54 protein-coding genes, 1 tRNA gene and 1 pseudogene (1 of these 56 only partly in view) are annotated in these 56,718 nt (G+C 67.2%); 26 read left to right on the top strand and 30 right to left on the bottom strand.

What is annotated here, in order from left to right; all coding sequences use genetic code 11:
* Window positions 1–36: 36 nt before the first annotated feature.
* The 4 genes from AC1DWR_RS08310 (at window position 37) to AC1DWR_RS08295 (ending at window position 2,627) form a co-directional block, all read left to right on the top strand.
* Window positions 37–315 (top strand): hypothetical protein, encoded by a 279-nt coding sequence (locus AC1DWR_RS08310; RefSeq protein WP_477624222.1) that lies wholly within the window; start codon window positions 37–39, stop codon window positions 313–315.
* Between the two features lie 98 nt (window positions 316–413).
* On the top strand, window positions 414–1,628 hold the full coding sequence (locus tag AC1DWR_RS08305) for a helix-turn-helix domain-containing protein (protein ID WP_477615749.1): 1,215 nt from the start codon (window positions 414–416) through the stop codon (window positions 1,626–1,628).
* Between the two features lie 4 nt (window positions 1,629–1,632).
* A complete protein-coding gene (locus tag AC1DWR_RS08300; protein WP_477615748.1) occupies window positions 1,633–2,160 on the top strand; it encodes a flavoprotein in 528 nt (175 codons plus the stop codon).
* 140 nt (window positions 2,161–2,300) lie between these two features.
* Complete coding sequence (locus AC1DWR_RS08295; protein ID WP_477624221.1) at window positions 2,301–2,627, top strand: hypothetical protein; 327 nt, start codon at window positions 2,301–2,303, stop codon at window positions 2,625–2,627.
* 187 nt (window positions 2,628–2,814) lie between these two features.
* Here the strand turns inward: AC1DWR_RS08295 and AC1DWR_RS08290 are convergent, their stop codons facing one another.
* The 4 genes from AC1DWR_RS08290 to otnK form a co-directional block, all read right to left on the bottom strand.
* On the bottom strand, window positions 2,815–4,161 hold the full coding sequence (locus tag AC1DWR_RS08290; protein WP_477624220.1) for an NAD(P)/FAD-dependent oxidoreductase: 1,347 nt from the start codon (window positions 4,159–4,161) through the stop codon (window positions 2,815–2,817).
* Window positions 4,162–4,329: 168 nt separating this feature from the next.
* Window positions 4,330–5,091, bottom strand: coding sequence for an aspartate/glutamate racemase family protein (locus AC1DWR_RS08285; RefSeq protein ID WP_477624219.1), 762 nt, complete (start codon window positions 5,089–5,091; stop codon window positions 4,330–4,332).
* Window positions 5,088–5,747, bottom strand: coding sequence for a 3-oxo-tetronate 4-phosphate decarboxylase (otnC, locus tag AC1DWR_RS08280; RefSeq protein WP_477624218.1), 660 nt, complete (start codon window positions 5,745–5,747; stop codon window positions 5,088–5,090). The genes AC1DWR_RS08285 and otnC overlap by 4 nt, the downstream gene beginning before the upstream one ends.
* Window positions 5,744–7,036 carry a 3-oxo-tetronate kinase gene (gene otnK / locus AC1DWR_RS08275; RefSeq protein ID WP_477624217.1) on the bottom strand — a complete coding sequence of 431 codons (1,293 nt, stop codon included), beginning with the start codon at window positions 7,034–7,036 and terminating at the stop codon, window positions 5,744–5,746. The genes otnC and otnK overlap by 4 nt, the downstream gene beginning before the upstream one ends.
* Before the next feature lie 353 nt (window positions 7,037–7,389).
* Here otnK and AC1DWR_RS08270 point away from each other — a divergent pair, with 353 nt between their 5' ends.
* On the top strand, window positions 7,390–8,289 hold the full coding sequence (locus tag AC1DWR_RS08270; protein ID WP_477624216.1) for a LysR family transcriptional regulator: 900 nt from the start codon (window positions 7,390–7,392) through the stop codon (window positions 8,287–8,289).
* A gap of 114 nt (window positions 8,290–8,403) precedes the next feature.
* Here the strand turns inward: AC1DWR_RS08270 and AC1DWR_RS08265 are convergent, their stop codons facing one another.
* The 5 genes from AC1DWR_RS08265 to AC1DWR_RS08245 form a co-directional block, all read right to left on the bottom strand.
* A complete protein-coding gene (locus AC1DWR_RS08265; RefSeq protein WP_477624215.1) occupies window positions 8,404–9,078 on the bottom strand; it encodes a haloacid dehalogenase type II in 675 nt (224 codons plus the stop codon).
* A 119-nt stretch (window positions 9,079–9,197) separates the two neighbouring features.
* Entirely contained in the window at window positions 9,198–9,551 is a 354-nt protein-coding gene (locus AC1DWR_RS08260) for a cupin domain-containing protein (RefSeq protein WP_477624214.1), read from the bottom strand.
* Window positions 9,552–10,257: 706 nt separating this feature from the next.
* On the bottom strand, window positions 10,258–11,106 hold the full coding sequence (locus AC1DWR_RS08255) for a PIN domain-containing protein (protein WP_477624213.1): 849 nt from the start codon (window positions 11,104–11,106) through the stop codon (window positions 10,258–10,260).
* A 205-nt stretch (window positions 11,107–11,311) separates the two neighbouring features.
* Window positions 11,312–12,097 (bottom strand): DUF1883 domain-containing protein, encoded by a 786-nt coding sequence (locus AC1DWR_RS08250; protein ID WP_477624212.1) that lies wholly within the window; start codon window positions 12,095–12,097, stop codon window positions 11,312–11,314.
* A gap of 512 nt (window positions 12,098–12,609) precedes the next feature.
* Window positions 12,610–13,134, bottom strand: a complete 525-nt coding sequence (locus AC1DWR_RS08245; RefSeq protein WP_477624211.1) for an AbiV family abortive infection protein — start codon at window positions 13,132–13,134, stop codon at window positions 12,610–12,612.
* Between the two features lie 451 nt (window positions 13,135–13,585).
* Between AC1DWR_RS08245 and AC1DWR_RS08240 the strand changes: the two genes are divergently transcribed.
* On the top strand, window positions 13,586–14,374 hold the full coding sequence (locus tag AC1DWR_RS08240; protein ID WP_477624210.1) for a hypothetical protein: 789 nt from the start codon (window positions 13,586–13,588) through the stop codon (window positions 14,372–14,374).
* A gap of 28 nt (window positions 14,375–14,402) precedes the next feature.
* Here AC1DWR_RS08240 and AC1DWR_RS08235 read toward each other — a convergent pair whose 3' ends face one another.
* From AC1DWR_RS08235 to AC1DWR_RS08195, 9 genes are all read right to left on the bottom strand, one after another.
* Window positions 14,403–15,755, bottom strand: coding sequence for a hypothetical protein (locus AC1DWR_RS08235; protein WP_477624209.1), 1,353 nt, complete (start codon window positions 15,753–15,755; stop codon window positions 14,403–14,405).
* The gene (locus AC1DWR_RS08230; protein WP_477624208.1) at window positions 15,752–17,272 is read right to left on the bottom strand and encodes a hypothetical protein; all 1,521 of its coding nucleotides are present in this window, start codon (window positions 17,270–17,272) and stop codon (window positions 15,752–15,754) included. The genes AC1DWR_RS08235 and AC1DWR_RS08230 overlap by 4 nt, the downstream gene beginning before the upstream one ends.
* 274 nt (window positions 17,273–17,546) lie before the next feature.
* Entirely contained in the window at window positions 17,547–18,305 is a 759-nt protein-coding gene (locus tag AC1DWR_RS08225) for a hypothetical protein (RefSeq protein WP_477624207.1), read from the bottom strand.
* Between the two features lie 421 nt (window positions 18,306–18,726).
* A complete protein-coding gene (locus AC1DWR_RS08220) occupies window positions 18,727–19,722 on the bottom strand; it encodes an ImmA/IrrE family metallo-endopeptidase (RefSeq protein ID WP_477624206.1) in 996 nt (331 codons plus the stop codon).
* A gap of 77 nt (window positions 19,723–19,799) precedes the next feature.
* Complete coding sequence (locus AC1DWR_RS08215; protein ID WP_477624205.1) at window positions 19,800–20,756, bottom strand: hypothetical protein; 957 nt, start codon at window positions 20,754–20,756, stop codon at window positions 19,800–19,802.
* 157 nt (window positions 20,757–20,913) lie between these two features.
* Window positions 20,914–21,972, bottom strand: coding sequence for a hypothetical protein (locus AC1DWR_RS08210; protein ID WP_477624204.1), 1,059 nt, complete (start codon window positions 21,970–21,972; stop codon window positions 20,914–20,916).
* On the bottom strand, window positions 21,972–22,334 hold the full coding sequence (locus tag AC1DWR_RS08205) for a hypothetical protein (RefSeq protein WP_477624203.1): 363 nt from the start codon (window positions 22,332–22,334) through the stop codon (window positions 21,972–21,974). Before AC1DWR_RS08205 ends, AC1DWR_RS08210 begins: the two co-directional genes overlap by 1 nt.
* Before the next feature lie 392 nt (window positions 22,335–22,726).
* Window positions 22,727–23,446 (bottom strand): hypothetical protein, encoded by a 720-nt coding sequence (locus AC1DWR_RS08200; RefSeq protein WP_477624202.1) that lies wholly within the window; start codon window positions 23,444–23,446, stop codon window positions 22,727–22,729.
* A gap of 799 nt (window positions 23,447–24,245) precedes the next feature.
* Window positions 24,246–24,479, bottom strand: a complete 234-nt coding sequence (locus tag AC1DWR_RS08195; RefSeq protein ID WP_477615721.1) for a helix-turn-helix domain-containing protein — start codon at window positions 24,477–24,479, stop codon at window positions 24,246–24,248.
* 307 nt (window positions 24,480–24,786) lie between these two features.
* On the opposite strand from AC1DWR_RS08195, the gene AC1DWR_RS08190 reads away from it, so the two are divergent.
* From AC1DWR_RS08190 to AC1DWR_RS08110, 17 genes and pseudogenes are all read left to right on the top strand, one after another.
* Window positions 24,787–25,044 (top strand): hypothetical protein, encoded by a 258-nt coding sequence (locus AC1DWR_RS08190; protein WP_477615720.1) that lies wholly within the window; start codon window positions 24,787–24,789, stop codon window positions 25,042–25,044.
* Window positions 25,041–25,430 carry a hypothetical protein gene (locus AC1DWR_RS08185; RefSeq protein ID WP_477615719.1) on the top strand — a complete coding sequence of 130 codons (390 nt, stop codon included), beginning with the start codon at window positions 25,041–25,043 and terminating at the stop codon, window positions 25,428–25,430. Before AC1DWR_RS08190 ends, AC1DWR_RS08185 begins: the two co-directional genes overlap by 4 nt.
* 78 nt (window positions 25,431–25,508) lie before the next feature.
* Window positions 25,509–26,540 carry a C40 family peptidase gene (locus AC1DWR_RS08180; protein ID WP_477624201.1) on the top strand — a complete coding sequence of 344 codons (1,032 nt, stop codon included), beginning with the start codon at window positions 25,509–25,511 and terminating at the stop codon, window positions 26,538–26,540.
* Between the two features lie 98 nt (window positions 26,541–26,638).
* Window positions 26,639–26,920, top strand: a complete 282-nt coding sequence (locus tag AC1DWR_RS08175) for a DUF6112 family protein (RefSeq protein ID WP_477615717.1) — start codon at window positions 26,639–26,641, stop codon at window positions 26,918–26,920.
* Window positions 26,921–27,510: 590 nt separating this feature from the next.
* A complete protein-coding gene (locus tag AC1DWR_RS08170; protein ID WP_477624200.1) occupies window positions 27,511–27,708 on the top strand; it encodes a hypothetical protein in 198 nt (65 codons plus the stop codon).
* 200 nt (window positions 27,709–27,908) lie between these two features.
* Complete coding sequence (locus tag AC1DWR_RS08165) at window positions 27,909–28,955, top strand: hypothetical protein (protein ID WP_477615715.1); 1,047 nt, start codon at window positions 27,909–27,911, stop codon at window positions 28,953–28,955.
* 21 nt (window positions 28,956–28,976) lie between these two features.
* A complete protein-coding gene (locus AC1DWR_RS08160; protein ID WP_477615714.1) occupies window positions 28,977–30,434 on the top strand; it encodes an SCO6880 family protein in 1,458 nt (485 codons plus the stop codon).
* 211 nt (window positions 30,435–30,645) lie between these two features.
* Complete coding sequence (locus tag AC1DWR_RS08155) at window positions 30,646–31,938, top strand: ATP-binding protein (protein ID WP_477624199.1); 1,293 nt, start codon at window positions 30,646–30,648, stop codon at window positions 31,936–31,938.
* Between the two features lie 63 nt (window positions 31,939–32,001).
* The gene (locus tag AC1DWR_RS08150; RefSeq protein WP_477615712.1) at window positions 32,002–33,714 is read left to right on the top strand and encodes a type IV secretory system conjugative DNA transfer family protein; all 1,713 of its coding nucleotides are present in this window, start codon (window positions 32,002–32,004) and stop codon (window positions 33,712–33,714) included.
* A gap of 88 nt (window positions 33,715–33,802) precedes the next feature.
* Window positions 33,803–34,144, top strand: a complete 342-nt coding sequence (locus tag AC1DWR_RS08145) for a hypothetical protein (protein ID WP_477615711.1) — start codon at window positions 33,803–33,805, stop codon at window positions 34,142–34,144.
* Window positions 34,145–34,226: 82 nt separating this feature from the next.
* Complete coding sequence (locus AC1DWR_RS08140; RefSeq protein WP_477615710.1) at window positions 34,227–34,898, top strand: hypothetical protein; 672 nt, start codon at window positions 34,227–34,229, stop codon at window positions 34,896–34,898.
* 29 nt (window positions 34,899–34,927) lie between these two features.
* Window positions 34,928–35,149: pseudogene (locus AC1DWR_RS08135) on the top strand (CHC2 zinc finger domain-containing protein); the annotation flags it as partial.
* A gap of 123 nt (window positions 35,150–35,272) precedes the next feature.
* Window positions 35,273–36,343 carry a toprim domain-containing protein gene (locus AC1DWR_RS08130; protein WP_477615757.1) on the top strand — a complete coding sequence of 357 codons (1,071 nt, stop codon included), beginning with the start codon at window positions 35,273–35,275 and terminating at the stop codon, window positions 36,341–36,343.
* Between the two features lie 84 nt (window positions 36,344–36,427).
* Window positions 36,428–36,781, top strand: a complete 354-nt coding sequence (locus tag AC1DWR_RS08125; protein ID WP_477615709.1) for a hypothetical protein — start codon at window positions 36,428–36,430, stop codon at window positions 36,779–36,781.
* Complete coding sequence (locus AC1DWR_RS08120; RefSeq protein WP_477624198.1) at window positions 36,778–38,220, top strand: hypothetical protein; 1,443 nt, start codon at window positions 36,778–36,780, stop codon at window positions 38,218–38,220. The genes AC1DWR_RS08125 and AC1DWR_RS08120 overlap by 4 nt, the downstream gene beginning before the upstream one ends.
* A 117-nt stretch (window positions 38,221–38,337) precedes the next feature.
* Window positions 38,338–38,538: a helix-turn-helix transcriptional regulator gene (locus AC1DWR_RS08115; protein ID WP_477615707.1), complete on the top strand. Its 201-nt coding sequence runs from the start codon at window positions 38,338–38,340 to the stop codon at window positions 38,536–38,538.
* A complete protein-coding gene (locus AC1DWR_RS08110) occupies window positions 38,535–39,872 on the top strand; it encodes a tyrosine-type recombinase/integrase (RefSeq protein WP_477615706.1) in 1,338 nt (445 codons plus the stop codon). Before AC1DWR_RS08115 ends, AC1DWR_RS08110 begins: the two co-directional genes overlap by 4 nt.
* A 46-nt stretch (window positions 39,873–39,918) precedes the next feature.
* Here the strand turns inward: AC1DWR_RS08110 and AC1DWR_RS08105 are convergent.
* The 5 genes from AC1DWR_RS08105 to AC1DWR_RS08085 all read right to left on the bottom strand — a co-directional run bounded on the left by AC1DWR_RS08105 (window position 39,919) and on the right by AC1DWR_RS08085 (window position 47,251).
* Window positions 39,919–41,057, bottom strand: a protein-coding gene (locus AC1DWR_RS08105; protein WP_477624197.1) for an IS3 family transposase whose coding sequence is annotated in 2 segments (ribosomal slippage) — window positions 39,919–40,796 and window positions 40,796–41,057 — 1,140 coding nt in all. Because the reading frame shifts where the segments join, the coding sequence is not laid out codon by codon here.
* Between the two features lie 318 nt (window positions 41,058–41,375).
* Window positions 41,376–42,410, bottom strand: a complete 1,035-nt coding sequence (locus AC1DWR_RS08100; protein ID WP_477615704.1) for a DUF4238 domain-containing protein — start codon at window positions 42,408–42,410, stop codon at window positions 41,376–41,378.
* Window positions 42,411–42,784: 374 nt separating this feature from the next.
* The gene (locus AC1DWR_RS08095) at window positions 42,785–43,612 is read right to left on the bottom strand and encodes a hypothetical protein (protein ID WP_477615703.1); all 828 of its coding nucleotides are present in this window, start codon (window positions 43,610–43,612) and stop codon (window positions 42,785–42,787) included.
* Between the two features lie 406 nt (window positions 43,613–44,018).
* Window positions 44,019–44,092 (bottom strand) — tRNA-Met (locus AC1DWR_RS08090).
* A 72-nt stretch (window positions 44,093–44,164) separates the two neighbouring features.
* Window positions 44,165–47,251 (bottom strand): UPF0182 family membrane protein, encoded by a 3,087-nt coding sequence (locus tag AC1DWR_RS08085; protein ID WP_477624196.1) that lies wholly within the window; start codon window positions 47,249–47,251, stop codon window positions 44,165–44,167.
* A 156-nt stretch (window positions 47,252–47,407) separates the two neighbouring features.
* Here AC1DWR_RS08085 and AC1DWR_RS08080 point away from each other — a divergent pair, with 156 nt between their 5' ends.
* Window positions 47,408–47,962, top strand: a complete 555-nt coding sequence (locus AC1DWR_RS08080; RefSeq protein ID WP_477615756.1) for a PPA1309 family protein — start codon at window positions 47,408–47,410, stop codon at window positions 47,960–47,962.
* 49 nt (window positions 47,963–48,011) lie between these two features.
* Here AC1DWR_RS08080 and AC1DWR_RS08075 read toward each other — a convergent pair whose 3' ends face one another.
* The 3 genes from AC1DWR_RS08075 to AC1DWR_RS08065 are packed head-to-tail and all read right to left on the bottom strand — an operon-like array spanning window position 48,012 to window position 50,769.
* On the bottom strand, window positions 48,012–49,163 hold the full coding sequence (locus AC1DWR_RS08075) for a YlbL family protein (protein ID WP_477624195.1): 1,152 nt from the start codon (window positions 49,161–49,163) through the stop codon (window positions 48,012–48,014).
* Complete coding sequence (locus tag AC1DWR_RS08070) at window positions 49,160–49,612, bottom strand: molybdenum cofactor biosynthesis protein MoaE (RefSeq protein ID WP_477615700.1); 453 nt, start codon at window positions 49,610–49,612, stop codon at window positions 49,160–49,162. The genes AC1DWR_RS08075 and AC1DWR_RS08070 overlap by 4 nt, the downstream gene beginning before the upstream one ends.
* Window positions 49,609–50,769 carry an NAD-dependent epimerase/dehydratase family protein gene (locus AC1DWR_RS08065; protein WP_477624194.1) on the bottom strand — a complete coding sequence of 387 codons (1,161 nt, stop codon included), beginning with the start codon at window positions 50,767–50,769 and terminating at the stop codon, window positions 49,609–49,611. The genes AC1DWR_RS08070 and AC1DWR_RS08065 overlap by 4 nt, the downstream gene beginning before the upstream one ends.
* 61 nt (window positions 50,770–50,830) lie before the next feature.
* Here AC1DWR_RS08065 and AC1DWR_RS08060 point away from each other — a divergent pair, with 61 nt between their 5' ends.
* Both AC1DWR_RS08060 and AC1DWR_RS08055 read left to right on the top strand, forming a co-directional pair.
* A complete protein-coding gene (locus AC1DWR_RS08060) occupies window positions 50,831–52,423 on the top strand; it encodes a zinc-dependent metalloprotease (RefSeq protein WP_477624193.1) in 1,593 nt (530 codons plus the stop codon).
* Window positions 52,420–53,004, top strand: a complete 585-nt coding sequence (locus AC1DWR_RS08055; RefSeq protein ID WP_477624192.1) for an NUDIX hydrolase — start codon at window positions 52,420–52,422, stop codon at window positions 53,002–53,004. Before AC1DWR_RS08060 ends, AC1DWR_RS08055 begins: the two co-directional genes overlap by 4 nt.
* Window positions 53,005–53,106: 102 nt before the next feature.
* On the opposite strand, the gene AC1DWR_RS08050 is transcribed toward AC1DWR_RS08055, so the two are convergent.
* From AC1DWR_RS08050 to AC1DWR_RS08035, 4 genes are all read right to left on the bottom strand, one after another.
* A complete protein-coding gene (locus AC1DWR_RS08050) occupies window positions 53,107–53,676 on the bottom strand; it encodes a M48 metallopeptidase family protein (protein ID WP_477615696.1) in 570 nt (189 codons plus the stop codon).
* Between the two features lie 351 nt (window positions 53,677–54,027).
* Window positions 54,028–55,095, bottom strand: coding sequence for a phosphotransferase family protein (locus AC1DWR_RS08045; RefSeq protein ID WP_477624191.1), 1,068 nt, complete (start codon window positions 55,093–55,095; stop codon window positions 54,028–54,030).
* Complete coding sequence (locus AC1DWR_RS08040; RefSeq protein ID WP_477624190.1) at window positions 55,092–56,342, bottom strand: acyl-CoA dehydrogenase family protein; 1,251 nt, start codon at window positions 56,340–56,342, stop codon at window positions 55,092–55,094. The genes AC1DWR_RS08045 and AC1DWR_RS08040 overlap by 4 nt, the downstream gene beginning before the upstream one ends.
* 24 nt (window positions 56,343–56,366) lie before the next feature.
* Window positions 56,367–56,718, bottom strand: the 3' portion of a protein-coding gene (locus AC1DWR_RS08035) for an enoyl-CoA hydratase/isomerase family protein (protein ID WP_477624189.1). Its footprint extends 473 nt past the window's final position; 352 of the gene's 825 nt are visible here — the last part of the coding sequence; its start codon lies beyond the right edge, outside the window; its stop codon occupies window positions 56,367–56,369.

Raw genomic sequence — 56,718 nt, 5'->3', positions numbered from 1 at the left:
GAACGAGCTCGCCACCGACTTCGTGAGGCGCAGCAGATGGAGAGCCAGGCAGTTGCTGCGGTCCACGCCGCCGACACAGCCAAGGAGGCTGCACAGGCGAAGCTGGACGCGCTCGTTCGTCAGCACCAGGCCCGAATCGAGACAGCTGAGGAACGGCTCAACCTCGCCAGAGCGGAGCTGGTGTCCGTATCAGGCATCGAACGGACCGCCACCCTGCTGGACCAGCCGGTGAGCGTGCTTCGGGCAGCTGCCCGCGCCACCAACGTGACACGCGCGCCCGAGCCGGCCACGCGGCATACGGAATCGCCGTCCTAGCGCGAAGTTGTCCACAACCAAGCGGACTCCGGTGGTTCTTTGTCCTCTTTTGGCTATATTTCAAGGGCGTGTCCTCAGAGACTTCGAAGGGTCGCAGCATGGCAAGCGGGGCGGTGGGAGAACGGATCGCGGCGTACCGGCGTCGTCGCGGCCTCAGTCAGGCCGCGTTGGCGGGCCTGGTCGGGCGGTCAGAGTCCTGGCTGTCGCAGGTCGAACGCGGTGTGCGTTCGGTCGACCGTTTGTCGGTTCTCCTGGACCTGGCGCGTGTGCTGCACGTTGATATGGAGTCGCTCTCGGGCCGTCCGTGGCAGGTCCAGCCGAACGGCGGGGCCTTCGGCGCCGGCCTGGCCGAACTGCGCACCTGCATGACGCGCTACGACCACATGCTCGGCGACTCGACGCCCGCGGTCCTGACTCTTGCTCAGCTGCAGGCTCAGGTGGTGGGGGTCCATCGCAGCTACCAGGCCGCGCACTACGAGCAGGTGGTCAGTGAGTTGCCCGCACTGCTCGGGCAAGCCGAGCGGCTGCGCCTAGAACTGGCGCAGACTCCGGAGGAACGCGAAGGCCACCTGATCTACGTGTCGGCGTATGCGGCGGCGGCAAAGTTGGTCACCAAGCTGGGAGCTGGTGATCTCGCGCTCCTCGCCGCCGACCGCGCCGCAACTGCTGCTTACACCGCTGAGTCCGACGTGGCATCGGGGATGGCGGCCTACCAGGTGGCGTGCGCCGTGCTGCGAGCGGAGCAGCCGCAGGACGCCGAACACCTGGCCGTCGGCATGGCTGAGCGGCTGGAACGCACAGCGCGATCCGACTCCCCCGTCATCGTCTCCTTGTGCGGCGCACTTTGGCTGATCGCCGCGGTCATCGCCGCGCGGCAGACCGAACAGTGGACCGCATGGGAACGGCTCGAGCGCGCGCAGCGAATGGCCAACATGTTGGGTGAAGACGGCAATCACGCCTGGACAGCGTTCGGCCCGACCAACGTTGCGATTCACCGGGTTTCGGTCGCGGCCGAGTTGGGCGATCCAGGCGAGGCGCTGCGCGCAGCCGCAACCGTCGACACAGAGCGGCTTCCATCCGGCCTGGCGAGCCGGCGCGCCCAGGTGCAGCTGGACCTGGCTTGGGCACAGGCTCAACGCAAGCGCGATGCCGAAGCGACCCTGCATCTGCTGGATGCCGAGCGGGTGGCGCCAGAGGTCATCCGGCACAACGTCATCGCCCAGGAGCTGGTCCGGGAGATGCTCGCGCGAGGAAAGAAGGCGCAGACACGATCGCTGACTGACCTCGCCACGCGGGCCGGTCTGCTCCACTAGGGATGTGTCTACCTGCCTGCTCGTCGTCACCGGCGCCCCCCTGGCGAGCCGCTGCTCCGATATTGCCGAGGCCCTGAGCGAGGCCGGCTGGCAGATCGAGGTGGTCACCACCCCGTCCGCCGGCGCTTGGGTCGACGAAGCGACCGTCTCGCACCTCAACTCGGCCCTTGGTCATGGCGAGACGAGTTCGGCCGAGCCCGACGTGGTCGTCGTCGCGCCGGCGACGTTCAACACGGTGGCCAAACTGGCGGCCGGTATTGCTGATACGTACGCGCACAGCCGATTGTGCGAGGCACTCGGACAGCGGATCCCGATGGTGCTTGTGCCCATGATCAACAACAAGCTCTGGGGCCACCCAGCTCTCTCCGGGCATCTGGACAGGTTGTGCGAGGCGGGCGTCGCTTTGGTGGACTGCCAGTCCGGCGGACCTGAACCAAGGGCCGTCAGCTCTGGCACGGGCGACGAAGTTGTCGAGCGCTTTGATCCATCCTGGATCGTGGCTCGTCTTCTCAGCCTGACGAGCGGCACGTAGAGGCGCGGCCCGGCCGCGAGGCGTGCGCCGCGCTGTGAGTGGACGTTGGAGGAGTACTGCACTGCGGGCATTGGCGGCGGAATGACGCGGACTCGGGATCGAGCCATTGATGCAGGCGATGCATGCCTATGGTTCGAAGGGTGGCGGTGAATGAAGGGGACGGACTGGGCTACACGGCGATGGCGCTGGAAGTCGCAGCCCTGGGTGTTGTGGCAATCGCCTTCATCCCCGACCTGTTTCAAGAAGTCGCAACGATCATGCTGATCATCGCCGTCGGAGTGATCATGTTCCTGTTCGCGGTCATCTTGGCCATCTTGGCCATCAAGACCAAGAGACAGCAAGGCGAGCGCCCAACGGTCGCGGCTGCCGCTTTGGTGCTTGGCCTTCCTCCGCTGGTTCTGGGACTGTGGCTCCTCGCGCAGTCGGTCTACTGCATCTCCGGTCGTGACTGCGGGGAAACGGGTTGACCCCAGTCGCCCGAACCGGACGAGGCGATGCCTGGTCTCGCGATCCCGCCGTCGTACCTGTGGTCCCGATCACCACGTTCGCTCTTCGTTGGCCCTCTCGCGGCTCCGCAACTGAAGTGCAGGTCGATCGGCGACCCATCCTTGTGTGCGGCTGGGAGGTATGGGTCGTGCGAACGGCGGGAATCCGCTAGTGGCCTGGTGGCAGGAACGGCGCCACGAGCCGTACGCGCTTGGCCGGCTTCCCGGTGCGCTCCTCGTAGGCGTCGGCCGACGCGAGGGTCTTGTGGATGAGCCTCGAGGCGATGAACCGTAGGGGCTCGGGTTCCCAGTTGCGGGTCTGGTGTCCGACCCATGGAAGCGAGGTCAGGTCCGTGCTGTGGCCCAGGATCAGGTCGCGCATGGTACGGCCGGAGATGTTGGAGGCGGTGACGCCGTGACCGCCGAACGCACCGACGAAACCGAGTCCCGTCTGGCGGTCGAAGGTCGTTCTCATGCACCAGTCGCGGGGTACCGCCAGGGAACCGCCCCAGTGATGGGTGATGCGCGCCTTGGCCACGGTCGGGAACGCCTCGCGCAGGGTCTGGCACAGCCGCTCGTAGACGCCGGCGTCCTGCTCGTTCTCGGGTGAGATCGGGTTGTTCAGTCGGTACGGCGCTCCTCGGCCGCCCACCACGATCCGGCCGTCGGTCGTCCGTTGGGCGTAGTAGAAGAGGTGCCCGATGTCGGAGTACCCGATGCCGTCCCGCCACCCGAGCTCGTCCCACGTCTCCTGCGGGAGCGGTTCGGTGGCGATCAGCAAGGAGTAGAGGGGCAGGAAGCTGCGTCGCTGGCCCCGCTCACGGATCGTGTACGACTCCGTTGCCCGGACCACGACATCAGCCGAGATCCGTCCGTTCTGGCACTGGACCACCTTCGGTCCCAGGTGGTGTGCCGGAGTCTGCTCATAGATCTTGACGCCGAGGCGCTCGCAGGCGTCGGCGAGCCCGCGAGCCAGGCGAGCGGGGTCGACGCGCGCACAGTGGGGCGTGTAGGACGCGCCGAGGAGACCCTCGGGCCCGTGGAGGAACTCTGCGCACTCGTCGGCGCTGAGGAACCTGATGTCCTCGGGGCCGAGCCCGAAGCGGTGCTTTGCCTCAATTCGGGCGCGCACGCGCTGCAGCTGCGGTTCGGTGGTTGCCACGGTGAGCGCCCCGGCCTTCTTGTAGCCGCAGTCGATGCCTTCGGCCGACACGACGCGGCCGATCTCGTCGATCCCGTGCTGGACCTCGCGCTCGGCTCGATGGACGCTGTCCCAACCGCTGCGTCGTGCGTAGCGCGCGCCGCTGCCGGCGATTCCAGACGAGACAAAGCCGCCGTTGCGACCGGCAGCGCCGAATCCGGCGATCTCGGCCTCGACCACCGTGACCCGCAGGGACGGGTCGGCCTTCTTGAGGTAGTACGCCGTCCACAGCCCGCCGAATCCGGCTCCGACGATTGCGACATCACAGGTGTGGTCGCCCGAGAGCTGTTCTCTCGGCGTCAGATCCTGGACCACCCCGTCGAGCCACAGGCTCCGCGCCCACGGGTTGTCCGGTGCCGGTGGGGGACCGGACAAACCATCTGGCCCGCTCTTCGGGCGCTCAACTTGAAACACAACTTCACCTCTCCTACTCATGCCACAATGCCGGCTTTGACAACGATGCACCGCATGCCTCGACCTCTCCTATCCATTCGTGGGGGCCGTGACGGCCGCCTCTGCAAGCACCGACGCCAGCTGGGCCATGCCCGAGTTGGGGCTCGAGAACACCGGGACGGACAGGGCTCCCGCTTCGAGAGTGGCGACCACCCTCGCCATCGACGCCTGTGCGAGCACGATCGCGTCCACGTCCCCCGCCAGTTCCATGAGTGCCTCACCGATGATCGCGTCGTGCCCGGCACCGTCGCCCGACTTGATCGCGGCGAAGGCCTCGGCCTTCAGTACGGGCACCACCTCGACGTCCTTCTCCAGGCCTTGAGCGCAGCGTCGCAGCAGGTCCACGGTGGGGTTGAGGGTTGAGGCAACAGTTGCCAGCACGCCTATCCGCTTACCGCTGTCGATGGCGGCCGACGCCATTGGTTCGTCGATCCGCAGAACCGGTACCTCGACAAGTTGTGAGGCGATCTCCACTGCAGGTCCGATCGAGGAACAGGTGGCAAGGACTGCCACCGCACCACTATCCGCGGCCGACAGGATGTGGTCCACTACTCGGCGGTTGACCGAATGGGTGAGCCCGCCGGCTGTGATCGCATCCTCCAGCAGGGACTCGTCCACGATGTTGGAGATCTTCACATCGCCTGGGAGTCCCTTCGCAAGTTCCTGAAAGACTGGGACCAGCCCGGCGACCGTGTGAACAAGAACAACCCGACGCATAGTGCTCGTTTCCTCCTCCTGCAAGCGATGAAGCACCATCCAGTTCGCCACCCGGGCTCTGCGTGCCATCGTCATCGCTGGGCAATCTGCTTGCGCGCTGCTGCCAGGGTGGCGAGCTGGGCGCTGGTCAACGGTCTGGTGGGCTGGTTTCGCAGCATCAGCCAGAGCCGAGCTGTCTCTTCGATCTCCTCCGCCGCATCGGTCGCGGAGAGGAGATCGTCGGCAGCCACGACAGAACCGTGGTTGGCGAGCAGCATCGCGTGGTGCTCGCGAGCCATCTGCTCCACCGCGGTACTCAGCGATCGGTCGCCGGGCGCAAAGTACGCCACCAGCGGTAGGCGTCCCACGCGCATCGCGAAGTAGGCGGTCAACGGTGGCAGCGCGGAGCGTTCATCGATGTCGGCCAGGCACGACACGGCTACAGCGTGGGTGCTGTGGAGGTGCACGACGCCTCGGGCGGTCGGCCGGGCGCGATAGAGGGCGGCGTGCATACCGGCTTCCTTGGACGGCTGTGCTCCCCGGATCGGACGTCCTTCGAGATCGATGATCGCGAGCTGGCCGGGGTCCAGGGACCCGAGGCTGGCCCCGGTGGGTGTCACGACGACCTCGTCCCCGATCCGGCAGCTCAGGTTCCCAGTACGCCCGGGAGTCAGGCCTCGCGCAAAGATCGACGCTCCCAGCTTGGCGATGCCCTCCGCTGCGGTGGCGAGGCTTTTCTCATGAGCGCTCATGTCGCGGCCTCGACCAGGAGCCGGCTCGAGCCGAAGTTCCCCGACTTGAGCAAGAGGCGCATGGGCCGGCGCCCTTCGGTGGTGCACCATGGCACTCCTACCTCGAGTTCGTCCTCGACCAGCACCTGTTGTATGCCGAGGGCGGAGACAACAGCTCCGGAGGTCTCCCCGCCAGCCACCACGAAGCGGCGCGTACCCGCTGCGGCGGCATGCACGGCTAGGGCACCGAGTACGTGTTCCAGGTGCTCACCCGTCCTGGGTCCCATGGCTGCGGCGGCTGCTTCACGCTCGGCTGGTGTCGCTGAGGCGTAGATGAGTCGGGGTCGTCCGGTGGGCTGCGCTTGCAGCCACGCACGTGCCTCTTTGAGCATCTGAGCCGGGTTGGGGGTTCGAAGCGGGTCGAGCCGGTAGCTCGGAAAGGCTGCTTTCGCTTCCGAGACCTGCGCCAGGGTTGCCGCAGAGCAGCTGCCCGCCAGGACGAGCGTGTCTCCGGGGAAGTCCTCGACGCGGGTGCTGCACTCATCCGGCTGCGCAATCGACGACGCGTCGCCCTCGGGAGCGTCCGCCCCGTTGTACAGGCGATCATGGACGAGTTCCGCCCACGCCTCGGCAAGACCGGCTCCCCCCGTGAGTAGCGAGCGATCCTGCATCGCTGACGCGACGGTCCGGAGGTCTCCAGCGCTGATCGCATCCGTGACGACGTGGCGAACGCCGGACCGCGCGAGGCGGTCAACCGCTTCTCGGACCGCCGAGGGGCCCGTGGCAACCTCTGGCCACCTCACGAGGCCCACCCGACCCGCCGTCTGGTGAGCCAGGAACCGGGCCAGATCGGGGTCGGTCATCGGGGTCAGCGGATGACGGCGCAACGGTGACTCCGACAGCAGCCGATCGCCGACGAAGAGGTGTCCCTGGTAGACCGTTCGTCCGTGAACCGGGGACGAGGGGCAGATCACGGACGTCTGCATTCCTGTGAGCTGGAGCAAGAGGTCGGTGATGGGGCCGATGTTGCCCTCGGTGGTGGAATCGAAGGTGGAGCAGTACTTGTAGTAGAACCGCTGCACCCGTTGACTCGTCAGCCAGTCGTAGGCTGTGGCGACGTCTTTCGATGCCGTCTCGACAGGAGCGGTGCGAAATTTCATGGCCACGACTGCCGCATCGCAGGGGGGCAGGTCCTGACCCGAGGTGGGGACGCCGAACACCAGCGCAACGCGCAGCCCCGCACGACGCAGTCCAGCGGCGGCGTCGGTGCCTCCGGTGTAGTCGTCAGCGATGCATCCGATCACGGTCATCAGGCACGTTGTCCTTGCTCGGGGTGTCGTTGGTTGAGCGCCCACGACAGCGCAGGCAGGCGGGAGGACCACGGCACCGATGCCTCGCCGGCGACGAGAGCGGTGCGGCAGCTGGTCATGCGTCTATCGAACTCGGGTGACCACCCTCACGTCCAAGACTCGTTTACAGACTCATCGATAACCTCCCCCTATCAGTGAGTGGCGTAGAGGCCCACCGCCCACCGCACCATCGCCACGCGTCAAGCGGAACTCGAGGAGGGGCGTTCCGATGCTCACGCAGCTCAACCGATAGGTCTTCTCTATCGATATGCTGAGGCCGCACAGAGGGCGCCGACGGCGCGGAAGGCGGCACCATGGACGTCCGGCAGCTTCGCCAGTTCCTTGCAGTGGTCGACCACGGGACCGCCCATCGGGCAGCCGAGCACTTGTTCGTGGCCCAACCCTCGGTGACGCAGACGATCCGCCGGCTCGAATCCGAGCTCGGGACGGAGCTGTTCATCCGCCGGGGACGGGGGCTGGTGCTCAGCCCGTCAGGCGCGGCGCTTGTCGGTCCAGCGCGTGAGGTGGTCCGGGCGCTCGACGTGGCACGAGAGACAGTGGCCGCGGTCGCCGGCCTCCGTGGAGGACGGTTGCGGATCGCGTCGATGCCGTCGCAGGTGGTCAGCCCCCTGACCGCCCTCGTGGCTTCGTTCGTAGACCGCTACCCCGGTGTTCAGGTGGCCGTCGGCGCCGCACCCCGGCCCGGCGACGTGCGAGAGGCGTTGCGGCGGGGCGTCGCCGAGCTCGGTGTCGTCGCAACCGCCGGCCCGACGGAAGCCCTGACCGACCTTGACCGGCTACCGCTCGAGAGCCAGTCGTTCGTCCTGGTCGCCCGCGCGGACGCGAATCTCCCAGCGGGCCCTGACGATCTGAAGATGACCGACCTACGGGGCCTGCCGTTGGTGGTAGGCCAGCCGGGCACGGGTATGCGGCGAGTCGCCGACGCGATCATCGCCGCCACCGACTGCCGGATCGTGGTGGAGATCGAGCATCGCGAGGGCCTCCTGCCCCTCGTGCTGAGCGGTGTCGGTGTGGCAGTGGTCGCCGACTCGTGGCGCCCCCTGGCCGATGCCGTCGGCCTGCAGGTACGCCGCCTCGCGGTCGAGGACGCGCTCGACGTCGCGCTGGTGTGGCAACGCCATCGGCTCAGCCCCGCGGCCGCTGCGTTCGTAGCCGTGGCCGAAGAGCTGGGTGGGGCGCCCGCCGCGGGCTGACAAAGAACGCCTGTCGGTCGGTGTGCACGTGACTCGCGCCCCGTATGCCGCGGCCGCCAGCCAGCTTTCCGATGGTGACCACGAACCGACTCGTGGTCACCATCGGAAGGGGGGTCAGATGCCGAGCATCGTGTTGAGCTCGTCCAGGGACTTCACCACGGTGAGGTTGTAGCCGGGCGGGATGGGGTCGGCGCCGCGGTCCAGCAGCACCAGGTTGCGGAAGCCCATGTCGTGCATCGGCAGCGGGTCGTACCGGGTGTGGCACGAGACGTGCACGAAGTCCTCGGGCTTGGCGTCGAGCTGGTCGAGCATGTACTCGAACGCGGCATACCGGGGCTTGTAGTAGCCGGCCTGCTCGGCGGTGAAGACCGCGTGGAACGGCGCCTCCAGGCGCGGGACGCTCTCCTCGAGGAAGGAGTTGTCGGCGTTGGAGAGGATGACCAGCTTGTAGCGCTCGGCCATCTTCTTCAGCGGCTCGACCACGTCGGGGTGCGGGCCCCAGCTGCGCACGCCGTCGGCGAGACGCTTGCCGGCGGTGGAGTCGGACTCGATTCCCCACTTGCGGCAGACCCGGTCGAAGGCGTTCTGCAGCACCTGCTCGTAGGGGTAGTAGGCGTCATGCACCGCGTCGTAGCGGTAGCCGCGGAACTCGGCCACGAACTGGTCCCACTGCTCCGCGGGGACCTGGTCGCGGACCAGTTCCTTGGTGATCGGGTTCATAGGCCAGCTGATCAGCGTGCCGTAGCAGTCGAACGAGACGTACTTCGGCCTGAAAACTGCGTCACTCATCAAAGGTTCCTTTCACTGGGTTTCGAAAGGGCCGTACGCCCGTTCATGGGACTCTCGTTGCTCGGGGACGCCTCGAGTCGGATCTGCATTGGATCGACGCTCGATGATCGGCGCCCCGTTCAGGCGGGCACCACGATGCTGTAGACCTTCCGGATCGTCTCGGTGACGTCCCAACGGCCCGACCACCCCTTCGGGAACACGATCACGTAGCCCGCAGAGATCTCCTTCTTCTCGCCGGTGTCATCGTCGGTGATCGTGGCGCGCCCGCTGACGATGTAGCAGGTCTCGGTTTCGGGACGGTTCACAATTGGCCATCCGCCCGGCTCGGCCTCCCGCACCCCGACCTTCACGTCGTCCGGGGTGTCGATGGCGGTCCAGGAGATCTGCGGGTCGCCGCTGTCGGCGCCCGGGCGCTGGCCCCTCGGCTCCAATGGGCCGGTCACGGAGTCAGGGAGTTGGTGGATGCTGGGCATGGGTATCCTCTCGACGAGTCAGCTGGGTATGGGACTGGTTTTGCCCCGCGCTTGCGTCACATTTGTCAGGTTCAGCCGGGAAAACACGCGGCGCAAGATGGCTATGTGGGTTTGGGGACGGCGCAAAACTCATTCATTGCACCAACCACTGACCAATAGACAGCACTGCAAGCCGCCCGCCCTCAAGGCCGGAGGCAAGACGTTTCCGGCGAGCCTCGACAGCCTTTTCCTCACTGTCAAAGATTCCTTGTAGCTCACCATTGAGAGAAAACGTCCATACCTTCATTCCTCATCACCTGATCCCTCGGCAGCGGCGAGTGCGGTGCGGCGGCTGGTCATGCATCCATCGAACCCGGTAACCACGCTCACCGTCCAAGACTCGTTTGCAGACCGACCGATAGTTCTTCCCTATCAGTCGATGAGCCACACTCGCCCCAGACGTCCGCGGTCATGGCGCCCTTGGCTGCGCGTGCCATGCATCAAGGAAGGCGCTGCGGACGCGCCAAGAGCCCAAGCGTGGGACGCCGCGGCCAACTGCGGAGGTGTGCAAGCCGCTGTGCCTGCAGCGATGGTTCGCCATCTGTGACTTCGGGAGATGGTGCCCTCTTTGTCGGCGCTGTCCCCTCACATCGAGGGCGGGAGTCTAGATCCCACCGTGAGCGAGGGCGCAATGCCGGAGCTGATGCGGCGAAAAGACGCGGCGAGACTACTTGGTCATCAGCCGGGGCATCAGCCCTGCCTGTCCTGCCCGGAAGGCCGCACCAGCGTCGTAGGTCACAAAGAAGACCTTCTCCCTCGGGTGGCCGAGAAAGTCACGGAGTCGCACAGCGGTTTCAACTATCTCATCGTCGTTGTTCGGTAGCCGGGTGTGGGCGTGCGGCTCAAACACAAGTTGGGCGGTGACAGCACCTCGCGTTTCGGTTGCTGCAGTGAGCAGCGCGGGACGCGCGGGTGCGTTCCCAAGATGCTTGTACAACCACCGTGTTGCGCCAGTGACCTTTGGGCGGAGATTGCTCTTGTGGGCAAGCGAGTCGAGCTCGTCGATGACGAGCATGGGAACGACAAGGCGGAGCTCGTCCTGCATGGCAGGAGCACTTGGTCCCTCGGCATTGTTGACGACCTCATGCCAGTCGGTGTTGTCGAACGAGTTCACTTGCTCGACCCAGAAGTTGGTGTCCACTACGACCAGGTTGGTATATGAGCCATCTAGGGGTCGCCACGCCTCGGTCGCCTGAGTCAGCTCGGTCACGGCTTCGTTCATCAGGCGAGCCCGGTACTGGACCTCGTCCATCACTGCGGAGACGGTCGAGGTGACAGCGAGTGGGTTGGCAAGCGTCGCCCAATATCGGGGCGACGTGAGCAGCCGGTCGAGGTCGGCGGCAGTTAGCCGCATTCGCAGCATCCTGACCTGATTCGCCACCCACGTCAGATAACCGTTGACGATGTCGCCAGCAGTACCTGACAGTCGGTTGGTGCCATCTGCTGCCGCCGTGGCGAGCGCATCGGCGAGGTCACTTCCGGTGCCACCCGTCGGCCAGATCACGTGAGGCTTCATGCCACCACGATCACAGGCTGCGACGGCGCGCGGACGTGGACACACCGAGTGACCGGTGGCAAGCAACTCGGCCCTGACCCATGGATCGCGGGATGCTCGAGTAGGAAGGGGCGTGACAGGTCTTCACGCCGAACGGCAGAGGTGGCGAAGTGACGCAACCCCAGGCCGAAGCTCGCCGTCCCACGATGGCCGCAGCGTGCTCCCATCAGTCCTCGTCGGTGCCCAGTACGGCATCCGCGATCTGGTCGGCGATTTCCTCGATGTCGAACTCGTTGGTGCTTAAGGCGCGCTTGTCTGCAAGCGATGGACTGTAACCTCGGACTCCCTCGGCGCTGATCTGGTGCCAAATAGGAAGCATCGACTGCTCTCCGGCAACCGTCTTGGTGACAAGCCCGTCGAGCTCGTGATTCGTCCATCCTTTCGCGAAGAAGGAGGGCGATAACACAACGACCCCAAACCGGCTCGATCGGATGCCTTGGTCGATCTTCCGCCGGAGGCTGTCACCGATCTTGATCTCGGTTCGATCCAGCCAGACCGACACCCCGCGCTGCGTAAGTGCGTCCCTCAGCGGAATGGCAACCGACTCCTTGTCCTCTGTCGCATGCGAAAGGAACACATCCCACGTCTGTCCTCCGAGGACGTCGCCCTCCGGTTCGACGGGCTCACGGAGCTCAACGTCCCGGGCGGGTCTGTCCTGTTGGCGCAGCGTGGGGAGATTGCCGCGCGGTGGCGGCTGGACCTGGACGCCGGCGCGCACTTGGCCGCCGTAGCCGCCAAGGTCGACAACGACCACCCATCGGCCACTACTCGGGATGGCAATGCGTACAGGTGATTGCTTGGCAAGGCCTCCGTGATATCGGTACTGTCGGCCCGACTTGTACGCTTGGTAGGCAGACGAAGTCATGAGCTGTACGTTGGCCTGCTTGTCAAGCGTGACAACTGCGGTCGCGCCCTTCCTCTGTTGCCCGAGATCGTAGAAGAGGTGCTGCACAACGACCCTCTATCGCTTGTCTCGCGGCGGGGACTGGTGGTTGCAGGGCGCCAGTGTGTCCCTGGAGCCCTTGGCGCAAGTGCGTCCGTGGAGGCGAACCTGGCGGCCCTCGGAATGACTTACGAACGGCCAAGCGTGAGCGGTGGCCCGCGGCTGAGTGTCGGCACTCATACTCGTCCGCTCATCACCAAGCTGCCTGACACCCGTCCCACCATTACGGCTATGCGCACCGTCTCGACGGATGATGTTGTTGCTCATGGTTGCCCCTCTTCGGCTGCTCCTCGTCGGCGCGCATCACGTTAGCCGGTCCGACCGACACCACGACTGCCCGAATGAACTGCCTGGATCGGGTCGTTCTTTGACCGTGGACCTGCCCCGGATGTGCAAGCCGGCAATCTGCGCCCCCAGCCACGTCAAGATGCCGTTCACCCGTGCCATTCGGCGCGGGTCACTCCTGGCACTGACCGAGGCCGGCGCGATGTCCCCGCCGACWTGGTGGGGACATCGCGCGTTCACGGGTCGCCGGTCACCCGGTCCGGTGTGTATCGCGACCAGAGCAGGATCATCGCGATGTGGACGATCTCGCCAGCTTGGGCGGTCGTGATATGCGCCTGTTCGGGCGTCATCGTGCCCGGCCCTCCCACGACCTCCCCGTCCTCGAAGTCGACGTACAGGCCAGCCATGCGGGCGTCGAAGTCGTCCTCCGCCATCTGCTCGTTCTCCTCCGAGAACAGCTCCTCCGCGTCAATCTCCCCACGGACGTTCACCATGTAGAACAGCTTCACCATTTCGTTGGCCGCTGCGAGCTTCACTGGATGTCGTGCCCGTGCCAGCTTCTTCAACGGCTCGAAGGCGAAGTGCGAGTCGGCCATCCACGCCTTCCCGGCCTCCTCGACGGCGAACGTTGCCAGGGCATAAGCGCGCGCCCACTTCTCGGCACGGAGCAAGATCTCCGCCTCGACGACGAGCTCGTGGGCGTTCTGGAGGACGGCGACGATGAACGCTGCCTGCTGGGGGCTGCGGCCGGATTCGGTCATCAGGGAAAGGTACCCCCGCGTACCAGCAACGCGCCCGAGCCCGGCAACGGTCACCAGGCTCGTCGCCGTTCGGGTCGGTCGGCGCTCAGGTCCCTGCGGCCTCGGTGAGACGTAGAAGGCCTGTGTGCAAGCGCGGGTGCCCCCGAGACGTTCTGGGCCAGGAATGATCGGGGACGCGGACCCTCGCCTTGAAGGACCTGTACGCCTGGCCCCGCACACGCGCTCGATAGACGTCGCCGCCGCACCGGCGGTCGTCGCCCCCTGTGCCCCCCACAAGCGGCCCGCCAGCGACCAAGGGCGCACCGCTCCGTGTGGGATCGCCTTGCGGCTCCATGTCGGGGGTCGGGGGTACGTTCCACGCATCCACCCCGCCGGTACCCAGGGAGACCCGTTGACCCTCAAGCGTGAACTCGAGAGCTCCTCCTCCCCATTGCGGGTGACCTTGGAAACGATGCTGCCTGACCTGGGACGGCATGCGCGCGTCGCGTGGAAGGCGCAGATGCGCGGTGCGGTTGCCCGCTTCAACCCTGACCTTCCCCACACCCCCCTTGGGCATGCCATCAACGAGCGCATTACGTGGCAGTTCGCTCGCGTTGCCAGTCCGTTCCCCGGTCAGCTCTTCCTCATGATGTGTGGGGCGAACGCGAACGTGCTCGACGAGCTGGCCGCTGAGATGGCCGGCCCCTGCCCCGGGGTGGATCCTGACCGTGAGGCCCGGGTGGCGTGTCTGGTCGGGTTGGCTGACCAGGCGTACCGCATCAGGCGCGTCGAGGACCCTTGGTACGAGTCGCTGCTGAGTGCGCGCACTCTGGATGAGGCGCTCGCAGGTGTCGACCCGGCGTGGGTGGATGACGTCATTTCGACGTCGGGGGCCTCCCTGTCTGCGTTGGCTCCGCTGGCTGGGAACACGCCGGTGGTGCGCGGCCCTTCCTTTGTCGGGTCGTCTGCGGTGGGCGGCGCCGATGCGGACCTCATCCTTGGCGGGTCCCTTGTTGAGGTGAAGGCGGTGCGGGCTTCCGTCCTCAGGAAGCTGGACCTGCAGCAGGTTGTCTCGTACGCCCTGCTCGACTGGGTCGACGACTACTCCCTCGACGAGGTTGCGTTGCTGTCGGCGCGGCACGAGGTCCTGGTCAGGTGGCCGCTGGAGGCGCTGGTCGCTGCCAGCTCACGGGGCGAGTACGACCTGGCCGGCGCTCGATCGCACCTGTTTGAGGCGCTTGCTGCGGCCCTGGCCCAGTAGGTCGCGCGCCGGAGGTCTGGTCGAGCCGCTAGATGACCGGCGGTGACATCGGCTCCCGCTGGTGGTCGCCGGCGGCAAGTGCCTTGTGCTTGTGTTTGAACGAGGATGTGATCGCCTTACCGACGCCCTTGGCGGCCGCTAGGGCCTGAGGTGTTTCGGGCACACCGTCGCCGTCGTGGTCGATGCTGCGGAACGGGCGGGCCACTGCGCCAGCAGCGGTGGCGGCGCCCTTCGCCACCGTGAGCGCCTGAGGTTCGTCCGGCACACCGTCGCCGTCGAGGTCGACACTGCGGAACGGGCGGGATAGGGCGCCAGCAGCCGTCGTGACGCCGGCGCCAACAGCAGCGGCTCCAGTGTTCACGCGGACGCCGACTGCTTTTGCAGCATTCTCAAGGGCCTCCAACCCACGGCTGGATTCATCGCCGAGCTTCTCGGGTCTGGCAGCGACGTTGAGACAGTCGGGAAATGACTCCGGCGCCTCCGCGAACGCCGTGAGGGAAGCCTCAACGACCTCACGGCCGAAGACGAATCTGGTGGCACCACTCACAAGCGCGCCAACACCGTAATCAACTGCGGCTTGCTGCTTGTCACCAAGTCCGGCTCGCACGTCGTCGAGAATCCCTGTTTGTACGCCCTTCACCAGGCTTTGTGCGGCGCCGCCAGGCAGCGAGTCCGCGAGCGTGTTCGCCCAGTGGGACCAGTCGTTCCGTCCGCCGGTGACGGAATGGCTAACGTTGGCGTTATCCGTAGTGGATGGCTCGGCCAGATCTGTCGCCATGGTGGCGATCTGCTGCTGGCTGACTCGTCCATTCGAGAGGCCATACACCAGCGCATGCGCCTGCTGCTGGTCGTACTCGAGCCCGTGGATGTCCGCGACCGCCAGCGCGAAGATTGCCGTGATCTCGAATTGCAGCTGGGCGTCACCGGCGGGTAGCAGGGCGGCGGCTCTCTGCGCTCCAGTCTTCGCCAATCCCAGAGTTGCTGTCATTCTTGCGGCCTTCATCGTCTGCTTTGCCGCCACTGTTGTGACCTTCTTGCCAGCTTCCTTTGCCGCTGCCTTGCTGCCTGCGGCAGCGGCACCAACTCCGGGGATCATGGCGATTCCGACCTCGGCGGCGACGGTCCCTACGGTGATTGCCGCACCGGCAACACTGATCGCGGTGATGTAGTGACGCTGAAGCATCGTGATGATCTCGGCGGGTGTTCCCTCAGGGTTGCGGCGGCGCAGCCGGAGGACGTATTTGCGGGCAAGTCGACGGCGGCCAGTGACTGCGTTGTCGATCTCGCGCTGAGCGCGCTCGCCTGTGAGCTCCACCTCGATTGTCAGGTCTTCGAGGTTGTCGCCGACCGGCGTAGGGGCGGTCGCGTTGTCGTCGGTCATGCCTTGACCTCCCCTGTCAGGCCCTCGGCCAGATGGGCGGCTTCGGTCTGGCCACTGCCCGAGTATTTGCCCTCGTTGGTGAGCTCTGGCCCCGATGTCTGCACCGACTCGACATGGCCCGTGGTGACCGTCGCCGGGATGGCCGGTCGTGTGGAGTCCGCGGCATCGTTGGTCGGTCCGTCCTGTGAGGAGTAGTCGGTCGAAGCCAAGCTTGCCGGTCGGGTTGCCTCCACGTCCTCGACGTCGGTTAGGGCCGGCTGCCGCAGCTTGGGCGGCGCGGCAGACCAGGCTTTGAGATCGCCTAGGACCTCGGCGTAGAAGGAATCGACCGCCGCAAGGACGGAATCGATGAAGGCACCGCGGCCGCGGCCGCGCTTTGTGCCGAGGGTGCTCGAGGTGGCAATGCGGAAGGAGCGGATGTCTTTGGCCGGGTCGGTGACCAGTACGGCCGGGGTTTCCCGCACGGTGCGCAGCAGCTCTGCGGCGCTCGACCCCCGCGAGTGAGCCACGAAGCACTCCACACGGGCACTGTCGGGAGCATTCTTCAGCTGCCGCACGAGCCAGTTCACTCGGGTGGTTGGGCGTCCGTCTCGGGGGGCGTCGAGGTCGACGTGACAGCTCACCCGGCCGGAGCGCAGGTCTGCGGTGACGACCAGCTGGCCGATCGTGTCGGGGATGCGGATGGCGCCGGACAGCTGCCCATTTGCGCACAGCTGCTGAGTGAGGCCCTGGGCCCGCAGGGTGGGGTCGGTCAGCTCCTTGCGGCTCAGGACGGGCACGACCTCGGTGCCCAGGCGCTTGCCGAGGTTCAGGCTCGCGAACCGCAGCAGCGCATCGAACCGTGCGACGACGCTGGCGATGCCCTTGTCGTTGGGCCGCAATGTCCCGGCGGCGACGGCGTCGCGTACGCCGGTCCAGGACTCGCCCATGTCATCCATGTCCATCGCACCGGACCGGTCGTGCTCGAGGTAGCGGATGAGCTCCCCAAGAATCCACGCCTGGTCGGGGTCGGCGACGCCGCGGAACTCCTTCTGCATGACGGCTTCGGCCAAGACCTGAGACCACGACAGGTGGTGAAGCTCGACCTTGCGGAGCTTGCGCTTGTCGACCTTGGTGGGGTGCTGCCCGGCGATGGCGGGGATCTCATTAGAGATGGTGATGACCGCATCGAATCCGTGCTCGCGGGCGATGTCGAGGTAGTTCTCCAACTGCTCGACCGCAAGCTCGTTGCTGCCGGTCTTGACCTCCACCAGCGCCGTCCACGACTTCGTCCCGCGAGAGACGCGGATGAGGCCGTCGGGGTAAAGCTTCTTCTCCCCAAGGAGAAACGGGACCTCGATGTAGCACCCGATGGCGCCCGCGGACGCACCAAGCGGCTTCAACAGCGCCCAGCCGTACTCGCGGACAGCGCCGAGAACGGCAAGCAATGCGGAGGTTGCCCGCCGCTCCTGCTCATCGGCTCCGTTGATCCCGGACGTCGGAATGAGGCGTGCTTCATGCCAAGACTGCTCGGCCATATCGATCCCCTGCGCTGGTGCTGGTGTGACAGGGCTGACCGTACCGTCGGGTGTGGTCAATTGCGCACGTTTTGGGGTCTCGACAACGACTCCGGGCCGTTGTTGGGCCGACGCGTGGGCCGTGAAGGGCGACCGACCCAGGACCGATGTCACCAGACGTCCGCCGGCATGCTCATGCCGCACCCGCGTGTCACGTGAGGAGCGGCCCCCAGCGGCGAAGAGACGCACGCCGGCGGCTTATCAGCGCTCTACGTGGCGGAAGCGATGAAGCCCGTCACCTGACCCGCTTCCACGGGCCGCAGCCCTCGGAGGAGAACCCTCCATCGGACGGGCGGATCGTGACCGTGACCCCGGCTGGAGCGTACGTGACAAAGTCGTTTGCGATGGTGGCACCACCCTTCGTGGTCCGCTCCCAGTAGCAGTCGCTCATCCCCTTGGCTGTGCGGTACGTGCCCGGATTGATGTCCACGCCGACCGCGTAGTCGCCGTCGTCGATTGTGTTCCCGCTCGTCTTGGTCTTCATCTCCGCCGCGCGGGGCGACTTGGGACACAGCATGAGCGTGCCTCGCAGGACATGGTTGTCCCAAGGGGCTTGCTCCTCGAGCGGCTCATCATCGACGCAGATGCCGAGCATCGTCTCGAGCGCCCCTTGCGTTGTCTCACCGCTGTTGAACAACCGGTATTCCCTGACGGCACGAATCTCGTTCGCGGAGGGCTTGTGCGTCTCCTTGACGGTGATGTCACAGATGGTGAGTTTCTGCTTGATGACTTCGGCCATGCTGGCCACCGCGACCTCGTTGCTGTCGGCGTCGTAACAGGAGAACTCGTACTCGGAGGCGGGCGGTGGGACGGTGATAGCGGTCGTCGTGCTTGGCGTGTTCGTCGTAGTGGTGCTGCTCGAGCTGCTGCTGGTTGAGCTGATGCTGGTTGGCGTGGTCGGTGTGGTCGTAGCGGCCACCGGGCCACCCGGGCCACCGCATGCGGCCAGCATGAGGGCGGCACTGAACAGTGTGACGGCGGCGGTTTGGCGCATGATGTCCCCCTTAGTTACCCCACCGTGAGGCTAACCTCGACGGGTAGCGGCCTGCGGGCGTTTCGCAAGGTCCGACGAAGCCGACCCAGGTCGACCGCTCGACCCTGGGCCCTACCCGGGTTCACGGCGAGCCGCGATAGGGCTGCGATCCGCATGCCGGGGCGTCTGACGATTTGCTGCGTCAGCCGGCGTCGGGGACCGCCGCTCGTCTTTGCGGGTGTCAGGATCACATTCGTAGTCTTCCCGGAGCCTAGGCACTCGAGCGTAGGAATGCTTGACGCGGGATTTCGGACCATGGGATGAGGAGGGGCCTACCGCATCCCTCCTTGGTTTCCCGTCGCAGGCCGCGATGTCATGTCGAAGTGCTCTCACCTCGGCCGCCAGGTTGGTCAGGGCCTGTCGCCCGGTTAGGGCGTCGGCGCTAGGCGCAGTCGTTGCAGATGGGGCTGCCGACAGCGAACCGGCTCAAGGGCCACTCGAGGTTGCACTGGGTGCACGCCTTGGTCGTTTGCTTCTCCCCTTGGCAGACGCACCGCCCGCAGTCTGGACACCGGTCGTAGCGTCCGCACACATCGCACCCTGACCCGCTTCCGGACTCGAACGTCGAGCCACACGGGCAGTGCACTTCCTTGGACCCCCACCGAAGCCGCCCGGGCGCGTACGCCCCGCTGACCCAGCCAGGGCGCCCAGAAGTGAAGACGGCGTACACATACTCACCGTCGCGGACAGCGTCTGCCGCGAACCCGTCAAGGGTGCGGCCCGTGCCGTACATGACGGAGTCGTCACGAGAGCGGGCGCTACCGGCCGTAGTCGCCCGAGCGACAACGCTTTCGGCCGCCTGAACCGTTCCACGTTTGGGCACGATGATGTCCCCAGCGGCGGCGGAGAAGAACTGGGCCCGGTCGTGGGCGGTTGCCACCATCACCAAGCCGTCTGCCCGCAACAGCTGCACGACCGCAACGGCGCACGCAGACCGGCTGGCCCCAGTGTGCGCGTGCAGGTCAGCGATCGCCGATGCTGTCGGCACGCCATCGCCGATGACCTCTAGGACTACGTCGTCACCTAGTAGAACTTGCGCGGCGAACGCCTCGCACACCTGCTCCTCAAGCCGGCGAGCGCGGTCTCGGTCGGCCTGTATCAGGGCCGCCAGGCCCCACTCCAGGTCACCTTGCTGCTCGTGGTGGCCGAGTTCGTGCAGGGCGGAGTACCGCATCTGCGGCACATTGCCCGTGTTCGTGACTGTGATCTGGGGAGGGTGGTGGTTCGTGCTGTACGAACCGAGGACACTGCAGCCGCCGCCGACCGGTCCGCCGTCGACGCGGAACGCCACCTCGGTAAACGCTTCGAGGGTTGCCAGAGGGTCCTGCCGTAGCTCAGCGACCAGGCCGGGGTGGTTGGCCTCGAGACGATTCACCATGGCGACGGCCTGCCGCTTAACCGCTCGCGTATCGAATCGGCGTGCCAGTTCGCGCGGGACTTCAGGTGGCGATGGAGTCATCGCGTGGAGGCAATCTCGTCGTTGATACGTTCCCGCAGCAGCAGGACGTCATTGGACACGGTTCGGTCCTGTGCGCTGCTGCGTCGCGCGGCGAGCCCGTACTGGGCTTGCGCGAGCGTGACGCGGGTCGGACCTTCACCTGTTCCTCGCATCTTCGCAATGGTGAGCAGGGCGACCTTCTGGGTGGGACTGTCCAGTTCGGCGATGACATCTACCGGTGGCTGGGGGGCCTTGGGCAGGGGAATGCCGGCCGCACGCAGCTTCTCCTGCTCCTCAGCGGTCGCGGTGACATCGCCGCGGGCGATGGCAAGGGCGCGCTGCGCGGGTCCGCCCAACGCTGCAGCGATGTCGCGCAAGGAATCCTGCCCGATGGAGGCAGGCTGTTCGTCGGGGTGTCGAGACCAGGCTGGTTCCATCCAGTCTGTTTCRCCCAAGGCGGCGATGCGGTCTGCGAGCTCGTGGCGCGCCATTCGGCGCGGGTGCGCGTCATCTCGGGTTGGTGTTCCAGCATGCCAGCCCTCCGGTAGGGCTGCGGCGTCTCCTTGACGCATCCAGGTGCGTACCTGCCCAACTTGATGCGTCGTCAGGAGGGTGGTGACATGCCGGTACAGAACCCATGGGCCGACACCCGTTTCGAGCATGGCGAACACCGCGACGTCGCGGGCGAAATTTGCGTGCGTGCCGGGAATGACGAGCGCGGTCTCATCAGCCGCTGACGGATCCACGTTGATGGGCATGACCAGAAGGTGGTCTTCGAAGGCGCGCGTGATGACGACAAGCGCGATGGTGTCGTCCCATCGCAGGAGCCAGCACTCGCCCGGCTGCGGGGTGGGAACGGTCATGTCCGGGCTGGTGGGCGAGGTGTTGGCCAATGCTGCGGCAACGACCGACGGCGACTGTGCGCTCAGCATCGCCTCAAGTTCGATGAACGCGTTCGCCGGGTCGGTGGTCATGAGTCCTTCTCCGCACAGCCGTTGGGGCCCGCTTCGGCGTGGGCGGGCGTGGGCTGGAAAGTGAGTGCAGCGTCGTGCTTGTTCGGGGTCACAACGATATCTGTCGGGCCATCACACCATTTCGTTTCTTCGAAGGCTGCAACATTCGGGTGGTCGTTCATGAGGCACCTCCAGTTCTGTGGTCGGTGTCAGCGGACGAGGCAGTAGGCGTGCTTGGCGGCTGCGCCTGTGCACCGAGGTTGGATGCGGTCGTAGCAAGTTGCTGCAGATATTGCAGGGCGTCGGCGCCGGTGATGGCGTCGTGGGCAGTCGGCGCGGGGACGTCCAGGTGCAGGGCGCGCGCGAGGACGGTGCGGGTCGCGGTGCGTACGCGGTGGGTCCGTGTCTTGCTCCACCCCAGCTGCTGCGCCGCGGTGCTCAACGAGTCTTCGAGGTACGGGACGATGGCACGCTCGTCCTCGGTCAGCTGACCCCAGATGACGTCGGCGAGCACGGCGCTCACTGCTTGTGTGGCTGCATCCGGTGCAGGAGTAGGTTCCACGACAGTGCTGGGGCTGTCCAGGGGGACGTGGTCCGGGTTCAACCCGAAGTACTCGGCCAGCACCTTCACGAGGGTGGATTCACCGAGCGGGTGCTGCGCTCGTTCAAGCACTGCTTCGAGCAGGAGGGACAGGTCTCCTGCTGAAGCAAACGGGGAGCGGCGGTCAACGTCCTCGCTCCAACGGGTCAGAACGACGTGCTCGACGGCGAACGCGGCGCGCAACAAGGCGTCGAACGGAACAGCGGTCGCCTCCACCGAGCCGGGCACCGCGGGTGAGACCGCGTCTGTCGCAAGCGCCCAGCGGCGACCCGGCAGGGAAGTGAACGTGTCGGTGGATGCCGTCAGCAGCTTCCTCACCCGGTTGGCCAGGTGCCCAGTGTCAGTCTTGCGGGACCGGTCGGCGAACGCAGTCCGCACACGGCGCGAAACGACCGCTCGCAGACTGTTCTCGTCCACCGCGGTCGACAGCAGTTCGTCAACGAACGTGGTCCCTCCGCAGAACCCAAGCGCCACTTCGTGCGCCAGCTCCGCCACGTCGTCCTGGGTCCATCGGCCAAGCCGGCCGGGGTCCGGGTAATTACGTGACCGCACGGTCTGTGCTGTGACGTCGAGCAGCATGCGCAGCGTCTGCGGGCCAGCTTGCCCCGTGGCCACCATCTCCTCGTATGCGCTCATCAGGACGCCTCCCACATTGCGATGACCTGAGACAGGTACGGCTCGGGCAGGATGCCGAGGAACTCGCAGGTCGGTTCGCTCAGCAGTGAGATGTCGATGGCGTGCTGGTGTCGTGGGGCGACCACCCCATCCTTCGTCAGCCGCCTCAGGATTCGAGCAGGTGTGAACACCCCGGGAACCCTCACGTCGGTCGTGCGCGCCCACACGATCACCAGGGCCACACCATGGCGGGGTCCCTGCACGATGACGACTGGGCGCGCAGGCTTCACATCGCCACCCGACAACACCCAGGACTGCACGTGCCAGACCGCTCCGGGCACCAACGTCGCCGGGTCAGGCGAAGGTGAGCTGGTCGCTGTCACTTGACCACCTGCTGTCCGATCGCGGCCATGACCACCGTGCGGCCGCGCCAACACACGTTCGCGGCGGGCCTGGGTGGGATCCGCCGCAGGGATCGGCGGCGCTGCTGGGCTAGGCGTGCTGCTTCCACGCGAACCGCCCTCCCTCGATGGTGCTCCGCCACGGGGCGGCACCGAGCAGTTCTCGCCACAGACACCACCGCGAATCCCCTGCCCCCGGAAAAGCATGCTACTGCAGGCGCCGCGGCCCTCGACCGTCACGACGGCGGCTACGTGCGGGGACTGACGCTCGGCACGGGCCGGCCCGGCCGCCACCGCGCCCCTGCCGCAGGGCATTGCGGCAGGGGCACTGGTGAACTGGTCGGAAGCCACAGGACGGTCGTGGATCAGCGAGCTCAGTTGTAGGTGTATCCGATGGTGATGACGGGGTCGGCCTTGAAGCCCCACCCGTACGCCCGCTGCTCCCCGAGGTCGACCGGGTTCCCGCCAACCGTGTTCACAGCCGGCTGGCCTGGCAGGGCCTCGACGATGGGGGTGTCGATCGTGGCCCTGGCCGTGAAGTCGAGTGGGAAGACGACGCTGACGCCGAGGTGGACGTTGCCGACCGGGTTGAACGACAGCTGCGGGGCGTACATCTTGAAGCGGTACCGGCGGGTGTTCCCCTCCAGGGGCATGAGGCGCTCGCTGGCGTGGATGCGCAGGACCTGCTGACCAGCCGGGATGGTGATGTCGGCGACCTTGTAACCGGACACGAGTGCCTCGAGCTGCTTGCGTTCGTTCTGGGCCGGGTCGAGGGTGATGCCCTGCTTGGCCAGGATGGGCTTGAGCAGTTCGGCGTCGGCCTTCTTGAGGCGCTTGAAGGTGGCGGTGCGGTCGAAGTCGCTGTCGGTGGCCGAGACCACGCGCACGAAGGCGGACGTGCCACCCTCGGTGTTGGCCGCCAAGACGAGGCGGTACTCCTGCTCAGCCGGCACCTGGACGGTAGCGGTGATGGTGGAGTTCGCCACGTCGTAGGAGTCCGGCCCGAAGGAGCGGGTCGGGGCAATGGACTCGATGTCGACGTTGATGCCCTGGGTCAGGACCGTCAGGTCGGTGGAGATGGGCTTGCTAGCCATGGAAGTTCTCGCTTTCTGGTGAGGCGGTTGAGGCGGCAGCTGCTGACACATCCTTCTGTCGCTCCATCGACGCGAACCGTTCCGGTTCTCTCAGACACGCGCGGCATCCCCGTCTCACTAGCCGAAATCGAGACCGGTCGCCCCCCGGCTGCCGCATGCGCGTGAAGCTCAGTCGATTCTGGCGTTGGGCCGTTCTCGCAGCAGCTCTGGGCGAAGTTGGCGATGAATGGCCCAGATGTGGGGGCTCGTCTGCCGGATGTCCGTTGCCGTTGTCTATCTGAGCACAATGCCGGAGTATCGAGCCCCCATGCTTGCCGCGTCGCACCCTGCCCCGGGGGACACGCCCTCGTACAAGCCCATTTTTGGCGGGGTGACTATCGCGAGCATGCGGCTGTCATGCCTGCGTCTATGTGGGCGGTAGGCAGCAGCTCGGGGACGCGCCAAAGGTGGGCCAAGGGACGCGCTCACTCATGCGCAGGTCCGGCCTCTGCGCCCCCATCCCCCTGGGCGAGCCGATCCCGCGGCCCGCTTGGGCCAAGTCGCCGCCAGGAAGCCACCCGCACTTTTGTGCGGGTAGTACTCCATTGCGTAGCAAGGCGTCTCCCCCGCCGCAGGCTGTCCAAACAGCCAGCAGGGAGGAGGAGCGATGCCGAAGGATCCCAGGCAATTCATTGCGACCTTGGCCGAAATCCTTGAGACGGACGCCAACAGACTGAGCGCGATGAGCCTTCAGGACCTCGACGCGCTTTGCCACCGCCGACGGGGACGCCCCGTCGAGCGCGTTGTCCGGCAGGCAGAGTCAGCGATCCAGCGTGGACAGAAGCTCGGACACCGGAACGTCGAGGACTCGGGAGACGGTCGCCAAGTCCTGGACCGTCCATCGGGTCCGCCCCCGAAGCCGCATTGAGAGGGAGGGCTGCGTGATCCCAAGAGCCTTCGCCAACGCTTCCTGCTTGACGTCTCGACGGGCCATCCAAGCCCGGACCTCTCGGGACACCAGCAGTGTCAGCTCCTCGACCTCATCTCTGGCCACCCGCCAAGGATAGGGGGTCAAGGGCAGACAGAGGCTCTATCCCAGAGCCCAGCGCTTCGCCTCAGTTATCCACAGTGTCATATCCAAACTCTAGCCTTGCGTCATAGTTTCACTCACTATCTCAGTGTTCCAGTCTCTAGATGGAGGGGTCATGAGATCCACGAATGCAACCGACAACGCCGCCACAGCTCTCCAGCGAGCTCTCGAGGCCACACCACCATTGCGGTGGCCCAGCTCCGAACGCGACAGCCTCTGGCTGGTCGTCCAGGATTCAATCTGCACACGCGGTCGTGCAGTCGCCTGCCCCATGGGATCACTGACCCCGCAGGAGGTTGGGGGCGAGGACGCCCGTCAGGACGAACTCCTGGCTGCCATGTCCTGGCTCGGTGAGCACGAACGCGAAGCACGCGAGTTGGACAAGGTCGAGCTCTTCCGCATGCTTCGCGGTGTCGCTGTTCGCGGCAAGCACGGGTCAGCAAGAAGGGCGCAAGAGGATGCCCTGCACGGGATGACAGGCGTCGTCGCCGGCGAGCCCGTGAACTTCGTTGATAGCGAGGTCGCGTGATGATGACTTTCGAAGCCTGGTGCCGGAACCAGGTCATCTGGGATCCCTTGGACCCGAGCCATATTCAGGCCGCGTTTGAAGTGCTCGTGTCACGCATCGACGCGGCCAAGGCCGCCGGAGCTGCGGATCCCATGTTGACGGTTTCGACGAGCAAGGCCGGCCCCAACTCGCGGGCCGTGACCCACGCGATGCTCGAGGCGCTGGGCTACTCCCCCGCCCAGCGGCGGATCATGCACAGGCTCATGGCCGGATCGACGTCGGGGTGGCGGGGCCTTCTCCTGCTATTCGCGACGGACTCTGCCTTGACTTCAGGGGAACGGCGCTACGTGTTGCGGCAGGCACGGCAGTTGGCCGCGCTGCGTCAGACCGTGGCGGCTGGTGAATGAGGGACGGCGGCAGGCGACCACCGGCCGATCGTGTATCCGATCTCGGCTAGTCCGACCATGAACTTCTCCCCAGTCTTGGTGGCCGTTGCAACCGTCACGTCACTGATGGGCGCCACCGGCGGCATCGCCCTCGTCAGCGTCAGCAGCGAGATCCCGCCTCAGCGCGGCACCCTGGCCGGGTCACTCTGCTCAACCACAGGGACCATCACGGGACTCTCAGCCGCATCCGCAGCCAACGCGCGAGTGGTGGCCGCAACAGCCTCTGCCCGAGGCGGTCATGACGCCGCCGTCATAGCCGTCATGTCGGGGCTCGCGGAGTCGGGACTGCGGGTACTGGCCAACCCCCACGATCCGGAGGGTGCGGCATACGCACATGACGGAGTGGGATCAGACCATGACTCCCTCGGGATCTTCCAGCAACGTCGATCATGGGGTCGGGCGAGCCAGCGGATGGACCCGATCGCGTCAACCAACCTCTTCCTCGATCGTCTCCTCGCACAGCGCAATTGGGAGCGCCGCCTCCCGTGGGAGGTCGCGCAGGCGGTCCAGGTGTCAGCCTTCGCCGACGGCTCGAACTATCGCTCTCAGCTCCCCCTCGCACGGCGCATAGCCGACCAGGTCGAGATCGACGCGCGGCGCGAGAACTGTGGCGGCTCCGTTACTGGCACCCCCGCCGCGGGCAGCCTCGGACGACATGGCCTCCCGAAGGACTACGCGATTCCCGCTGAGACATCGGCCGCTGCCGCTGCGGCTGTCGCCTTCGCCCTCACGGAGGTTGGGAAGCCGTACGTGTACGGCGCGAACGGGCCTGCGGCATACGACTGCTCAAGTCTCATGGTCGCCGCGTGGGCTTCCGGTGGTCGACGCCTGACGCGCACGACATACACGCAGATGCACGAGGGCACCCCGGTCACAGAGGGCCGGCTCGCCCCTGGGGACCTTGTCCTCATCCCCGGCTCCGACGGAACCATCAGCGCGCCGGGCCACGTGGGTATGTACATCGGCCACGGATTGGTGGTTCAGGCGCCGAAGACCGGCGATGTCGTGAAGGTCGTGACGTACGCGTCCCTGACGCGTGGCGGCGTCTCCGCGCTGCGGCACATTGCCTGATCGGGACGAGCCGTCTCCCCGCAACTCATGGTGTACCCGCCCAGCGGTTACCACTTCGGCAGAGAACTACCACTTCGGTCACGACAGCGAAGGACAACATGTTCCCTTACATCGACATCAAGCCGAACCGCTCAGGGCTGCCGGGCATTGCCGCCCTCGAGAACATCGTGGGCGCGCTCCTGACCTTCGGGCTCGTGGCTTCCGTCGCAGGGATCGCGATCTCCGCGATCGCCTGGGCCATCGGAGCCCACTCGGGCAACCCCCACGTCGCAGGCAAGGGCAAGTCAGGCGTTCTCGTCGCGCTCGCCGCTTCCTTCCTCGTCGGCGGTGCCACCTTCCTCGTGAACTTCTTCAACGCACAGGGCAGCCACCTGTCATGACTCCTCGGCTCCCGATCCATCGCTACCGCTTCGTCGCGATAGTTGGACTGTTCGCCACCGCAACCCTGCTTGCGTGCGCGGGTCTATTCATTGCGGACGGCTCGACGCCACGGCCACCGTCGGACGTGGGGGTTCAGCCAGCGCCGCGCACCGCTATGCAGGACCGTGCAACTCTCTCGGCTGCGTCCCGTGCGGAGTCCGACCTGGACATCGCGCTGGCGCGTATTGCCTCGGTAGTCCCGCCCCCCGCCGCGACATCGTCCGCCTATCCGCCTGTCTCCGACACGGCGAAGCTGCAGCCGGACCTCTACGCCGCTGCATTCGTGCAGCGGCTATTGACCCAGGACTACCGACGGCCTCGCGACGAGTGTCTTCGCTGGATCCAGTCCGAGGCAGCCACCACGAGTGAGCCCCTTGTCGTCGGGCTGCTGCCTCCGACTCTCCGGTCGCGGCTCGCGGTGGCATCAGTCCAGGACGGCGTGAACGGCCGGGCACCTGTTCCCTCCGCTGACAGCTGGAAGTCACTGGCGAAGCGAGGCGCGAGTTCAACCGCCTCGATCGTCAAGGTGTCAGAGCCCTACGAGTGGAGCATGGCGGTGGCCAATGGCGAGATCACCGATCCCGGCATCACGGCCCGTCAGGTCGATGCGGAAGTCACCGTGATCCACGGAGCCGACGAGACCTCGACGTACAGCGTGAGCGTCCTGCTCAATCTCGAGGGTCCCCCCACCCGCGCCGGGTACGGCTTCGTCACGTTGGTCAACTACACGTCCACTCGGGTGAGCTGACCGTGAGCTGCACCGGCCCCAACGCCCTCAACCCCGCCTGTCGCGTCAGGGACCTCGCCGAGCAGGCGAGCAACGACGCCTTCGCCAACATTGCCGCCTGGTTCAGCAAGGCGGCGAACGAGGCGACGAACTGGCTCTGGACGGAGATCGACGCCGCGACCACGGTCAACCTCGACTCCGCTCATCTTCGGACGGACCTGATGGCCACCTCGGCCATAGCCGTTGTCCTCAGCCTCGGACTCTTCCTCATCCAGATCATCAAGTCAGTTCTCCGCCGAGAGCCCGGCGGGCTGGGGCGCGCGCTGCATGGCCTCTTCATCTCACTAGTGGCCTCAGCCTTCGCACTCACAGCGACCCGCGTTCTCCTGGCCGCCGTCGATTCCTTGAGCGACGGCGTTGTCCGCTACGCCATGGATACCAACGCTTCTGGTCTCGGGGCCCGGCTCGCGATTGCCAACCTTTCCAGCATCAGCAACCCAGCGCTGGTCCTCCTGTTCTCACTCGTCGTGCTCGCGGCCGTCGTGGTTGTCTGGGGCGCGATGATGGTCCGAAAGATGATGATCATCATCGCGGCCGTGCTCACACCCTTGGCCTTCTCCGGGGCGACAGCCGACATCACTCGCGGCTGGGTGCGCAAATGGGTCGAGTTCATGTCGGCCATGATTGCCTCGAAACTCCTGCTCGTCGTCATCCTGATGATCGGCGTATCCGTCACAGAGGGAGCGGGCCTTGCCTCGCACTCCGGCGCGGGGCAGGAACTGACCCAGGTAGCGACGGGTGCGCTGATCCTGCTCATGGGTGGCTTCGCTCCGTGGGTGGCGATCAAGATGTTCCACTTCGCCGGGGACAGCCTCCACTCCGCTCACGCGGTCGCCGCACAGGCGCCCAGCGGCGCACGCGTGGCCCTTGCCGCGCCCCAAAAGGTCAACAACCTGCACACCCAGGCGCACCACACAGCCGGCAAGTTCCAGAGGGCTCCCGCCGCCTCCAATGGATCCCAGGGTGCTGGCGCCCTGACTGAGAAGGGGCGGCCTCCAGAGGCCGTCGGCGGCAGCGGCAATCAGGGCTCCCAGCTCGTCAAGGGGACGGCAGCGACCGGGGCAGCGAACCCCGTGGTCTTGACCGCTGCGGTCGCGACCGGTGCCGCGATGGGCGCCAAGGGCACAACGAACAAGGCAATCAACAGCGTGCAGAAGGCCACCCCGAACGACCCAACCCAATGGCCGGACCGGCCCAAGCCTCAGTGACCGCCGAGCTCAGGAGAAACCGTGACTGACATCGCTTCCTCACCAACAAGATCCGTGCGCTTTGGACGCCTCCCATCCCGAGGGCTCTTCCTCGGCTTCTCAGGCATCCGAGTCACCTGCATCGCCGGCAGTGCGTTGGTGTTCGTGCCCTCCCTGTTGATCGGCGGGTTCCTCGGAGTTTTATCGACCGCCACCGTTTGGGCGACCTTGCTCGGGGCGGCCTTCGTTCCGTGGGCCGGGCGGCCTGCGGCCGAGACGGCTCCCACTGCTGCGCACTTCCTGGCCCGTCGCCTCGAGCGTCAGACGACGTATGCCGCGCGACCGGGAGCGCCACGCCCGGCCGGAACGCTTGCCCTCCCAGGCGACGCAGCCGCCCTGCGCTGGTTGGAGGACCCGGGCACCGGGGCGGTGATGGTGCACGACCCGCACGAGCGCACCCTGACGGCGGTCGCCCAGGTGACCCACCCGGCATACGTCCTCCTCTCCCCGGACGAGCAAGCTCATCGGGTCCACGGCTGGGGCCGGGCCCTTGGGGGGTTGGCGTCCTCGGGATCATGCGCACGCATCCAGATTCTCGAGACCACTCGGCCGGACAGCGGCAAGGGCATGTGCGACTGGTGGGAAGGCCACCGAAGCGATGGCCGGTCCGAGTGGGCCGTCGCTCAGTACGACGAACTGATGAAGACCAAAGCACCAGCGGCGTCGACCCACCGCACTCTCGTCGCAGTCTCGTTGGACATGAAGCGAGCCGGCAAGGCCGTGAAGGATGCCGGCCGCGGCGTGCGCGGGGCTGCTGCCGTCCTTGCGCAGGACATGAGCGCATTCGACTCGAGCCTCCGAGCAGCGGAGCTGCGGCTGGCGGGCTGGCTCGGGCCGTCGGAGCTGGCCGGCGTGCTCCGCAGCGCGTACGACCCGACAGGCTGGGACGCCATTGCGGGCACAGACCTCGGAAGGAATCCCTCGACGGCCGGGCCGATCGCGGTCGAAGAGCACTGGGACCACCTCCGCCACGACACCGGATTCTCGGCCGTCCTCTGGATCAGCGAGTGGCCGCGGACCGACGTGCCACCGCAATTCCTGCACGCACTTGTCTTCGCTCCTGGGATTCGCAAGACCATCTCGCTCACGGCGACCCCTCTCTCGACAGCCGCAGCCATGCGCGACATCCGCAAGGCAAAGGTCGAGTACGCCACCGACTCGGCCCAGAAGGCGCGCGTCGGCTTCATCGAGGACCTTGCCGATGTCCAAGAGCTCGCCGACGTGAACGAGCGCGAGAGGGCCCTGATCAGCGGCCATGCCGACATGAAATTCACCGGCCTGATCGCAGTCACCGCACCCACCAAGGACGAACTCGATGCCGCCGTCAGCCAGATGCAGCGGGCCGCAACCCAGGCCCTCTGCGAGACCCGACTCCTCGTTGGCCAACAGGCTCGAGCGTTCGCAACGGCCGCCCTGCCCCTCGCACGAAAGGTGCACTGAAATGTCCAGCCGGCACCGCGTCCACGCGGCGACGTTCTTCACCCCGCCCCGCCATCCGCGACGCGAGAGGCGCATGCAGTCTCGCAGAGCACGCGAGATGGAGAAGCAGGCAAGGCGGCGCGCTCGTCGACGTTCCCAAAGGTCGCGAAGCGGAAAGGACGGGACGGGCCCCGAGACCCTTGGCCGGAAGGGTGAGCCCTTCGCTGAGTCATTGCGATCCCACAAGCACCTGAGGCTGCCCGCGCACCGGGCGACATCGGAGGTCCTCGCCGGCGCCTATCCCTTCCTCGCCGAAGGCGGCCTTGGCAGTCAGGGCACTTTCGTGGGACAGGACGCCTGGTCGGGCGGTGGCTTCTGCTTCGACCCTTGGGTGCTCTACCAGGACGGGACGCTCACCAATCCCAACTGCCTCCTGGCCGGTGTCGTAGGTCGTGGCAAGTCCATGCTGGCCAAGTCCTTGGCAACACGTTCGATCGCCACCGGTCGCAAGGTCTACGTGCCGGGCGACCCCAAGGGCGAATGGACAGTAGTCGCGAAGGCCGTGGGCGGCGTCGCCATCGAACTCGGCAACGGCACCGGCAACCGCCTCAACCCCTTGGACGAAGGGCCTCGCCCGTTAGACATCCAGGACGCGGGATGGCGCGCTCTCGTGGCGACTCGTCGTCGGGCACTTCTCGGCGCGCTTGTCGAGTCCGCTCTCAACAGGCCAATGGGGGCCGTCGAGCACACCGCGCTGGACCATGCACTCCGAACGGTCGTCGATGGCGCGAACGCGCCCACCCTTCCCGCGGTGGTGGAGGCGCTCTTTAACCCAACGCGGGGAGAGGCTGGCGCGACGGTTGAGCAGCTCCTCACAGACGGTCGCGACATCGGGCATGCGCTGCGTCGGCTGGTCTCCGGCGACCTGGCTGGGCTGTTCGACGGTGAGTCGACCGTCCGTTTCGACCCGAGTCTTCCGATGGTGACTCTCGACCTCTCGCGGATCTCCGGTTCCGACCAGCTCATCGCCATGGTGATGGCCTGCGCGTCCGCATGGATGGAGGCCGCGCTGTCCGACCCTCTCGGTGGCCAGCGCTGGGTCATCTACGACGAAGCCTGGCGACTCATCAGGCAGCCCGCGCTGCTGAGCCGGATGCAGTCGCAGTGGAAGCTGTCGCGCGGCCTTGGCATCGCCAACCTCATGATCATCCACCGACTCTCCGACCTCGAAGCCGTCGGCAGTGAGGACTCCGAGTCGCGTGCGCTGGCCCGAGGCCTGCTTGCCGACTGCTCAACGAAGATCATCTACCAGCAGGAGACCTCGGAGGCGCCGCGGACGGCATCGGTCCTCGGCCTATCGGCAACAGAGCGCAACGAACTGCCGGAACTGCAACGGGGAGAAGGACTTTGGCGAGTGGGCCAAAGGGCTTTTGTTATTCGCCACCTCGTCACGGACGGCGAGCTGGAGCTCTTCGACACAAATTCTCGAATGGGCCAACCCATGCCTGAACCGGGACGTCGGTGACCACCCATGTTCACCACCTCTTCACGTCGTGCAAACTTGGGAAGCTCCGACAGGCTCGTCGCCATGGCGACCCTAACCGTGGGCGCGCTTGTCGTGGTCCTGTGGCTTGGCGCTGCCCTGAGCGCCCTCATCCGGCGCCGTCAGCCACCCTCGCTCAGTCTGCAGGCGGCCATTCAGGTGCTCGGCCCAGCGGCTGCCCATCCGTCAGCCGCCTGGGGTGACGGCGTCGGGCCCCCCGGGCTCTATTGGACTTGCGTGGGGCTGGTCCTCGTCGTCGTTGCCGCCGTGCTCACAGCGGCTTGGCGGCTCATGCGCACCAACGCCGACGGCAAACAGGACCCGAGGCACGCCGAGGGCCTGGCGTCTCGAGCTGAGTGCGACAAGGTGGCGGGGCGTCGCGCTCTCAAGACCCGCGCGGGGCAGCTGCGGCCCGGCCTGAGTACGCCCCGCATCGAGGACCTGGGGCATGCCCTGGGTGAAGCGCGTGGAGTGACGTGCTTTGCCACTGTTGAGGATTCGATCGTGGTCCTCGGCCCTCCGCGGTCGGGAAAGGGGCTACACCTGGTCATCAACGCAATCCTCGATGCGCCCGGAGGGGTCATCACCACCTCGACCCGCCCAGACAACCTCACAGCCTGCCTCGAGGCCAGGGCAATGGTGGGACCCGTTGCCGTTTTCGACCCGCAGGGGCTCGCGCCCGGCATCGACTCGGCGACCCGGTGGTCCCCGGTCCGTGGCTGTGAGGACCCGCACGTGGCCATGGTGAGAGCGAAGGCGCTGACATCCGGTGCGGCTTCTGGCACTACCGACGCCAACTTCTGGCAGGCCTCTGCTGAGCAGGCCGTGCGATGCCTCCTGCATGCGGCGGCATTGGCTCGGTTGGGGGCGGCAGACCTCTACCGCTGGTCCCTGTCTGCCCTTCAGGCCCACGAGGCGGTCATGATCCTGGCGTCGGATCCCCGTGCCGCCACCTCTTGGCACCAGGCACTGGAGTCGATCGTGACCGCGGACCAACGACAGAGAGATTCCGTCTGGGCCATGGTCTCGATCGCGTTCTCGTCACTTGCGGACCCTCGGGTGCTCAATGCGCTCACCCCAGGCCCGGGCGAGCAGTTCGACCCGGAAGTCTTCCTGCGCAGGCGTGGCACCGTGTTCCTGGTCGGCACATCGACGGGTGCGTCCGCGACGGCTGGGATCGTCGGCGCCTTCGTCGAGGATGTGGCTGAGGTCGCAAGACGAATGGCAGCACGGTCCTCCGGAGCGCGGATCGACCCACCTCTGTCCATGATCCTCGACGAGGCGGCGAACTATCCCTTGCCGTCGCTGACCTCGCTGATGTCCGAAGGCGGCGGTACCGGCATCTCCACCACCGTCGTCCTGCAGTCCCTCGCCCAGGCCCGCGCGGTCTGGGGAGAGCACGAGGCATCGGCGATCTGGGACGCCGCCATTCTGAAGGTCATCCTCGGTGGAGGCTCCAACGCGCGAGACCTGGATGACCTCTCCCGTCTGATCGGCCAACGGGACGAACGGCAGTACAGCGAGTCCACCGGAACAGATGGGCGCAGGTCACGGAGCTCATCGACACGACAGGTGCCAATCCTCGACTCCTCTCAACTCAGGATGCTTCCATTCGGCACGGCCGTCCTCATCTACCGGTCAGCCCGACCGATCGTGTTGAGGATGCGCCCCTGGCACCAGCGAGACGACGCCACGGACCTTCAGGCCGCACGCCGGCGACTCGAGACGGTGATCCAGGGTGCCAGCAGATCCGACTGAGCAGGGCCCTGGCCCAGTTCATTGGCCGTCACTGCTCCCCGATGTCGCGCCATCCGCTTGGGCGGACCTTCGTGGGTGGGTTGAGGCATTGGCGGGCCGCTATGACTTCGACACGAGGACGATCCCGCCGTGCTGGTACCACCACAACTCGATTGTCGAAACCCTGTCCGCACTGCACGACTTCGAGCGGATCTCCTTTGACCCCAGCGCGTCACCAAGCGGATCGCTGGACTTTGCACGTGCCCTGAGAGAGACCGAGCACCGACTCGTCGAGTTGAACGCCAAGACACAGTGCTCGGTCCACGAACACCGGACGCCGCCCACACAGGCGTTGGTCGTCGATGACCAAGCCTGGTCGGCGTTCGTCGACGCTGACACCGGAAGGCGTTGGACGACTCTGACCGGCGAACTGGAGCACGGCGACGGGTGACGGCGCTGACTCTGTACCGGTAGGCCCGTAGCCGGATCACAGCGCGGGATCGGCCCGCGCGGCTGCGAAAGGCAGATCGGTGATGAGTCTGCATCCCAGCCACCCCAACAGAGTTCAGCCTTCGGGGGCGCCCGCGACGTACAACGCTCGTGACGCCGTAGAGATCCTGCTTCACCTCGCCGTTCGCGCCCACCAGAACGTCGATCGCGCCGACGACGTCGACTACTGGTATCGCCTCGGCCAGAGAAACGCCTACCTTCAGTCCGCTGCTCAACTGACCTGCCTGAACCACGGCACTCCGGTCTTGGAGGTGGCCGATCGCCTCGGGCGGGCCCTCGAGGAAGGCCGCGTCGAGGTCCCGGCACTAGCTCGGCTGGCATCGACGGACGCGCCCCGCAGCCTGGACCAGAAGGCTCCTGAGCTCGACTGGCTCGGCGCACACGCCTTCAAGGCTCGGTATGCCGCGACCCCGGGGACCGATCACGACTACGGCATGCGGTGGGGGCCACGAAGCGACCAGCGCATCTCGCACCGCAGGATCGAGGAGGCGCCAGCTGGCGCCCTCTACGCCTACGACGCAACCTGGGACGAGTACGCGCTCATCGGGCTCGACGTCCCCACGGCCGCTGTCGAGGCTGCCTTCCGTCGGGCCCTGGACTCGGACATCCACATGTCCGCCGCCGAGTTCGCCCGGCTGGTCACCCTGCAGATTGGTCCGTCGGCGGACGCCCCCAGCGCTGGCCCGGAGCTGTGAGCACCACGGCCAGGTGGGACCTCGACGCGATGCGTCGCTCCCACCCGATCGAACAGGTCGTTGCGGCCAGCGGAGTTGAACTCCGTCGACAAGGAAGCGGCTTCATCGGATGTTGTCCCTTCCACGAGGACAGCCGGCCATCCCTCTCCGTCGGCGGGGTCGCCGACCGATTCCACTGCTTCGGCTGCGGAGCCCATGGCGACGTAATCGACTTCGTCCAACAGTTGCACGGCATCTCCTTCGTGCAGGCGGTCGAACGTCTAGAAGGACAGCCGACGGCACCGCCGACCGCGGCGACTGCTCACCGGGCAGCGTCCGGATCAACGCGACCTGCCTTCGTAACGGGGACGGCCCGAGCTCACGCAGTGAATCGGATGGCGTGGGAATACTTCACCGCTCCTGCCCGCGAGGCCCGAGCCACGCATTACCTGGGCACGCGCGGCATCGAGGTACGCGCGCTTGCCCGTCGAGCTGGCGAGCCAGTTGTCGGCCATACGGGGAACCGCTGGACGGGACTCACGACGTACCTCATCGCCCGGGGAGTCTCGATCGCCGAGCTCGAGGAACTCGACCTCGCCCGCCCCACCAGATCCGGCGGCCACATCGACACCTACCGCGACCGACTGGTTGTTCCGGTGCGGTCGCAGGGGACGCGCATCGATGGGTTTATCGGGCGCGACACGACCGGCCGAGCCGAGATTCCCAAGTACCTCAACCTTCGCCGCACGCCGATCTTTGACAAGGGTGCGGCGCTTTACGCGCCGTGGAGCGGCCCCCTGTCCGCTGACGCGACGGTCGTCATCGTGGAGGGACCGCTGGATGCGCTGGCGGTCGCCGCGGCGGCGGCCGCCCGGCATACCCACTTGTTTGCTCCCTTCACGACCAGCGGGGTGACCGTGTCCGCGTCGCAAGCAGAGTCCGTGATCGCGCTGCACCCTTCTCCCCCTGTCATCGCCCTTGACGGGGACCGTGCAGGGCGCGAGGGAACGGATCGCTGGCTCAAGGCCTTGTGCCTCGACGCTGGGAAACCTGCGCTGACGGTGAAACTGCCCGAGGGGATCGACCCTGCGGACTGGCTTTCAGAACACGGCACCGCCGGGCTCGCCGCATTCGATCCACGAACCGACCGCCGCAGCGATCCTGCTGAGGTGTGTCCGCGGGTCCCCGCTCGAGACCTGGTGAGGCTGTTCCTCGAAGGCGACCCGCGTGCCCCTAGGGAAGCGATCAAGATCCTTGCTGCGATCGGCAAGGACCTCACTGGTCACGACTTGCATGACTTCGTGAGTCAGGCATCGCATGAGATGACCGTCCGGGGTTGGAATCACGAAGCCACGTTTGGACCGGTCCTCGAGGGCTTCATCAGTAGCGCTCGTCTGCGCGGCCCAACGACGCGGCTCACGGCCGTCCCGGACATGAGGCCGCCGCAGTTGTCCCCAGATCTCTGAGCTGACGGCGCGACGGAGACCTCGTGGGTCGATGGTCGAAGTCCCAGTCACATTCTCGGCACACCTGACCAAGAAGGAGTTCGCATGCCCAGTCGCATCGAATCAGACCACGTTGACGCGCAGCCCGCATCGGTTGTCATCGCGCGGGCCTGTGTCCACATCGACCTAGCGGCCTGCGAGTTGGAACGGCGGGCCGGAGACGACGTGTTCTCGCCCTGGCTCCCGTTGGCTGGCCAGCTGCACCTCATCAGGGGAGGTCTCGACCCTTCGATTCGCGCCGCCGCGGAACCAGACGACCTGGACGTGACTAAGCACCTCGACGCCGCCCTCGCCCTCCTCGAGACGGTCAACGGGGCTCAGCTTCCCGATGTCCTTGAGTGGATCGGCGACCTGCAAGCCCTTCGCGCGGGGATCGCATCGAAGGACGCGGCGCGATGACCGTCACGACGCTCCCTGATCTCATCGCCCGGGCCGAGTCCCTGGCCCGGGGCCTGCGTTTCTCCGACCAACCCACGACCACCGAGCAATGGACCACATTCGAGGCCACCACTCATCGGCTGATGCGCGAATTGGCCAATCCCTTACTGGTTGGCCGTCGAGTCAGCAACACAATCGCCTCGCGCCCACGCGAGATAGCGCGCAACCTCCCGAGGGCGCCACAGTTCGCCGCGCCCGAGACCAGGTACACGGTGAGGGAGGCGGCCACACAGCTCGGAGTCGGCGTTGACACCGTGCTAGGGCGTCTGCACCGATCACAGCTCCCTGGGGTCCTCGACACCGGCGCCTACGTGATCGGGGCCGCGGACCTCTTCGACGCGGCGGAAGTCGTGCCCGCCAATGCGACAAGCACCCACCCGCTGGATCGCCTGAGCACCATGTTGGGAACAACCGCGGACCTGATCACACTGCACCGGCGACGCCAGAGTTTCGGCGTCCAGGACGATCCTCTGGGCACCGACGCGCAGCTCAGCCCTGTCATGGCCAGGCTCCTGACCGTCACGGTGATGGCAGCTCGTGACTCTGTGTCGCGCCTTCCGACTGCGACCGCTGACCAGGCCCTCGAGCTGGCCAAGTACGCCGAGCGCTCCCTAGACCAGCTAAGCCAGCGAGTGGAGAGCGACAGCCTCAGCCGCGTCGCGAGTTTCATCGCTGGGCCGACGAGTCCCGGCCTCAACGACGAGCTGCAGTCTGCCCTTCGCTCGTGGGCTGATTGCGCGCGCGCCGAGGTCCGGCGCGGTATCCCCAGCGCAGACTCGCTTCGAGCCATCGCCAATCAGAGCCTGCACATCTACGCCGTGTCCGCGAGGATGCTCGGCTCCATTCAGGCGGGGACGGTCGAGCACCACGAGGCCCAGGACTGCCTTCGCGAGGCTGCCGTGAGCCAGCGTCGGCTCCAAGAGAAATGGGGCAACGTGACAACAGCCGTGAAGCCCGGACGGGAGTTCGCTTCAGCCACCCGGAATGTCCACGGCGTCTTGGAGGTGCTCGACCAGAGGTTGGTCGACGGAGGGTCCGAGTGCGACCTCACAGCCGGTGAGCGGATTGCCGCCTGCAACGAGCTGGCCAATGCATTGGGCGAGATCGCCGACATCACACACGAAGCGCGACACCTCCCTTATTCGCTCACGAGATCGGAGCTTCTCTACGCCCCCGCCAGGATCCTGCCCAGTGCCGCTGAACGTCTCCAGGCAAGACAGTTGGGCCGGTTCGTTCCCGTGCTACCAAAGGAGATCCAGGATCTGAGGTCGGTCGCTCACGACGCCGCGAACGCGGCTGCCACCGTGGTCAGCACGGTCCCTCCCGAGTTGCAGAGGCTCCCCCGCTGGACGAGGGCTCCCGCGGTGACGACCTCCCTCGGTCTTGCCCCTGAGCTGTAAGTCGCGGGCGTCGACGGTCGTGCCCATTCCATTCAGATGGTGTATCCACTCCCCGGTACACGGGGGGAGAGCGAGCCCCGACAAGGCGGCTGCAAGGTCAACCCGCGGAACACTCACATGGAGAACACCATGATGGACTTGGAGCAACTACCAGCACTGATCTCGGTACCCAAGGCTGCAAAGATCCTAGGGCTGAGCAGAGCCAGCGCCTACCGCTTCGCCGCTGCTGGCGAGTTGCCGACGCGTCATCTAGGCGGTCGCGTATTCGTGGTAACCCACAAGCTCAAGGCGTTCCTCGACGGCGGGGAGGCTGCATGAGCCGTCGCACCCTTCCCGGCGTCGCCGTGTACAAGCGCGGCAAGGCCTGGGCCTACCAGGTGGAGCGGGATCGGGCGACGCTCGACGGGAGCCGGAAGCGGTCATACAAGGGTGGCTTCCCGACCGAGCAGGAAGCCTGGACTGCGGCCGTGGAGGCCAAGAAGCAACTTGACGTCGGCCGTGCTCCCCATGCCAAGCGAGTGAGAGCCGAGGTGTTCCTTCAGGAGTGGCTTGACTCAGTGCGACCATCACTGAAGCCATCGACGTTCGCCAGCTACCGAGACATGGTCGAGGACTACGTGGCTCCCACCATCGGCCAGCGGTGGTTGGGCGATGTCACGGTTCAGGTCCTCAACGCGTTCTATCGGCACCTGAGTGAGAGCGGTCGCAAGCGCAAGGACACGAGTCTTCGGGTCTACGAGTACTGGTCGGCCCACATGGACGAACGGGGCGGCCTTGGTCCTCGTCCGACCGAAATCGCCGACCGATGTGGCGTCTCCCGAGACGCCGCGCGGTCCGCGCTCATGCGGTTCCGTCGCGGCAGGGTCCCCAAGGGCCGAGGCAGCGGCCTGGCACCGAAGACCGTCCGCAACATTCACAGGATGCTTCACCGAGCCTTCAACGATGCGGTGGCATGGGGCTACCTGACAGCGAACCCGACGCATCACGCTGTGCTTCCCCGGCCGACCCCTCAGATCGAGCGCACAGCCGCGCCCTGGACCACCGATGAACTCGCCGCTTGGCTCCGCGTCGCGCTCCAGGACCGGTATGCCGGGCTGTGGGTTCTAGCCGCCACCACCGGAATGCGTCGTTCCGAGCTGGCCGGGATCCGTCGACGTTGGCTAGACCTCGAGGAGGAGACCCTCGTGGTGGCCGACACCCGCGTCGTGGTGGATGGACGAGCCGCCGACTCAGACGGCAAGACGGCAGCGGCGAGGCGCACGCTGTCGCTTGACGACTTCACCATGAAGCACCTACTCGGCCACTTGGAGCTGATCGACACCGAACGCGAGGCCTTCGGGGCCAGCTACCCAGACCATGACTTCATCACCGTGCGGCCGGACGGCGTACGTCTCCATCCAGACACGCTGACGCGTCGCTTCAACCGACTAGTGGACCGCGCCGGCGTTCCTCGGATCAGGCTGCACGACGTCCGCCATACCTACGCGACCCTTGCCATGGACGCCGGCGTCGATCCCAAGATGCTCAGCGATCGGATGGGCCACGCCAACACCTCGATCACCCTCCAGATCTACACCCACCGGTCGGTTGGCAAGGACCGCGAGCTAGCACGATCTGTTTCCGAGCTGATCGAACGGGCTCTCGAGTCCTAGCGTGGGCGTCAATGTGCTGACGGGACCCCGTGATGTGGTCCAACCGCTATGAGAGTGCTGGTTGGGTGGTGCTGGTCCAGCTGGCCGCGTACTCCGCCGGGGTCAGGTCCCCGAGGGAGGAGTGCGGCCTGTAGGTGTTGTACTCGATCCGCCAGGCTTCGACAACGACCTGGGCCTCGAGCAGCGTGGCGAACTCCTCGATCTTGAACAGTTCGTCGCGGGCCCGGCTGTTGAAGGACTCGACGAACGGGTTCTCCCACGGTGAGCCGGGCTCGATGAAGGCGGTTCTGGTGCCGGCCAGGCGGCAGTAGTCGCGCAGGGCCCAGGCGATCATCTCCGGGCCGTTGTCCATCCGCAGGTGCTCGGGTGCGCCGCGGACCGCGACGAGGTCGATGAGCACCTCGACGACCTCGTCGGAGGTGCCGGTGCGCCCGACTCGCATCGCCAGCGCTTCGCGGGTGTGTTCGTCGACGACGTGCAGCGACTTCAGGCGGCGCCGGTCGGTGGTCTCGTCGAACTGGAAGTCCAGCGCCCAGACCTGGTTCGGACGCTCGGCGCGCAGCCGCTCACCGTTGTCGGGGCTGACGTGGCGGCGTTTCCTCGTGCGGACCGGGCGGCGCAGGCCCTCCTGCCGCCACAGTCGTTGGATTCGCTTGTGGTTCACCGACGTCCACGCCTTGGTGACGTCGCGGCGCAGCAGCCGGTACGCCATCCGCCACCCCCACCGCGGGTGCGCCCGGGCGATCCGGCGCAGCTCGGCCCGCAGCCGAGATTCCTCATCGGGCCGGGCTCGCCGGGGCAGCCGGTGGGTGGACCGGTGCGCGCCGACGACCCGGCAGGCCCGACGCTCGGAAACCCCGAACCGATTCCGCACATGCCCCACGGCACGGCGGCGACGGTCCGGGGTCAGAAGTTTCCCTCGGCCAGCTCCTTGAGCATGTCGATGTCCAGGGCCTGGTTGGCCACCAGCTTCTTGAGCCGGGCGTTCTCGGACTCAAGCTCCTTCAGGCGTTTCGCCTCGGACGCCTTCATCCCTCCGTACTGGGACCGCCACCTGTTCCAGGTCGCCTCGGAGATCTCCAGGGTGCGCAGCACCTCGGTCAAGTCCTTGCCGTCGTTGAGAATCCGCTCGCCCTCACGCAGCTTGCGGACCACCTGCTCGGGGGTGTGCCGGTGTCGCTTCATCGTGATCGTCCTCCTCGCCCACAGTGTGGGCTCTTGGACTCTCACAACGGGTGGACCACTCCGAAGGGGTCACGCCAGTGCCATCAGAATGGCTCCCCAAGGACCCGAAGCGCCGATCAGGACGGATGAGCGTCTCTCCGCACATCGCGGGCGTGCCCCGATGCTGCTGCTTGGCGCCCAGATCGACGCGGGTTCGATCCGCCGATAATTGGGCTCATCACATATGAGGGTGTAGTGGTCGTGTCGGAGGTCGGTCTGGGTGAAGGGCGAGGCCAACCCGGTGCTCCGCACGCCAACTTCCGTCAGATTGATCTCACGTCAATCGGATGCGAACAGCGGCTCACCGTCAAAATCCATATCAACGAGACCACCCATCGGCTTGATGTTGACCAGGTCCGGCTCGGGCAGATTGACAGGCACGTACCGCTCGTCCTCGGGGTGGTGAAAGACATACTCCCTAGCCGATTCCGCGGTGTGCAGGTTGAACAGTTTCTCCATTGCTGTGGTCCCGGACTGGATTCGGTCGATCCGTCCGGCAAGCACCATCTCGCGTAGCTGCTGGACACGCGGATCTTCCGCTCCGGCACCCTCCAACATCGCCATGGGATCACTCATGAGTAGCCCCAGCTTGCGAGTGAGCGGGAAGGTGACGCCCCATGCCGTCCCGAAGCCGACTCCTTCCCATGGCTCGTCATCCGGTCGGCGCACCAGGCTGACTGGAGCATCCGATGTTATGAGGGAGCGTCGGTCGAAGCGAACGAGTGTCCAGGGACGGATCGCAAGGTAGGGCGTCAGCTCGACTGCGGTCTCGACTGTGTTCTGGATGTGAGCCAGGTTGGAGAATCCGATCGGCGGTCCACCGGGCTGGGTGGCCTCGTCCCAGATTCGATCCTCTTGCTCCTGCGACGGATCGAACCCAAGGTTCTTACGGATCCAAGTACCAACGTTCTTGCGACCACCGACGCCTACCTCCAGCCGAACCATGGTCGCGCGGACGTGCTCGGTTGTCCTCCGGGTATCTGGCCCGCGCACGCTTTGCAAGGCCACGTAGTGGGCAAAGGCCCACCTGTTCTCCTCGGAAGGAGGAAACTCGCCGTTGGCAAAGCCCCTGATGATACCGAGGGCCTGAGCCTCGACTTCGCTAAGCACCTTCTCGAACGCATCTGGCTCTTCGAACTCGCCGACCGTGTGGAAGTGGTTCTGCGCAGCCACGTTTTTCACGCTCGGCGTGTATGGCGCCCGGGAGCAGTCAAGGGGCATGACCCTGATGCGCTCTTGGCTCGTCGCGAATCCCCGAAGATACCCCTGCGGCACATAGTGATGGAGCTTCGCAGTGCTCTTCTTGCCCGTCATGCGCGCATCATCTCTGCGCTCGCACCTGAATCGCGCTCACCCATACAACTCCCCCTACGTCGTGCATCTGCGCACCTCGTCGATTTCGACTGGGAACAGGTCGTCACGACTACAGTCTCCCCGACGCGACCGACAGGTTGAGCGACAAGCGGAAAGAACCGTTCTTCACAGTCCTGTGCAAGGGCGACAGATCGAACACCTACATCTGGCACATCGAGATGCTCTGCGGCCATGCAAACACGATCTCTAAACCCCGATCCACCGATGGACCCTCGATGGATCGGGGCGAAGTTCGGTCCCGACCCCAGTCCAGACATGAGTCGATCACCGAGCAACGGATTTGGGTAGAGGGGCATACGGGATCCGACGTTGAGTCACTGCGGTGCGTGGACCTCGGCACACCAGGGGTCGTCCCATGTGTCGAGTACTTCGGAGACGTGGCCCCACTCCCACTCGGTTCCTCGCCACGCGGTTGCCGGGTCCCAATGGAGGGTGAGCGCGGGTAGCCACCGTGGCGTTATCCATAGGTGCGTTATCTTGAGGTCCAGCTGCGGCGGCGGCAGTCGGGCAACGTCGTCGGGCGTTGCGTCCCGAAGCCACTCGAAGACGGGGTCGTTCTCGCTGTCGACTGTCAGTACGGCGTGCCGCTCAGGGCCACCGAACTCCTCAAGCTTCTTTGGCACGTCCGCGTACCCGGGGCGGGCAAGGACTGCGCAGGCTGCGGCTACGACGCTGGGGCCGTCCGCGATGGGTCGCCCTCCACCGGAACCGATCGTGAACCGGACCTCACCGGGTGCGAACTTGTCGAACGGCGCGATGAACTCGTACTGCTCAGTCCTCCTCGGCACCTCGTCGCGCTTGGCGGGGTCCCCAAAATCACGCAACGTGTTCTCGAGCCATGTCAGGTCCTTGACTCTGGCCTTGGACGTCAGCGAGACCCAATAGCCGTGCTGGAGCCCGGCGTACTGCTTGCGCCGGCCGAACTTCTCTAGCGCATTGGCGAGTTGATTGTCTGCCTTGTTCGGATCGGACACGATCTCGAGCGGCACACCGCCAGCTCGGTGAATGATGGCGTCGGGGAGGCTCTTGCCACGTCGGTCGTCGTAGGAGCAGACGCGTACGCCGAGGGTCTTCTCGACGATGAACCGGGCAATGGTTTCGTCGCAGTTTTCTCCATGGTTCCCGGGCGCGCTTGGCGACATGGAGTTCTCCGTTCGTTTTGTCTGTAATCCAGACACCCACGGCCATGCTGCCTGCTTGGTAGCACTCATTGCCGCATTGAGGGCGGATCGGACCTGCGTCCTACCGCCGCAAAGGCACGGCCGCGCTCCCATCTCATCGCGCCAAGTCCCGGACCGCGGCGGGCGCGGGGCCACTCCATCGCACACGCCTACGGCCGCGGCCGCTCGGACGGCTGGGACGGCCTCGGACCCACTGTGGTCATCGGTCACCCTCGCCGTCGAGCTGCTTTGGGCACGGTGAGACGCAGTGAGACACATGGGCCGCCTGTTGCCGCTGGCTACACTTTTGGCTACAGGCGGGGGTAAACGACGACAGCAAGAGGCCCCTTCCTGATTGGAAGGGGCCTCTGACCTGCTACTTCTTGAGTAGCGGGGGCAGGATTTGAACCTGCGACCTCCGGGTTATGAGCCCGGCGAGCTACCGAGCTGCTCCACCCCGCGTCGGTAGACACCACCTTACGGGAGCCCCTGCGCCGGAACCAAATCGGGCGGCGCAGGGTCCGGACAAGGCCCCTAGGGAGTCGAGGTCGCGGTGGGCGCCGGGGTGGTGGTGCTCGATGACGGTGTGGGCGTGACCGTCACCGACCCGCCCTTCGGGGCGGCGGCCACAGCGCGCCCGATGGCGTCGGCGAGCTGCTTCTGGGCCGTTCCGTATGCCGCGAAGTCACCTGCCTTGAGCGCCTTCTGACCCGCGTCGTAGGCCGCCTGGATATCGGCCAGCGCCTTGGCCAGCGCGGCTGCGTCGGCCGGCGGGGGCGTGGTCGGTGTCGTCGGCGTGCCGCCTCCTGTGGTGGGGGGCGTGGTCGGCGTGGAGCCGGAGTCGCCGGCGCTGGCGCCGGAGTTGCCGCCGAACAGGCCGTCCAGCGCGCCGTCGAGGGTGTAGGCCCAGGCGAGCTTGTCGCCGAAGGCCGCGACCGTGGCCCGTTGGAGTGGGAACGCCGACGTGCCCTGGGCCCGCACGTAGATCGGCTGCACGTACAACAGCCCACCGCCGACAGGGAGGGTGAGCAGGTTGCCCAGGGTGACCTGGGACCCGGTCTGCCGCGCGTTGTTGAGGAACTGGCTGAGGTTGAGGGTCGAGTCGGGCGAGGTGACGTTCGACGAGTTGATGTCGTTCTGCACCTGGCCCGGCCCTCGAACCTGGCTGTCCTTGGGCAGGGTGAGCAGTCGCAGCGTGCCGTAGTCGTCGCTGCGCTTGCCGTCGGTGGACCCGGCATCCGCGTCGACCGCCAGGAAGCCGGACAGCACCTGCCGGTCGCCGATGGGCTTGAAGGTCGTCGTCAGGGAGAAGCGTGCGCCGGTCTGGTCGGGCATCTTGAGCGTGAGGTAGTAGGGCGGCTGGTCGACGTTGCCCTCCTGGGCGGGGTCCTCCGGCACCTCCCAGAAGTCACCGGCGCCGTAGAACGAGTCGGCATCGGTCACGTGGTAGCGGTTGAGCATCGTGCGCTGCACCTTGAAGAGGTCCTCGGGGTAGCGCAGGTGCGACATCAGGTCGCCGCTGATCTCGCTCATCGGCAGCACGGTGTTCTTGAACGCGTTGGACCACGCCTTGAGCAGCGGGTCCTTGTCGTCCCACGAGTACAGCTTCACCGAGCCGTCGTACGCGTCCACGGTGGCCTTCACCGAGTTGCGGATGTAGTTGACCTGACCGGTGCCGATGGGGCGCACCGACTGCGAGTTCGCGGTGGTCGAGTCCGACGTCGCGCTGTCGATCTCGGTGAGCCGTGAGTAGGGGTAGTCGGCCGTGGTGGTGTAGCCGTCGACGATCCACTGGACGCGCCCGTCGACGACGGCGGGATAGGGGTTGCCGTCGAGGGTCAGCCAGGGGGCGACCCGCTGGACGCGCTCGATCGGCTCGCGGTGGTCGAGCAGCCGGCTCCTGTCGTTGACGGCGTCGGAGAGCATGAAGTTGAGCTCGCGGTACTTCAGCGCATAGGCGGCCTTGCGCAGGAAAGACGTGAGGGGCACCCCGCCCTTGCCGGTGTACGTGTTGTTCTTCTGTCCGGCTGCACTGCCGTCGGGGTAGTCGAACTCACGCGCCCGAGATCCCGTCGCACCTCCGACGATGGAGTACGTGGGCGACTGCTCGCCGAAGTAGACCCGGGGTTCGAACTGTCCCAGCGGACCCATCTGGGGGATGTTCTGCTCGTAGAAGACCGGCTGACCGTCGGCGCCACGCTGGTTGCCATAGGCCGCCACAACACCGAACCCGTGCGTGTAGACCGTGTGGTCGTTGAGCCAGTTGCGCTGGTTCTGCGGCAGGCCGTCGAGGTCCAGCTCACGGACCGCCACGACGGTGTCGTTGATCTTGCCGTTGATGTTGTAGCGGTCGACGTCGAGGGCGTCGGGGAAGGCGTAGTAGGACTTGACCGACTGGAGCTGCTTGAACGTCGGGGAGACCACGATGGGGTCGACCAGACGGATGCCCGGGATCGTCTCCGCGTCGTCACGCAGCTGACCCGGGCTCGCCTCGGTCGTCGCGGTGTAGCCCTTGGTGTCGACGTTCGCGATGCCGTAGGCAGCGCGCGTCGCCTTGATGTTGCGGTCGATGTAGACCTGCTCGAGGGACTTCTCCGACGGGCGGACCTTGAACCGCTGGTAGAGCGCCGGGTAGATGCTGCCGACGACGATCGAGGTGATCAGCAGCAGGGCGACGCCGACCACGGGGAGCCGCCAGGAGCGGGTCCAGATGGAGGCGATGAACAGACCGACGGTCATCAGCGCGGCCACCGCGAGGATCGCCTTGGTCGGCAGCACCGCGTGGGCATCGGTGTAGCGGATGCCCGTCAGCAGGGGTGAGTCCTTGGTCGCGAGCGCATAGCGGTCGAACCAGTAGGTCGCCGCCCGGACCAGGACCAGGGCCGCGACGAGGATCGCGAGATGGGTCCTGGCAGCCCGCGACGTGCGCTCCGCTCGGGCCTGGATCTGGAGCCCGCCGTAGACGTAGTGCGTGAAGGCCGCGGCGAGGGTGGCCATCACCAGCACCATCGTGAGGAAACCGAGCAGGAACTGCACCCACGGCAGGGTGAAGACGAAGAACGACAGGTCGAGGTGGAACTGTGCGTCGCTGCTGCCGAACGAGACGCCGTTGCGCCACAACAGGAACGTCTTCCACTGCCCCGCCGCACCGGTCCCCGCCAGCAGGCCCAGGATGCCGGGAATGGCGAACATGGCGATGCGCCGCAACGGCTCGATGGCCTCGCGGTACTGGTCGAGGCTCTGCTGCTGGGGCGTCACCGGCGCATAGATCGGTCGGGTGCGGTAGCCGATGAGCAGGCTCGACGCCACCACTCCCGCGGTGAGCACGAAGCCCACGACGAACAGCAGGATCTTGGTCGTGAGCTGCGTGACGAAGACACCCTCGTAGCCCACCGAGTGGAACCACAGGACCTCGGTCCAGACCGACGCCATGATCGACACCAGGAAGCCGAGGACGACGAGGATCACGACCGTCGGGACCAACGGCCCACGGCGCCGGTTGAAGGACAGCGACGGAGGACGGCGGCCACCTGCTCCCGACCCTGCCCCGCGCGGAGTGCCCTCGGGACGGGCGCCCTCGGCGCCCGAATCGCCCTGGCCGAACCACTCAGATGAACTCACGCCACGCCCGATCTGCCGTGCGACCGCCCAGCGAGGCCGCCTGCTGTAGTGGTCCAACTTACCGACCGCCCAGGTGGTTCCCACGCGCACGTCGGACACGTGTCGGCACCAGCTGTGCAAGCCCTGGGTATGCCGCGTGGCCGGCGACCACGCGCCATGGGGCACCATGGGCGCGTGACCCAGAACTCCCAACCCGTCGCCGACCCGTTGTCCATCGCCGCACTGGACACCGAACGCCACGTCGCAGCCTCCGGGTGGGACCAGAACCCGCGGCTGTTCGCGCTCGTCCCCACGGCTGAGCTCCTCGAGCGCGAGCCGCACCTGCGCGCCCAGATGCGGGGCTCCGACCTGGCCGAGGGCGCCCTGAGCGCGATCGAGCAGGAGGACCTGCCGCCGACCTCCAACCTCGAGAGCCTGCTCGGGGGGATCGCGTGGCCGGACAGCGTCGTGGGCGCCGCCCTGGCCGTCGAGCGCATCGTCGTCCCGCCGGAGGCCGAGCGCGACCTGCCCGCGCACACCGAGTCGGCCGTCGACGCGCTGGCGTCCCACCCGGACCGCCAGGACGTCCGGCTGCTCGTGGCCGTCACCCGTGACGGCCAGAGCCGCTGCCTGCTTCGACAGCGCGCCAACGACCGCGACGACAAGGTCGCCCTCGGGGACGAGATCGCACCGGGCCTCGTCCACGCGCTCAAGGCGACCCTGCAGGGCTGAACCACTCCGTCGGTGTCGTCGCCCTGCACGGCGGTGCCGCGTTCAGGGGCTACTTCGTGCAGGTGGGCAACGAGCCGGCGCGCTTGTCGGCGATCGCCTCGACGGCCTTCCTGGCCTCGTCGAAGGTCGCGATCCTGACCACGCGCAGTCCGTCGGGGACGTGGCCCACGACCTCGTCGCAGTTGTCCGCGGGAGCGAGGAACCACGTGGCACCTCCGTCGTGGGCGCCGACCAGCTTCTGCTGGATGCCGCCGATCGGTCCCACGCGGCCGGCCGCGTTGATCGTGCCCGTGCCGGCGATCTTCTGCCCACCGGTGAGCGGGCCGGGTGTGAGCGTGTCGTAGACGGCCAGGGAGAACATCGTCCCAGCCGACGGGCCTCCGACGTTGCCGGCGTTGATCCTGACGTCGATCGGGAACTCGAACCGGATGCCGAGGAAGACGCCCACCGTGGCGCGACCATCGGCCTCGCGTGTCTGGGCCGTGACCGTGAGTGGCTTGCCGCCCCGGACCAGCCCGAGGGCCACCCGCTCCCCCGGCTTGTGGGCGCCGACGCCGGCACGCACCGCGTTGGAGTCGGCCACCGGCTTGCCGTCGATGGTGACGATCTCGTCGCCCGCCTTCAGCAGCGCCGCCGACGGTGCGTCCTTGGCGACCTGTCCGATGACGACGTGCTCGACGACCTTCTTGCCGAGGGCCTTCAGCGCCACGGCCACGGCCTCCTGCTGGGAGTCGATCATCTCGGCGGTGCTCTCCTCCTCGACCTGCTTGTCCGTCACCCCCTTGGGGAAGTACAGCTCCTCGTCGACGACGTCCTCGCTGGGGTCGATCGCGGCCGCGAGCAGGCTCCACACGGTCACGCGGTAGCCGGGGCCACCGGCGATGCGGACGGTGGTGAAGTCGAGCGCTCCCTTGGTCGGGAAGGTCTGGGCGCCCGAGACGGTGATCAGCTGCTTGCCGTCGAGGGTGCCCAGGGTGTTGGTGATCGGTCCGGGCTTCATCACGACATACGGCAGTCCGACCATGGTCGACAGGGCCCCGAGGGCGATCAGCAGGAAGAAGCCGACCAGGGCCACGGTGGACCGCCGGCTGAGCCGGTAGGGGTCCTCCGCGAGCGCACCCTGGTCCGGCGTGTGCGGGGCCCGGCCGGTGTCATCCGTGAGGTGCTGGTCCGAGGCGTGCTTCTGGAACGGCCCGCTCACGGCAGCCCCACCCACTCATCGCTGCCGTCGGTGAACAGCTGGTGCTTCCAGATCGGCACCGTCCCCTTCAGCGTGTCGATGAGGTCACGGCAGGCCTCGAACGCCTCGCCACGGTGCGGAGCCGAGACTGCCGCCACCACCGCGCGGTCACCGATCTCGAGGTGACCCACGCGGTGCACCGCTGCCAGGCGGGCGACGTGGTGGCGCGCGGCGACCTCGCGGCATACCCGCTCCAGGGTCTCGACCACGCTGGGGTGGGCGGAGTAGTCCAGCGCCGACACCGGCGCTCCGTGGTCGTGGTCGCGCACGACGCCCACGAACAGGGCGATGCCCCCGCACCGGGGGTGCTGCACCAGGGCGAGCACCTCGTCGACGCTCAGTGGTTCGTCGCGGACGTCGCAGAGCACCACGGTGGGCTCGCTGTCGAGCTCGGTGACCGGATCGCTCATGCCGTCGAACCTTTCCTGCGGCGTCGCCGCATGATTGCTGCCGTGCCCACCAGGGCCACCGCGGCGCTGGCCGCCCCCAGAGCCGCATCCTTGCGGTCCACCCTGCGGGCCGCCACCGCGTGTGAACCCCGGATCGTGTCCAGCAGCACGCCGAGGCAGGTCTCGTTGTCGTGGACCGGCACCCAGCCGCGACCCAGCAGTGTGCGAGCAGAGACTGCCCAGGGAAAGGCCACGAAGGCCAGGTCGCTGGCGGGTGCCGGCAACACCCCAACGCGGTGGAGGCGGTCCGCAGTTCCCATCGCCGCCACCATGCCGAGCTCGACCCTGCGCATGCCGGTGAGCCGTTCGAGGTCGGACTGGGTGAGGTGGCCGGGCGCGCCGACCGAGACCTCTCCGGCGACTCCCTGCGCCATCACCAGGGCGACGGCCGAGCCCAGGTCGTCGACGTGGCAGAACTGCCACGCGGGTTCGGCGCCTCGCAGCATGAGCAGCCGGGGCGCCTCGAAGTGCCGGGTGACGACGGTGTCCACGCCCTCTCCCACGAGGGCCGCGGGCCGCACCGCCGTGATGACCAGTCCCGGGTGCACGTCGCGCGCCACCCGAATGAGCTGCTCGACGTCCATCAGGTCACCGACGTGCCCGCCGTCCGCGGGCGCGCGCAGGGGTGCATCGTCCTCGAGGGGCACGGGGTTGTCGGCGAGCGCCCCGAAGGTCTGCGCCGACGTCACGACGACCAATTGGCGGACGCCCGCAGCCGCCGCGGCGGTGATGACGGTCTGGGCGATGCGGAGGCTGCGTTCGCGACGCGCCCGCGTGCCCATCGCCAGGTCCCGAGCGAGGTTGGTGCTCGCCGCCACGTATGCCGCGGCGTGGACCCCCGCGAGCGCCTTCACCAGGTTCGGGTCACCGGGGTCGGCGTAGCGGAACTGCACTCCACCCACCGGAGTCGGCTCGGTGTCGATCGCCACGACGGCACCGATGCGCGCCTCGTCGACGGCGCCGCCGGGTCGTGCCGTGGTGGACCCTCGGGCAGCGGCCGAGACCAGCGCGCGCAACAACGCTCGACCGGCGGGACCGGCCGTGCCGATCACCGCGACGTCGATGACGCTACGCCGCGAGCGAACGGCGTCCCGTCCAGCCCGCCCGGGGGAACTCACTGTGGCCTCCGCGTGGTTGTCTAGTGAGAGTCCATCCTCTCAGGACCGCTGAGGAGCAGTTGTGCCCGACCTACCCCGTGACCCCCACGACCCGCGTGACCCCAGTGACCCGAGTGACCCCTACGACCCTCGCGACGACCCGGGCGAGTCCTTCGACGACTCCTCCGACGACTCCTCCGGGGTTTCCGGGCTCTCGCCGGAGATCGAGGCGGTCCTCGCCCGGCTCACCGGCGGTGAGGTGGACCCTGACATGGCCAAGGCCCTCAAGGACATGGGCATCGACCAGGTCGACCCCGCCATGCTCCAGATGATGGTCGGCCAGATGCAGTCCATGTTCGCGAGCACCGACACCGACGCCTTCAACCTCACCCTCGCGACCGACACGGCCCGCAAGACGGTGTCAGAGGCGGGCGACGCCGTGGTCGGCGACGCCGCCCGCCGCCAGCTCGACCAGGCGGTCCAGGTCGCCGAGCTCTGGCTCGACGAGGTGACCGCCTTCGAGGCGCCCGGCATCACGACCCACGCGTGGAGCCGCGCCGAATGGGTCGAGGCGACCATGCCGACCTGGCGCACGCTGGTCGAGCCGGTCGCCGAAGGCGTGGGACGAGCCGTCGGGGACGCCATGCGTACCCAGCTCCAGCAGCTCGGTGAGAGCGGCCTGCCCGAGGGGATCCTCCCCGCAGGGATCGACCCCGCCGCGATGCTCGGCCAGATGGAGCCGATGCTGGCCAAGATGAGCGGGGCGATGTTCGGGCTGCAGGTCGGCCAGGCCGTCGGCACCCTCGCGACCGAGACCGTCAGCGGCACCGAAGTCGGTCTGCCGCTCGTGCCGGACCGGTCTGTGGCCCTGCTCCCCGCCAACGTCGAGGCCTTCGCCGACGGACTCGGCGTGGACCTCGACCAGGTCCGCATCTACCTCGCCGTCCGTGAGGCAGCGCGGGTCCGGTTGTTCTCCGAGGTGCCGTGGATCGGGCCACAGCTGGTGGCGGCGGTGCGCGACTACGCCCGCGACATCAGCATCGACACCGACCGGATCGAGACGGCGTTGGAGTCGGTCGACGCCAGCGACGCGAACGCGTTGCAGGCGGCGCTGCAGGACCAGCTCTTCCGCCCGGACCCCAGTCCTGCGCAACGCGCGGCGCTGGCCCGGCTCGAGACCTACCTCGCGCTCGTCGAGGGCTGGGTCGACGTCGTCGCCGACCGCACGACCCGCGATCACCTGCCGCAGGCGGCCGCCCTGGGCGAAGCCGTGCGACGCCGACGGGCCACCGGGGGTCCGGCGGAGAAGGCCTTCGCGGGGCTGGTCGGACTGGAGCTGCGGCCACGGCGGCTGCGCGACGCCGCCAACCTGTGGGCCGCCCTCGAGGCCAGGCACGGGGCCGCCGGTCGTGACGGAGCCTGGGGACACCCCGATGTCGCGCCCACCGGCGCCGACCTCGACGACCCCCTCGGCTACGTCGAGCGCTACGGCACGTCCGACAGCGCCGACCTCGACGCAGCCCTCGACGAGCTCCTCAGCGAGGGTGGGGCCAGCGGCGGCTCGCAGCCGACCGACGGCGCGCCGACGACCGACGAACCCCACGCTGGTCCGGACTCCCACGCTGGTCCGGACTCCCACGCTGGTCCGGACTCCCCCGACGAGGACGGACGGTGACGGCGGCGCCGACGGACCTGCCCGCGGCATACCTCGCGCTCCGGGCTGACGCCCAGAGCGTGCTGGAGGAGTGGAAGGCGCCGGACGCCCAGCAGGAGCGGCTGCGGGTGGAGCTGCTGGGCCACTGCGAGGCGCACCCGGACGCCTTGTGGAAGCAGGGACCGCCGGCACACCTCACCGCGAGTGCGCTGGTGCTCAACGCTTCTCTCGACAAGGTGCTGCTCACCCTGCACGCCAAGGCCGGTCTCTGGCTGCAGTTCGGTGGTCACTTCGAGCCCGGCGACACCACCGTGCTCGCCGCCGCGACCCGGGAGGCGCAGGAGGAGTCGGGCATCGCCGACCTCGCGCTGCATCCGCAGCTGGTCCACCTCGACCGTCACGCGCTGCTGGCCACGGGTTTCGGACGGTGCAGCGAGCACCTCGACCTGAGGTACGCCGGCGTCGCCCGCGACGAGGACGCGTATGCCGTGAGCGAGGAATCCCTCGACGTGGCCTGGTGGCCGGTGGACGGGCTCCCGGCAGCCAGCGCTGGAGAGATCAGGCCGCTGGTCGAGGCAGCCAGACGGGTGCTGGACACCTAGGCAGTGCTCTTGGGCTGAGCCGGTGGGTCAGTCGCGGTCGGGTCAGTCGCTGTGGGGTCAGTCGCGGTCGGGTCAGTCGCTGTGGGGTCACTCGCTGTGGGGTCAGTCGCTGGGGCCGAAGTCCAGGGCGGCCTGACCCAGCTCGTCGCTGTCGGTCTCGCCGTCGGACAGGTCGAGCCCGGCTGTCGCCGCCACGCCCTCGAGGTAGCCCCGCGCGCGCTCCAGCCGCGGGTAGCCCTCGAGCAGCGCCCAGAAGTCCGGGCCGTGGCCGGGTGAGAGCAGGTGGGCCAGCTCGTGGAGGATCACGTAGTCGAGGACGAAGCCCGGCATGCCCTTGACGCGGGTGGAGATCCGGATGGTGCCGTCGGACGGGGTGCAGGAACCCCAGCGGGAGTTCTGGTTGGTGACCCAGCGGATGCTGCTCGGTCGCGCCTGGCCGCCCAGATAGCGCTGGGAGAGCTCGACCGAGCGGGTGCGCAGCTGGGCATCACTCGGGCGTCGGCGCTTGTCGCCCTTGGCCAGCTTGTCGAGCATGGTGGCGACCCACTGCTGCTCTTCGGCCTTGGTGAATCGGGCGGGGATCAGCACGATGGTGCGCCCGTCCTCGCGGTAGGCACTCACGGTGCGACGGCGCTTGCGGCTGCGACGGACCTCGATGTCGGTGCTCCCCATGCCCACCACGATAGGCGAGCCCGCCGACAACTCCGGCGATCCGCGCCGTCTCCCGGTGCGCCGCGGTCTTCGGCGGGCTCCCGACTTGTTGCCCGCAGATCGTCACCGACAGCCGTTCTAAGCGCCCGGTGACCACCAGGACGCAACACGTCCGAGGCGCCCGCGACTTGTTGCCCGCAGATCGTCACCGACAGCCGTTCTAGGCGCCCGATGACCACCGCTGAGCAACACGTCCGAGGCGCCCGCGACTTGTTGCCCGCAGATCGTCACCGACAGCCGTTCTGGGTCCCCGGTGACCACCAGGACGCAACACGTCCGTGGGACCCGATCGCGCCCTTCGGATGGTGCCCCTCAGGCGAGGAGCTTCCGAAGCCGTCGGTCGAGGATCTGGACGGCCGGACCGAACACGGCGTAGGCCTCGTTGGTGGTCTGGCCGTTCGCGTAGCGGTAGTAGATCTGCTGGGCGATGACGGCGAGGCGGAAGACGCCGTAGGCCTGGTAGAACAGCGCCTGCCGCGGGCTGACCTCGACCCCCATCCGCTCGCAGTAGCCGGCGATCATCTGCTCGCGCGTCAGCATGCCGGGCAGGTGGGTCGGCACCCGACGGAAGGCCTGGTGGTCCTCGTCGTCGTCGGCCTGCACCCAGTACGCAAGGGCCGCGCCGAGGTCCATGAGGGGATCGCCGACCGTGGCCATCTCCCAGTCGAAGATGCCCACGATCCGGGTCGGGTCGTCGGGGGCGAGCACGAGGTTGTCGAGCTTGTAGTCGTTGTGGATCACGCCGCTGCGCACGTCTGCGGGCTGGTGCTCGTCGAGCCAGGCCATGGCGTGCTCGAGGTCGGGCTGACCGGTGGTGCGCGCCCTGCGGTAGCGGGCCGACCAGCCCTCGACCTGGCGACGGACGTAGCCCTCGCCCTTGCCGAGGGTGTCCAGTCCGCACGCCGCGGCATCGACGGAGTGCAGCTCCACGAGGACGTCGAGCATGGACTCGCACAGCCGACCGGCCTGGTCGGGCGACAGCTCCACCGGCATCTCGCGTCGCGGCACCGTGCCGACGAGTCGCTCCATCACGTAGAAGTCGGCCCCCATGACCTCGGGCGAGTCACAGAACGCGACCATCGTTGCCACATAAGGAAATACGGGACCGAGCGCCGACTGGATGCGGTGCTCGCGCCCCATGTCGTGGGCGCCCCTGGCCTTGGTGCCGCTAGGGCCTCTACGGAGCACGAGGTCGAGGTCGGGGAACCGCAGCAGGTACGTCAGGTTGGACGCACCCCCGGAGAACTGGAGAACCTCCGGCCGCCCAGCCAGCCCCGCGGCATACCGGGGGTCTGTGTGGGTGCGCAGCCACGCGGCCGCCGCGTCGACGTCGAAGGCGTCCTCGGAGCGCACCGGCCTTGCGCCGGCCACGGCACTCACCGGTGCTTGCCCAGCTCGATCCGACCGACGACGCTGCGGTGCACCTCGTCGGGGCCGTCGGCGAGGCGCAGCGAGCGCGCCCCCACCCAGGCCGCGGCCAGCGGGAAGTCCGTGGTCATGCCCCCGCCGCCGTGCAGCTGGACGGCGAGGTCGATCACGTCGAGCGCCATGGCGGGCACCTCGACCTTGATCTCGCTGACGGCCGACAACGCCTCCGTCGACAGGCCCTGGTCGAGCAGCCAGGCGGCGTGCATGACCAGCAGCCGCGAGCGGTTGATGGCGATGCGGGCGTCCGCGATGCGTTCGAGGTTGCCGCCGAGCCTGGCGATCGGCTTGCCGAACGCGGTGCGCGACAGGGCTCGCTGGCAGGCCAGCTCGAGGGATCGCTCGGCCAGGCCGATGGTCCGCATGCAGTGGTGAACGCGGCCCGGTCCGAGGCGTCCCTGGGCGATCTCGTAGGCGCGGCCAGGCCCGAGCAGGATGTTGCCCGCCGGGACGCGGACGTCGGTGAAGGACACCTCGCCGTGACCCAGCGGCTCGTCGTAGTAGCCCATCGTCGAGAGCATTCGCTCGACCCTGACGCCGGGGGCGTCGCGCGGCACGAGGACCATGGTGTGGCGCGAGTGGCGGTCGGCATCCGGGTCGGACAGCCCCATGAAGACGAGGATCTTGCACTCGGGGTTGCCCACCCCCGTGGAGAACCACTTGCGCCCGTTGACGACGACCTCGTCACCGTCGATCACCGCGGTGGCAGCCATGTTGGTCGCGTCGGAGGAGGCGACGTCCGGCTCCGTCATGCAGAACGCGCTGCGGATCCGCGCGTCGAGCAACGGCTCCAGCCATTCGCGCTGCTGGTCGGGCGAGCCGTACCGCAGCAGCACCTCCATGTTGCCGGTGTCGGGGGCGTTGCTGTTGAAGACGAGTGGCGCCAGGGCCGAGCGGCCCATCACCTCGGCCACGGGGGCGTAGTCGACGTTGGACAGTCCTTCGCCGCCGTCGGTGCCGAAGTCGGCGGCATACCGTCCCGCATGCTCCTTGGGCAGGAACAGGTTCCACAGTCCCTGGGCCCGTGCCTTGGCCTGGAGCTCCTTGACCACTGGCAGCGGCGCCCACGGGTCGCCGCCGCTCTCACGGCGGCGCTGGATCTCGGCGTGCACGTCGGCCTCGACGGGCTCGACCTCCGTGTCGACGAACGCCCGGACGCGGTCGCGCAGGTCGGTGGCACGCGGTGACAGGGAGAAGTCCATGCGCTCGACCCTAGCCTCGGGTGCTCAGCGACCGTGGAAGGTCGGCCGTCGCTTGGCCGCAGCCGCTGCGATCCCCTCGTGCAGGTCCTCGGTGGCGAGCGTGACCGCCTGGGCCAGCGCTTCCCACTGGAGCGCGTCGTCGAAGCTCGCGTGCCCGCCGTCGCGCAGGGCCTGCAACGTCAGCCGCGTGGCAACCGGCGCAGCGCCGGCGACCCGCTCGGCTGCCGCGATCGCTGCCGGCAGCACCTCGTCGGTCGGCAGTGCCTGCGACACCATGCCCAGCCCGACGGCTTCGGTGCCCGTGACCAGGCGACCGGTGAGCAGCAGGTCGCGGGCCACCGCATGCCCGGCGATGTTGGGCAGCGACCACGTCGTC

This window comes from Pedococcus sp. P2_E2 (assembly GCF_056403955.1).
Note: the sequence above shows the minus strand (reverse complement) of the source record. Positions and strands in the feature narration are given on the sequence as shown.

Bases quoted from the DNA above. Each gene is read 5' to 3' on its own strand.
- AC1DWR_RS08220 (WP_477624206.1), bottom strand. From the start codon at position 19,722: ATGGTGAATCGTCTCGAGGCCAACCACCCCGGCCTGGTCGCTGAGCTA.
- AC1DWR_RS08305 (WP_477615749.1), top strand. From the start codon at position 414: ATGGCAAGCGGGGCGGTGGGAGAACGGATCGCGGCGTACCGGCGTCGT.
- AC1DWR_RS08260 (WP_477624214.1), bottom strand. From the start codon at position 9,551: ATGCCCAGCATCCACCAACTCCCTGACTCCGTGACCGGCCCATTGGAG.
- AC1DWR_RS08150 (WP_477615712.1), top strand. From the start codon at position 32,002: ATGGCGACCCTAACCGTGGGCGCGCTTGTCGTGGTCCTGTGGCTTGGC.
- otnK (WP_477624217.1), bottom strand. From the start codon at position 7,036: ATGACCGTGATCGGATGCATCGCTGACGACTACACCGGAGGCACCGAC.
- AC1DWR_RS08225 (WP_477624207.1), bottom strand. From the start codon at position 18,305: ATGCGCCAAACCGCCGCCGTCACACTGTTCAGTGCCGCCCTCATGCTG.
- AC1DWR_RS08190 (WP_477615720.1), top strand. From the start codon at position 24,787: ATGGGATCACTGACCCCGCAGGAGGTTGGGGGCGAGGACGCCCGTCAG.
- AC1DWR_RS08245 (WP_477624211.1), bottom strand. From the start codon at position 13,134: ATGACCGAATCCGGCCGCAGCCCCCAGCAGGCAGCGTTCATCGTCGCC.
- AC1DWR_RS08130 (WP_477615757.1), top strand. From the start codon at position 35,273: ATGGCGTGGGAATACTTCACCGCTCCTGCCCGCGAGGCCCGAGCCACG.
- AC1DWR_RS08230 (WP_477624208.1), bottom strand. From the start codon at position 17,272: ATGGCCGAGCAGTCTTGGCATGAAGCACGCCTCATTCCGACGTCCGGG.
- AC1DWR_RS08120 (WP_477624198.1), top strand. From the start codon at position 36,778: ATGACCGTCACGACGCTCCCTGATCTCATCGCCCGGGCCGAGTCCCTG.
- AC1DWR_RS08095 (WP_477615703.1), bottom strand. From the start codon at position 43,612: ATGTCGCCAAGCGCGCCCGGGAACCATGGAGAAAACTGCGACGAAACC.
- AC1DWR_RS08210 (WP_477624204.1), bottom strand. From the start codon at position 21,972: ATGAGCGCATACGAGGAGATGGTGGCCACGGGGCAAGCTGGCCCGCAG.
- AC1DWR_RS08080 (WP_477615756.1), top strand. From the start codon at position 47,408: ATGGGGCACCATGGGCGCGTGACCCAGAACTCCCAACCCGTCGCCGAC.
- AC1DWR_RS08170 (WP_477624200.1), top strand. From the start codon at position 27,511: ATGGCGGTGGCCAATGGCGAGATCACCGATCCCGGCATCACGGCCCGT.
- AC1DWR_RS08110 (WP_477615706.1), top strand. From the start codon at position 38,535: ATGAGCCGTCGCACCCTTCCCGGCGTCGCCGTGTACAAGCGCGGCAAG.
- AC1DWR_RS08310 (WP_477624222.1), top strand. From the start codon at position 37: ATGGAGAGCCAGGCAGTTGCTGCGGTCCACGCCGCCGACACAGCCAAG.
- AC1DWR_RS08140 (WP_477615710.1), top strand. From the start codon at position 34,227: ATGAGTCTGCATCCCAGCCACCCCAACAGAGTTCAGCCTTCGGGGGCG.
- AC1DWR_RS08070 (WP_477615700.1), bottom strand. From the start codon at position 49,612: ATGAGCGATCCGGTCACCGAGCTCGACAGCGAGCCCACCGTGGTGCTC.
- AC1DWR_RS08200 (WP_477624202.1), bottom strand. From the start codon at position 23,446: ATGGCTAGCAAGCCCATCTCCACCGACCTGACGGTCCTGACCCAGGGC.
- AC1DWR_RS08050 (WP_477615696.1), bottom strand. From the start codon at position 53,676: ATGGGGAGCACCGACATCGAGGTCCGTCGCAGCCGCAAGCGCCGTCGC.
- AC1DWR_RS08165 (WP_477615715.1), top strand. From the start codon at position 27,909: ATGGCCACCTCGGCCATAGCCGTTGTCCTCAGCCTCGGACTCTTCCTC.
- AC1DWR_RS08100 (WP_477615704.1), bottom strand. From the start codon at position 42,410: ATGACGGGCAAGAAGAGCACTGCGAAGCTCCATCACTATGTGCCGCAG.
- AC1DWR_RS08270 (WP_477624216.1), top strand. From the start codon at position 7,390: ATGGACGTCCGGCAGCTTCGCCAGTTCCTTGCAGTGGTCGACCACGGG.
- AC1DWR_RS08265 (WP_477624215.1), bottom strand. From the start codon at position 9,078: ATGAGTGACGCAGTTTTCAGGCCGAAGTACGTCTCGTTCGACTGCTAC.
- AC1DWR_RS08235 (WP_477624209.1), bottom strand. From the start codon at position 15,755: ATGACCGACGACAACGCGACCGCCCCTACGCCGGTCGGCGACAACCTC.
- AC1DWR_RS08255 (WP_477624213.1), bottom strand. From the start codon at position 11,106: ATGAAGCCTCACGTGATCTGGCCGACGGGTGGCACCGGAAGTGACCTC.
- AC1DWR_RS08285 (WP_477624219.1), bottom strand. From the start codon at position 5,091: ATGACGATGGCACGCAGAGCCCGGGTGGCGAACTGGATGGTGCTTCAT.
- AC1DWR_RS08040 (WP_477624190.1), bottom strand. From the start codon at position 56,342: ATGGACTTCTCCCTGTCACCGCGTGCCACCGACCTGCGCGACCGCGTC.
- AC1DWR_RS08115 (WP_477615707.1), top strand. From the start codon at position 38,338: ATGGAGAACACCATGATGGACTTGGAGCAACTACCAGCACTGATCTCG.
- AC1DWR_RS08125 (WP_477615709.1), top strand. From the start codon at position 36,428: ATGCCCAGTCGCATCGAATCAGACCACGTTGACGCGCAGCCCGCATCG.
- otnC (WP_477624218.1), bottom strand. From the start codon at position 5,747: ATGAGCGCTCATGAGAAAAGCCTCGCCACCGCAGCGGAGGGCATCGCC.
- AC1DWR_RS08175 (WP_477615717.1), top strand. From the start codon at position 26,639: ATGTTCCCTTACATCGACATCAAGCCGAACCGCTCAGGGCTGCCGGGC.
- AC1DWR_RS08240 (WP_477624210.1), top strand. From the start codon at position 13,586: ATGCTGCCTGACCTGGGACGGCATGCGCGCGTCGCGTGGAAGGCGCAG.